The organism is Parageobacillus caldoxylosilyticus NBRC 107762, assembly GCF_000632715.1.
GTDB classification, from domain to species: domain Bacteria; phylum Bacillota; class Bacilli; order Bacillales; family Anoxybacillaceae; genus Saccharococcus; species Saccharococcus caldoxylosilyticus.
In genome coordinates this window covers 1-53156 of the sequence record NZ_BAWO01000046.1, presented here as the reverse complement: position 1 = coordinate 53156, position 53156 = coordinate 1, and the positions used below count along the sequence as shown (strand labels likewise).

Sequence of the window (53156 nt, the reverse complement as noted above, 5' to 3'; positions counted from 1 at the left end):
TTGCTAGGCAATTGTTGCTGGAACAGCTGATTAGGCGTAACGCTTAATCAGCTGTTTTTATTTTTCATCCCTATTAAACTCAAACGGCCGGAAAGACATATGGGGTTTCCCATCATGTTATAACTTTCCAAATGCATATAATGATCTATTAGTATAGAAACTTATTAATGTGGGGAAAATAATGGGTGGGAGGTGGAGAAGGTGGGGACATCCATTACTAGCAAAGATGATATGGAAAAGGTATGTATCGTTTGTGAGCAGTCAAAACAAGAAGGTATTCACATTCTTGGCCGATTTCTTTGTCTAGACTGTGAAAAAGCAATGGTTCAAACTGATACAGCCGATCCGAAATATAGATTTTACGTAAAACAATTAAAGAAAATTATATCTTCTGAAATATATTCATGAGGTCCTATTGATATGGGGCCTGTTTTTATTATGCCGTCGTGTCCGTTTGCTATGAATCAATCGGAAAATCATTTCGTTTTGCCTGCTTCTATTCAAGGCGGTTCGTTAATGTTAATATATATTTTGTTATTGATGCACAGCAATTAAAAAATGACCTTGGAAAGAAAAGAGGGTTGTTCATGGATCAAGGGAAAACCCCTTTATATACCGCTCTAAAACGTCATGATGCCATCCATCCGTTTTCCTTTCATGTGCCAGGTCATAAATACGGTTTTGTATTTCCGGCAAACGCAAGAAATGATTACGAACCATTATTAAAACTGGATGCTACGGAGTTAACCGGATTAGATGATTTACACCATCCGGAATCGGTTATTGCCGAGGCACAGTTGCTAGCGGCAAAACTGTATAATGTAGAAGAGACATTTTTTCTTGTGAACGGTTCTACAACTGGAAACTTGGCGATGATTTTTGCTGTTTGTGGGGAAAAAAAGAAAGTCATTGTACAGCGCAATTGCCATAAGTCGGTGATGCATGCGCTTCAGTTAGCAGGGGCCACTCCTATTTTTCTTTCTCCTGAATTTGATGAAGACGTTCGTGTTGCTTCTTATGTGGCCTATGACACGATAAAAAAGGCGCTCGAACTTCATCCAGATGCCGCGGCGCTAGTATTAACCAATCCCAATTATTACGGCATGGCCGTTGATCTTACAGAAGTAGTTCATCTCGCGCATCGCTACGGCATTCCCGTACTTGTCGATGAAGCGCACGGCGCCCATTTTATTCTCGGCCAGCCTTTTCCGAAAACAGCGGTCGCGTGCGGAGCGGATGTAGTTGTTCAGTCAGCTCATAAAACGCTGCCGGCTATGACAATGGGTTCGTATTTACATTTCAATAGTTCATTGGTCGATAAAGAAAAACTGAAATATTTTTTGCAAGTATTTCAATCGAGCAGCCCATCTTATCCGATTATGGCATCGCTGGATTTAGCGAGAAGCTATGTCGCTTGTTTGACAAAAAACGATGTCAAAAAGGTGGCTGAACAAATCAGAGAGTTTAAAGATGCTTTAGCAACGATTGAAGGAATTGCCATCGTGCATTCGCACCAGCCGCTTGTACAGACCGATTTGTTGAAAATTACGCTGCAAACACGGAGCGAATTATCAGGCTATGAGTTGCAGCAGTTGCTAGAGCGCGAAGGAATTTTTGCCGAGCTAGCCGATCCGTTTAACGTTTTGCTTATCTATCCGCTTGCTGTGATTGAACAGATGGAGCAAGTGGTGGAAAAAATACAACAGGCGTTTCGCGGCTTGCGTTATAGTGAGCAGTTGCTATATTCGTTTCATTCTTTCTCGTTTTTGCCATCTACGGATGCGATCTCGTATAAGGAATTGCAAACGTTGCCGAAAAAAGTAGTAGATTTAAAGAGAGCGGAAGGATATATTGCCGCGGAAACGATTATACCTTATCCGCCCGGGGTGCCTCTGTTATGGATAGGGGAACGAATTTGCAAGGAACATATCGAACAAATCGAACAGCTAAAACGTTGCCATGCACGCTTTCAAGGCGGAAGATATTTATCTACTCAGCAAATAGAAGTGTATGATCTTATAAAATAAGGGAGATGTAGCGTATGAAAGGATGCTTTTTTTCGTTCGAAGGACCTGATGGCGCAGGAAAAACGACGATGATTGCGAAGCTAGAAACATTTTTACGGGAAAAAGGATTTGCCGTACTGTCGACAAGAGAACCGGGGGGCGTGCGCATTGCGGAGGCCATCCGCTCGATTATTCTAAATCCAGATCATACAGAAATGGATGGACGTACTGAAGCACTGCTTTATGCTGCGGCGAGAAGGCAGCATCTTTTAGAAAAAATTATTCCAGCCGTCGAGGCTGGTAACATTGTGTTGTGCGACCGGTTTGTTGACAGTTCTTTAGTGTATCAAGGGTTTGCTAGAGGATTGGGTGTGGACGAAGTATTGCAAATCAATCAATTCGCGATTGATGGATATTTTCCATCACTAACCATTTATTTTGATATTGATCCGAAAATGGGGCTGGAGAGAATTCAAAAAAATAAGCAGCGAGAAATAAACCGGCTCGATATGGAAAGCTTGTCCTTTCATTATAAGGTACGGGAAGGATATTTAAAGCTGGCCGAACGGTTTTCTGAGCGGATTGTTACTATTGATGCTTCCAAGCCGGTTGATGAAGTATTTGCCATGACCGTAACGGCGGTAATGAAGCAAATAGAAGGAAGATAGCAGCGGTATTTCCATGAAACAAAACATGATAGGAAGAACAGGACATGGTAGAATAATGATAAAGGAAATAAGCGAGTGATGACGATGACGATGCAGTGGGAACAGCTTGAGCAATACCAGCCTGTCGTAGTAAAGATGCTCACCAAAAGTCTTGAAAAAGGAAGAGTTTCCCATGCTTACTTATTTGAAGGGCAGCGCGGAACCGGGAAAAAAGCGGCAAGCCTTTTGCTGGCGAAAAGTTTGTTTTGCTTGCATCCGTTGGGAATAAAACCTTGTAATGAATGCCGAAACTGCCGCCGCATCGATTCGGGAAACCATCCGGATGTTCATGTTATTGCGCCGGATGGACAATCGATTAAAAAAGAACAAATTGAACTGCTGCAGCAGGAATTTACGAAAACGGCAATGGAGGCCGATAAAAAACTATATATTATTGAACACGCTGATCAAATGACCACGAGTGCAGCGAACAGCTTGCTGAAATTTTTAGAAGAACCCCGTCCGGGAACGGTGGCGATTTTGCTGACAGAGCAATACCATCGCATATTGGAAACAATTGTTTCCCGCTGTCAAGTTTTTTCGTTTCAACCACTGCCGCCTGCTTTGCTTGCCAATGATTTAATAGAGCAGCAAATTCCGCCTCATATGGCTTTTCTTGCTGCCCATGTGACAAACAATTATGAAGAAGCGCTTGAATTAAGCCGAGATAGTTGGTTTGCGCAAGCGCGAAAAATAGTGTTACAATTATATGAAATGTTAAAGAAAAACGATTTGCAGGCTCTTTTTTTCCTTCATGATCAATGGGTTCCGCACTTTCAGGAAAAGCAGCAAATTGATTTAGGGCTGGATTTGCTTTTATATATATATAAAGATATGTTGCATATACAATTAGGGCAACCGGATTATGTTGTGTATCGGGATAAGATCGACGATTTGCAGCAATGGGCGCTCGCTTGCTCCCAGCGGCAGATCGTCCAAAGCATGGAAATCATTTTACAGGCGAAAGCACGTTTAAATACAACGAATATGAGCGTACCGCTTTTAATGGAGCAACTCATTCTTGATTTAAAGGAGGGAAAAGCGTTTGTATAATGTCGTCGGTGTTCGTTTTAAAAAAGCAGGAAAGATTTATTATTTTGACCCTGGGGAGTTAATTATTCCTGCCGGGGAGTTTGTTATTGTAGAAACCGTGCGCGGGATTGAATATGGAAAAGTAGTGATCAGCAATAAGCAAGTCGATGAAAACGATATTGTGCTGCCGCTGAAAAAAGTGATCCGCATCGCCGATGCGAAAGATAAATGGATTGTCGAAGAAAATAAAAAAGCGGCGCGCGAAGCGTATGATATTTGTCTGAAAAAAGTGGAAGAGCACGGATTGGAAATGAAGCTAGTTGATGTGGAATATACATTTGACCGCAATAAAGTGATTTTCTATTTTACCGCAGACGGGCGTGTGGATTTCCGCGAGCTTGTAAAGGATTTAGCAGCTATTTTCCGCACGCGCATTGAGCTACGGCAAATTGGCGTGCGCGATGAAGCAAAAATGCTGGGCGGAATCGGTCCGTGCGGAAGAATGCTGTGCTGTTCCACGTTTTTAGGCGATTTTGATCCCGTCTCCATTAAAATGGCAAAGGATCAAAATTTATCGCTCAATCCGACCAAAATTTCTGGTCTTTGCGGTCGCTTGATGTGCTGTTTGAAATACGAAAATGAGGAGTATGAAACAGCAAAAGAACAGCTCCCTGATTTAGGCGAATTTGTGGAAACTCCGCACGGTCTTGGCAAAGTGATTGGATTAAATATTTTGGAACGGGTATTACAAGTAGAGCTGTCCGAACATGGACGAGTCGTGGAATATACGCTTGATGAATTGATGAAAGACGGAACTCTGCCAATTCGAGCCGCAGATTAATTGGGGTGGGCAATGTGGATAAGAAAGAGATTTTTCAATCTGTAACAAGCATGGAAGAACAACTTAGCCATTTATACCGCCAGCTTGTGCAATTAAAGGAGTATGTATCGCAACTGCTTGAGGAAAATCACCATTTACAAATTGAAAATGCGCATTTGCGCCGGCGGCTTGAGCAAATGGCTAATGAATGGACGGAGGAAAAGCGCAAAGATCATAGGCATGGCCATGAGCGCAAACTGATTGATATCGGCGAAGGGTATGATAATTTAGCGCGTCTTTACCAGGAAGGGTTTCATATTTGTCATGTCCATTATGGAAGCGTCCGAAAGGAAGGAGATTGTCTGTTTTGCTTATCCTTTTTAAACAAAAAATAAGTATAGGTTGTAGCCTTTCCATTTTCGGAGAGGTTATTTTTTTGAACGTAGGGAGGATGGATGATGGTCGAATTATATGAAGATGAGAGGCTGGATTATCTTTTAAACGAAGAGATCCGCATTATTCAAAGCCCGTCGGTGTTTTCCTTTTCGCTCGATGCGGTGCTGCTGGCCAAGTTCGCCTATATGCCGATTCAAAAGGGAAACATTGTCGATTTATGTACGGGAAACGGTGTTATTCCGCTATTGTTAAGCAGGAGAACAAAAGGAAAAATTATCGGCATTGAAATTCAGGAACGGCTTTGCGATATGGCAAAGAGGAGTGTGCAATATAATGGCTTGGAAAAACAGATAGAAATTATTCACGGCGATATTAAAGAAGCGCCTAAACAGTTAGGATATAGCAAATATGACGTGGTGACGTGCAATCCTCCTTACTTTCCGACAGTCAGCAAGGAGGAAATGAACAAAAATATTCATTTGGCCGTCGCCCGTCACGAAATTTATTGTACGCTTGAAGATGTGATTCGCGTAAGCAGCCAGCTGTTAAAGCAAGGCGGAAAAGCAGCGTTTGTGCACCGCCCAGGGCGTCTCCTTGATTTGATCACCTTGATGCGTGAGCACCGGTTAGAGCCGAAACGGCTGCGCTTTGTCTATCCGAAAATGGGAAAAGAGGCCAATACGATTTTGGTAGAAGGAATCAAAGATGGAAATCCGGATTTGAAAGTGTTGCCGCCACTGGTGGTGTATAATGACAATAATGAATATACCGATGAAGTGAAGCAAATATTATACGGTATTATCCCATCATAAAGGAGCAGAAGAACATGCTTTGGCAGCAAAAAAGCTTTACAGAGCATAAAGATAAGGGAACATTGTACATTGTCCCAACGCCAATCGGCAATCTCGAAGATATGACGTTTCGGGCGGTGCAGGTTTTGAAAGAAGCGGATATGATCGCGGCGGAAGATACGCGGCAAACGAAAAAGCTGCTCAATTATTTTGACATTCACACGCCAGTGATGAGTTACCATGAACATAATAAATACACGAGCGGACCGCAAATTATCGAGCGGCTGAAAGAAGGAAAATCGGTAGCGCTTGTCAGCGATGCGGGAATGCCGGGAATTTCCGACCCGGGACATGAACTGATTGTGTCTGCGCTCAAAGAGCGATGCACCGTCGTTCCGCTTCCCGGCGCCAACGCAGCCTTAACCGCGCTGGTTGCGTCGGGGCTGCCGACCGATCACTTTTATTTTTTCGGCTTTCTCGAGCGAACGAAGAAAGAAAAAAAACGGCAGTTGGAATCATTAAAAACGGTTCGCGAAACGATGGTTTTTTATGAAGCCCCCCATCGCCTAAAAGAAACACTGGCTATGATGTATGAAGTGTTTGGCGAGCGCCGCGCCGTCATCTGTCGTGAGCTGACGAAACGGTTTGAAGAGTTCATTCGCGGCAATTTGAGCGAGGCGGTGGAATGGGCGGAAACGAATGAAATCCGCGGGGAATTTTGTTTGATTATTGAAGGGGCACAGGAAGTGAATGAAGAGAAAGAAACATGGTGGCATTCGCTGACATTAGTAGAGCATGTAGAATATTATATAAAGGAAAAACGACTTTCGACAAAAGAGGCGATTAAACAGACAGCAAAAGATCGAAATATGTCGAAACGCGATGTCTATCAGAAGTATCATAACGAGTAAAAAAAAGGAGTTTCTCAGAAGCTAGAGAAACTCTTTTATTTATCGTTATTGGTAGCCGATTGTTGCAGATGTTCTTGGATTTCTTTTAAAAGAATTTCCGCGCCTTCACGGCTTAAAATAATTTTACCGCCGGCTAATTTGAAATTGTCATCAGAAACTTCGCCAGTGACGACACATGTCATGTTTGGCTTATATTTTTTCAAAATGATGCGGTCGTCGTCTACATAGATTTCCAATGCGTCTTTTTCAGCAATATCTAACGTACGACGTAATTCAATCGGAATTACGACACGGCCTAACTCATCAACTTTACGGACAATGCCTGTTGATTTCATGGAACGCTTCCCCTCTCCATAAAAATAGTTTTTTATTTCACTAGGATTTATTCGTCAATATTCGACAAATTTCCTACATCCTAATCATATCAGCGTTTCCATTATACGTCAATCCTTTTATATGTAAAATTTAAAAAAAATGTATATTATTATTTTGAAAAAGATAGACGTACACCATTGGCATTCCATTTTTGTCTTATGAAAAAACGCCAAGTTGCATGGTCCGTCTGCTAGGCAGTATAATCGCTATTTTATTTATACTTATCCTCCTATAATTAATTCGCCCGTTTTGATCGAAATATGACGTAATTTTATATGCCTGATGTATATTTTTTTTCCACAGGAGAAATAGATGTTTTTGTAGAATGAAAAAATTATGTAAAATAGAAGTAACATCGCTCTCGTCCGTCGGGCGGGGGCTTTTGTTCTAACAGAATAGGGAGGTATGAAGATGGAGAAAAAGACGTTTTATCTTACGACCCCGATTTATTATCCGAGCGGAAACTTGCATATTGGCCACGCCTATACGACCGTAGCGGGGGACGCGATGGCGCGCTATAAACGCCTGCGCGGTTATGATGTCATGTATTTAACCGGAACGGACGAGCATGGGCAAAAAATTCAGCGCAAAGCGGAAGAAAAAGGAGTAACACCGCAACAATATGTCGACGAAATTGTCGAAGGCATTCAAGAATTGTGGAAAAAGCTCGATATTTCTTATGATGACTTCATCCGTACGACACAAGAACGCCATAAAAAAGTAGTAGAAAAAATTTTTGCGCGTCTTGTCGAACAAGGTGATATTTATTTAGGTGAATACGAAGGATGGTATTGCACACCATGCGAATCATTTTATACTGAACGGCAGCTCGTTGATGGAAACTGCCCGGACTGCGGTCGTCCGGTAGAGAAAGTAAAAGAAGAATCGTATTTCTTTAGAATGAGCAAATATGTCGATCGCCTTTTGCAATACTATGAAGAAAATCCGGAGTTCATCCAGCCGGAGTCGCGCAAAAATGAAATGATTAACAACTTTATTAAACCAGGGCTTGAGGATTTGGCGGTTTCTCGTACAACGTTTGACTGGGGCATTAAAGTTCCGGGCGATCCGAAGCACGTTATTTATGTATGGATTGACGCGCTTACGAACTATATTACGGCGTTAGGTTACGGCACTGATAACGATGAGAAGTTTCGCAAATACTGGCCGGCGGATGTCCATTTAGTCGGAAAAGAAATCGTCCGCTTCCATACGATTTATTGGCCAATTATGTTAATGGCGCTCGATTTGCCGCTGCCGAAAAAAGTGTTCGCGCACGGTTGGCTGTTAATGAAAGACGGCAAAATGTCGAAATCGAAAGGAAACGTCGTGGACCCTGTTACATTAATTGACCGCTATGGGTTAGACGCGCTTCGTTACTATTTGCTTCGTGAAGTTCCGTTTGGTTCTGACGGCGTGTTTACTCCAGAAGGGTTTGTCGAACGCATTAATTATGACTTAGCAAACGACTTAGGCAACTTGTTACATCGCACGGTAGCGATGGTGGAAAAATATTTTGATGGCATTATTCCACCATATCGCGGCGCGAAAACAGCATTTGACAACGATCTTGTTGAAACGGCAAAAGAAGTAGTGAAGCAATATGAAGAAGCGATGGAAAAAATGGAATTTTCGGTGGCGCTTGCATCTGTATGGCAACTGATTAACCGGACTAACAAATATATTGATGAAACGCAGCCTTGGGTGCTCGCAAAAGATGAAAGCAAAAAAGAACAGCTGGCGTCGGTAATGGCCCATTTAGCGGAATCGCTTCGCCATGTGGCTATTTTGTTGCAGCCGTTTTTAACGCGTACGCCGGAAAAAATTTTCAAGCAGCTTGGCATTGTTGATGAACCATTAAAACAATGGGACAGCTTATACGAGTTCGGCCTCATCAAAGAAGGCACGAAAGTAACAAAAGGTGAACCGCTATTTCCACGGTTAGACATTGAAAAAGAAGTGGAATATATTAAAGCGCATATGCAAGGCGGCGCGCCGGCAAAGCAGAAGGAGGAACAGCAAGCACCAAAAGCGGAAGAGATCACGATCGACGATTTTGCAAAAGTCGATTTGCGCGTTGCCGAAGTGGTGCACGCGGAGCCGGTGAAAAACGCCGATAAGCTGCTAAAGCTGCAGCTTGACCTTGGCGATGAAAAACGTCAGGTCGTCTCGGGAATTGCGCAATTTTACAAACCAGAAGAACTGGTTGGCAAAAAAGTCATCTGTGTAACGAATTTAAAACCAGTAAAATTGCGCGGCGAATTGTCTCAAGGTATGATTCTTGCCGGGGAAGAAAACGGAGTGCTGTCTGTTGCTACCGTTGATAAAAATGTTCCGAATGGGACAAAAATAAAATAATGGTAAACATAAGAGGTGTGGTGTTCATCGGTACACGACACCTCTTTGTTGTCATTTTGTAATAAAAATGTTAACAGCCTGTGATATATGTAATGGATTTCTATGTTACACTTAACAACAAGGTAGAAAAGGGGTTTACTGTTATGCTCTTTGACACCCATGCGCATTTAAATGCGATTCAATATAACGAGGATTTGCAAGAAGTAATTGACCGTGCTCTTAACGAAGGAGTTTCTCATATTGTCGTCGTCGGTTTTGACCGCCCTACGATTGCACGGGCGATCGAGCTAGCGGAGCAATATGATTTTATTTATGCTGCGGTTGGCTGGCACCCTGTAGATGCGGTCGATATGACGGATGATGATTTACAGATGATCGAAGAATTAGCAGCTCATCCAAAAGTAGTGGCCTTAGGAGAAATGGGTTTGGACTACTATTGGGATAAATCACCAAAGGAAATACAACATGACGTATTTCGGCGACAGATCGCTTTGGCGAAAAAAGTAAAATTGCCGATTATTATTCATAACCGCGAGGCAACAGCGGATATTTTACAAATTTTAAAAGAGGAAAACGCTGCCGAAGTGGGCGGAATTATGCATTGTTTTAGCGGAAGTGTAGAAGTGGCGAAACAATGCATTGATATGAACTTCTTTATTTCGCTTGGCGGACCGGTAACGTTTAAAAATGCGAAAAAGCCGAAGGAAGTAGCGGCGCAAATTCCGCTTGAGCATTTATTGATTGAAACAGACTGTCCGTATTTAACGCCTCACCCTTTCCGTGGAAAGCGAAATGAACCGAGCTACGTCAAATACGTAGCGGAAGCGATCGCCGAGATTAAAGGTATTTCCTTTGAGGAAGTAGCAAAAGCGACGACGGAGAATGCGAAAAAATTATTCGGCATTTATCGCTAAAAACATTTGTCAAATGATAAGGAGACTTGTCTAAACATGATCGAATAAAAAAAAAGTTCTACAAATTTAGGACGTTACATATGATAAACATGTCGACAAGTCTTCCTTCCCTTTTAACCGAATTTTCTGCATAATAGAGTGTGTTTATGCGTACATGTTAGAGGGAGAGGGGAAATTAGCGAAAGAAGGAGGCGTTTTACATCATGTTGCCCAATATGAAGAGAATTTCCGATTCATTGAGGAAAAACTTCACTGTTACTGCTAGTAGTTTTATAGCTTTTTCAGCGACAACAGGATTTGCTGGGTACGAAATAGCCAAAGATGATGTGACACTAACGGCAAACGGAAAAAAACAAGAGATCCGTACTCATGCAAAAACGGTAAAAGAAGTATTAGAGGAGCAAAATATTAAGCCAAGGAAAGAAGATTACGTCTATCCATCGTTAGATACGCCAATTACAGACGATTTAAACATCGTTTGGGAAGCGAGCAAGAAAGTCACTTTGACAATAGATGGGAAAGAACAAGAAATATGGACGACTGCAAAGGACGTTGCCGAGCTATTAAACTCGCAACATATTAAAATCGGAAAGTACGACAAAATTGCCCCAGCGCTAAATACAAAAATTAAAAAGGGAATGGAAGTGAACGTGGAGAAGGCATTCCCAGTCCGACTAAATGTCGGTGGTAAACAGCAACAAGTGTGGGCAACTTCGACTACTGTCGCTGACTTTTTGAAACAACAAGGGGTACAATTAGACAAACTGGATCGAGTAGAGCCGTCTCTGCACGAAAGTATAAAAGAAAATATGACCATTAACGTGATAAAAGTTAAAAAAGTCACCGATGTAGTGGAAGAACCAGTGGAATTTGCAGTCGTCACGAAACAAGACGCCACATTGCCAAAAGGAGAACGACGGGTTATCCAACCTGGAGAAAAAGGGCTTGTTGCCAAAACGTATGAAATAGTATTGGAAAACGGAAAAGAAGTATCGCGTAAATTAATTGCCACAAAGACGATTAAAAAAAGCGAAACCCGCATTGTGGCTATTGGTACAAAAGTAGTTGAAAGACGGCCTGCAGTGGCTGAAAGACGATCTGTCAATGTGCAAAACCGTCCGACATCACGCGGTCAACATAGTGCGGCGAAAGAGTTTTATGTGACCGCTACCGCCTATACCGCATATTGCGAAGGCTGTTCGGGAACAACGAGAATGGGAATTAATTTGCGTAGAAACCCTTCTGCAAAAGTTATTGCCGTTGATCCAAATATTATCCCGCTCGGATCAAAAGTATACGTAGAAGGGTATGGATATGCTATTGCTGCAGATACAGGTTCAGGTATTCACGGTTATGAAATTGATGTGTTTTTGCCTAAACAATCCGATGCAATTCATTGGGGTAGAAAACGCGTAAAAATAAGGGTTCTGCAATAAAGGGAAAGCAGGCGGAGGGTTTTTCACCCTCTGCTTTTTCGTTATAATGAAAGAAGATATTTCACCTATTTAGACGGAGAAAATCGAAAAAAAGTTTCACTGATTTTGCAAAAAATAAATATACCGTTTCATGAGCAGTAGAAAAACTATCCAAACATTATTTTACCGGAAAGGAGGCATTGCAGAAATAGGAAAAAAGACTTATTCCCATTGCGGAATGAGGAAATGATTTCTGCGCATTGGTGATGAGAATTAAGGAAATTATTGTTGTCGAGGGAAAAGACGATACAGCGGCGGTTCGGCGCGCTGTTGATGCGGATACGATTGAAACAAACGGTTCGGCGATCAGCGAAGAAATTATCGAACGCATTAAGTTGGCAAAAGAAAAACGGGGAGTCATTATTTTTACGGATCCGGATTTTCCAGGGGAAAAAATTCGTAAAACGATTACCCAGCATGTTCCTGGCTGCAAACATGCTTTTTTGCCAAGGAAAGCGGCCATCGCGAAAGACGGAAAAGGAATTGGCGTTGAACATGCGTCTGTGGAAGATATTCGCCAAGCGCTAGCAAACGTATATGAAGAAACAACCGAGTGGAAGGAAGAGATCACGTTTGACGAACTTGTCGCTGCCGGCTTAATCGGAGGAGAGTTGGCGAAAAAGCGGCGGCAGCGATTGGGGGAAAGGCTAAAAATCGGCTATGCGAACGGAAAACAGCTTTATAAGCGGCTGAAAGTGTTTCAAATCTCCAAGGAAACGTTTTATGCAGCTTTAGAGCAAGTGATGCAGGAGGAAACAAATGATGCATAAAGATATTGCCACACCAAGGCGTACAAAGGAAATTTTGGATCAATACGGGTTTTCCTTTAAAAAAAGTTTAGGACAAAACTTTTTAATTGATACCAATATTTTACGGAAAATTGTCGACGCTGCAGAAATTTCCTCTGAAACAGGAGCGATTGAAATCGGTCCAGGAATTGGGGCATTAACAGAACAATTGGCGCGTCGGGCAAAAAAAGTGGTCGCCTTTGAAATAGACCAGCGATTATTGCCGATTTTGGCCGATACGCTGTCTCCGTATGGAAATGTGCGAATTATTCATCAGGACGTGTTAAAAGCAGATATTCATCAAGTGATTGCGGACGAATTTACAGATGTAGCCGATATTATGGTGGTAGCTAATTTGCCGTACTATGTCACCACGCCGATTATTATGAAGCTGTTGACCGACCGCCTGCCGATTCGCGGCATGGTGGTGATGCTGCAAAAGGAAGTAGCCGACCGTCTAGCTGCCAAGCCAGGGACGAAAGATTATGGCTCATTGTCCATTGCAGTCCAGTATTATACAGAAGCAGCGGTCGTCATGACGGTGCCGCGGACCGTGTTTATTCCGCAGCCGAACGTCGATTCCGCCGTGATTCGATTAATAAAGAGAAAACAGCCGCCCGTAGCGGTAAACGATGAGGCATTTTTCTTTCAAGTGGTGCGGGCTAGCTTTGCACAGCGCCGAAAAACGATTTTAAACAATTTAGTCAACAATTTGCCAAACGGAAGGGCGATGAAAGAGCAAATCGAAATCTCCTTAGCTAACGCGAGCATTGATCCGCGCCGTCGCGGGGAAACGTTGACGATGGAGGAGTTCGCCGCACTAAGCAATGTATTACGCAACCTATTGAACCTTTAAATGCGTTTTTGAGCTGGCGTGCAGCAAGGAATGAAATAATGTCTATCACCTATTGTCCGAATATGCATATGGTATTTATTAGTAGGCATTCATTTCATAATGGAGTGATGGGTGATGGACATTAAGATCGGCGATATTGTGGCTAGAAAATCATATAAATGTGATTTATTGTTTCGCGTAATCGATATAAAAGAAAAAGGGGACGAAAGGGAAGCCATTTTATATGGCGAAGATGTGAGACTGATTGCTGATGCTCCATGCAGCGATTTAGTCATCATCGACGAACGGGAACAGCAGGAAAGGAAGAAAAAGGAAATCGAGCTGATTGAACAGTCATATAAACTGTTTCGCCAAGATTACCATGCAATGAAGCAAAAAATTGAATATCGGGCAACAGGAGGATATCAAACGGAAAAGGATTTTTTTCAAATTCCGGGGCGCGTCCTTCATTTGGACGGTGACCCTTTATATTTACGAAAATGTTTGGATTTATACGAACGGATTGGTGTGCCGGTATACGGAGTGTATTGTGAGGAAAGCGAAATGCCGGAAAAAGTTGGTGTACTGATTGAACAGTTTCGCCCGGATATTTTAGTCATTACCGGCCATGATTCCTATTCGAAATCAAAAGGAAAAGTAAATGATTTGAAGGCTTACCGCCATTCGAAACATTTTGTGCAGACGGTAAAGGAAGCGCGCAAAAAAGTTCCTCATCTTGACCAGCTTGTTATTTTCGCGGGGGCGTGCCAGTCCCACTTTGAATCACTGATCCGCGCCGGTGCCAACTTTGCCAGCTCCCCGGCACGAGTAAACATTCATGCGCTCGATCCCGTCTATATTGTTTCGCGGATTAGTTTCACTCCTTTTATGGAGACCGTCAATGTTTGGGATGTGCTCCGCAATACATTAACCGGAGAAAAAGGACTTGGAGGGGTGGAAACCAAGGGAGTGCTGCGTACGGGAATGCCCTTCCGTTTAATTCATGATACAGGTGATTAGAACCGCCATGATGAAAAGGCGGTTTTTTATTTTTAATCGATACATATTTTTACATAAAAGCGCCATAATATACATAAAAGAAGAATTTTGTAGAAAAATATGCATTGACAGTAATGAAAATGCATTGATATAATTTTTATTTTTGACTTTGAAAAGAATTTTTGTTACAATTAAAAACAGTGAGGTGGATAGTGAATGCCAAAAACTTTATCCGATATTAAAAAAACGTTGGATTCTAATATCGGCAGACGTTTGACATTGCGGGCAAACGGCGGGCGAAGAAAGACGATTGAACGCTGTGGAATATTAGCAGAAACGTATCCATGGGTATTTGTAATTGAACTCGACCAAAAAGAGAACGCGTTTGAACGAGTATCGTTTAGTTACGCGGACGTGTTGACGGAAACGGTAAAATTGACATTTTTAGATGATGATAAAGCTGGCGGGCAGTAGACAATTTTGTTTGCTGCTTTTTGTTTTGTCATAAATAGGTCAACATAAAGACGTTTATTTTTTTTCATACTAAAACTGTCGCGGTAGATAAGAGGGGGTTGTTGACATTGGGTCGTCGCCATGGAATTATGTCGCAGCGCTTTAAAGAAGAATTAGCAAAAGAATTAGGCTTTTATGATGTTGTGCAGCGAGAAGGTTGGGGAGCGATCCGCGCCAAAGACGCGGGAAATATGGTAAAATTGGCGATTGAAAAAGCAGAGCGACAGCTTGCCGGAAAGATGGAGTAACTCCATTGTTTGCAATGTTGGAAAATGAAAATGCCGCGACAGCCGAAGCGCGACCGCTTCGGCTTTTATTTGACGCCGTTTGTTATATTGTTTGACATGGGTGGATGAAATATACTTTTCTTTATTTAGCAACATTCATGATTTGTGTTATTATGATAAAATGGGTTTATGAAGAAAGTTGGAAGTCGTTAAAGTAGGTGGAACGTTTGAGGCTATTAGTGAAGGCACCAGCAAAAATTAACTTGTCGTTAGACGTGTTACATAAGCGGCCGGATGGGTATCACGAAGTGAAAATGGTCATGACAACGATTGATTTGGCAGATCGGATTGAATTAATTCCGCGTGCCGATGATGCAATACAGATTATTTCACAAAATCGGTTTGTTCCAGATGACCACCGCAATTTGGCATATCAAGCGGCAAAGTTATTAAAGGAGACCTTTTCCATTAAACAAGGTGTGGCGATCTCTATTACCAAACATATCCCGGTAGCGGCGGGTCTGGCGGGAGGAAGCAGCGATGCCGCCGCAACATTGCGGGGATTAAATAAGCTTTGGAATTTAGGTCTTACCCTTGATGAATTAGCAGAATTAGGAGCGCAAATCGGTTCTGACGTATCGTTTTGCGTTTACGGCGGAACGGCGATTGCCACCGGGCGCGGTGAAAAAATTACCCCCATCCCTTCACCGCCTCCATGCTGGGTTGTGTTGGCAAAACCGTCCATTGGCGTTTCTACCGCGGAAGTGTATCGGAATTTAAAGGTGAAGGAAGTAGTGCATCCGGATGTCGATGCCATGGTCGAGGCAATTGGACGCCAAGATTATTTTGCCATTTGCCAATTAGTCGGGAACGTATTAGAAGAAGTAACGTTGAAAATGCATCCGGAAGTAGCGCATATTAAAGAGCAAATGAGACGGTTTGGAGCAGATGCAGTATTAATGAGCGGCAGTGGGCCGACGGTATTCGGGCTCGTCCAGCATGATTCAAGAATGCAGCGCATTTACAATGGGCTTCGCGGTTTTTGTGAACAAGTATTTGCTGTTCGTTTATTAGGCGAACGTCATTCACTTGATTAAACACGTACATTTTTGGTATATTTACTTTATAACATTCGGTTTTGGGAGGTCCGCTATGAAGTTAAGGCGCAGCGGCCGTTTAGTGGATATGACCCATTATCTTCTTGAACGGCCACATCAACTTATTCCGCTTACGTTTTTTGCGGAGCGTTATGAATCGGCCAAGTCATCGATTAGCGAAGATTTAGCCATTATTAAACAAACGTTTGAACAGCAAGGGATCGGAACGATTAAAACGTTGCCGGGGGCTGCTGGCGGCGTACAATATATTCCAAAAATGTCGGAGCAGGAAGCAGAAGAAATTGTGACATATTTATGCGAGCAGCTATCGCGTCCGGATCGGTTGTTGCCCGGTGGATACCTATACATGACCGATATTCTCGGTGACCCTCGTATTATGAACAAAATCGGCAGGCTCTACGCGTCCATTTTTGCCGATCGGCCGGTCGATGTCGTCATGACCATTGCGACAAAAGGAATTCCGCTCGCTTATGCGGTCGCCCACTTTTTGTATGTTCCGGTCGTTATTGTCCGCCATGACAATAAAGTAACGGAAGGATCGATGGTCAGCATCAACTACGTTTCCGGTTCTTCAAAGCGCATTCAAACGATGGTGCTGGCGAAGCGGAGCTTGGCGGAAGGAGCCAATGTATTAATTATCGACGATTTTATGAAAGCGGGCGGCACGGTAAACGGCATGGTAAATTTGCTAAATGAGTTTAACGCCAAACTTTCCGGTATCGGTGTTCTCGTCGAATCGGAAGAAACGAAAGAACGGCTCGTAGACGAATATATTTCGCTTGTGAGACTGTCATCGGTGGATGTCAAAGAAAAACAAATTACCGTAAAAGCAGGAAATTACACGCAGTTTATGGAATAGATAAACGAGAAAGGAGAGCAAACAGAATGAGAAAAGTAGAAACGAATAAAGCGCCGCAGGCGATCGGTCCGTATTCGCAAGGAATTATCGTCAATAACATGTTTTACAGCTCGGGGCAAATTCCGCTCACTCCCGAAGGAGAGATGGTACAAGGCGACATAAAAGCACAAACGCATCAAGTATTTCAAAACTTAAAAGCCGTTTTGGAAGCGGCTGGTGCATCGCTTGATACAGTAGTCAAAACGACGGTGTTTTTGAAAAACATGGATGATTTTGCGGCAATGAATGAAGTATATAGTCAATATTTCACAAATCATAAACCGGCGCGCTCGTGCGTGGAAGTGGCGAGACTGCCGAAAGACGCGCTTGTCGAAATTGAAGTAGTCGCGTTGATTCAATAAGTTTCCATCGCCTGCCTTTTCCCTAAAAAGTCAAGAACTAGGTATTTTTATTTATAAAAAATTTTCAAAAAAAAAGAAGGAAATAGAGAAAATACGTGGAATAAAAATAATCAAGTCTGATATAGGGAAAAGGTGGTGAGCATAATGGAAGTTACTGACGTAAGATTACGCCGCGTAAATACCGAAGGACGTATGAAAGCGATTGCCTCGATCACACTGGATAACGAATTCGTTGTCCATGATATCCGCGTCATCGATGGCAATAACGGATTGTTTGTCGCAATGCCAAGCAAGCGTACTCCAGATGGAGAATTTCGCGACATTGCACATCCGATTAACTCAGCCACGCGCGGAAAAATTCAAGAGGCAATATTAGCTGAGTATCATCGCTTAGGTAAGTTGGAAGAGGAACTTGAAGAAGCTGGTGCTTCATAAAAATACGAGAAAGGGCCTGTGCCAAATGGACAGGCTCTTTTTTTTTTTGCCTTATTCTAGAAAAATCAATGATTCCTTGAAATACACTATTAATTGAGATATATTCAATTATGGATAAAAAGGTAAAATTGGAGGCCTTATATATGGTAAAACGATATGCGGTCATATTGGCGGCTGGACAGGGAACCAGGATGAAATCGAAACAATATAAAGTATTGCACCCTGTTTGCGGCAAGCCAATGGTTCAGCATGTAGTGGACCAAGTTTCGCAGCTGGGAATAGAAAAGCTTATTACCATTGTCGGTTTTGGGGCGGAACAAGTAAAACAGCAGCTTGGCGACCAAAGCGAATATGCCCTTCAGCAAGAGCAATTAGGAACGGCGCACGCAGTGATGCAAGCAGCCCCTTATTTACGGGAAAAAGATGGAGTAACGCTCGTTGTATGCGGGGATACACCGTTAATTACTGCTGAAACGATGCAAGCTTTGCTTCATCATCATCTTGCGACAAAGGCAAAAGCAACGATTTTGACAGCAGTCGCAGATAACCCTGCCGGATATGGTCGCATTGTTCGCGATTCTCATGGAAATGTTGAAAAAATTGTCGAACATAAAGATGCAAGCGAACAAGAACGCGCCATCAAAGAAATTAACACAGGGACATATTGCTTTGATAACAAGTCTTTATTTGAAGCGCTTACACATGTATCAAACAATAATGTACAAGGTGAATATTATTTAACAGATGTCATTGAAATTCTAAAATCAAATGGCAGTATCATTTCCGCGTACAAAGCTCCATCTTTTGAAGAGACGATTGGGGTAAACGACCGCGTTGCCCTCGCCGAAGCAGAAAGAATTATGCGCGAGCGGATTTGTCGCAAACATATGATGAACGGGGTAACGATTATTGATCCTGCTCATACGTATATATCGGTTGAGGCGCAAATCGGCCGTGACACCGTAATTTATCCGGGAACGGTCATTGAAGGAAAAACAGTAATCGGTGAAGATTGTACGATTGGACCAAACTCGGAAATCAAAGATTGTTTGATTGGAAATGGCACAACGATTCGTCATTCCGTTGCCCATGACAGCGAAATTGGGAACGATGTCACGATTGGACCGTTTGCTCATATTCGCCCATTGTCGAAAATCGATGATGAGGTCCGCATCGGAAATTTTGTCGAGGTGAAAAAATCGACGTTTGGCAAAGGAAGCAAAGCGTCGCATTTAAGCTATATCGGCGATGCGGAAGTCGGCGCCAACGTCAATCTTGGCTGCGGATCCATTACCGTAAACTATGATGGAAAAAATAAATATATGACAAAAATTGAAGATGGGGCGTTTATTGGCTGTAATGCCAATTTAATTGCTCCTGTGACGATTGGAAAAGGCGCTTATGTTGCGGCTGGCTCCACCATTACCGAGGATGTTCCTGGAAATGCATTATCGATTGCCCGTGCGCGGCAAGTAAATAAAGAAAACTACGTCGACCGTCTGTCGATCAAGAAAAATTCTTAGTGGAGGTCTATCAATGTCTGAGTGTTATCACAACCTAAAATTATTTGCGTTAAATTCAAACATGAAGTTGGCAGAAGAAATTGCGGAAATTATGGAAATTGAATTAGGCAAATGTTCTGTCTCCCGTTTCAGCGATGGGGAAATTCAAATTAACATTGAGGAAAGCATCCGGGGTGATGATGTTTTCGTTCTTCAATCGACAAGCGTCCCGGTCAATGAGCATTTAATGGAATTATTAATTATGATCGATGCATTAAAACGCGCCTCGGCACGAACGATTAATATTGTGATGCCGTATTACGGGTATGCCCGTCAAGACCGAAAAGCGCGCTCCCGTGAACCGATCACGGCGAAGCTGGTAGCCAATCTTTTGGAAACAGCAGGAGCTTCGCGCGTCATTACGCTTGATTTGCACGCGCCGCAAATTCAAGGATTTTTTGATATTCCAATCGACCACTTGATGGGAGTTCCGATTTTAGCTGACTATTTTAAAGGCAAAAATCTCGATGATATCGTCGTTGTTTCTCCAGACCACGGCGGTGTGACACGGGCAAGAAAACTTGCCGACCGTTTAAAAGCGCCGATTGCCATCATTGATAAGCGCCGACCAAAGCCAAATGTGGCGGAAGTCATGAATATCGTTGGACAAGTAGCAGGGAAAACTGCTATTTTAATTGATGATATTATTGATACGGCCGGAACGATTACATTGGCCGCCAACGCCTTGGTCGCAAGCGGAGCGAAAGAAGTGTACGCGTGCTGTACGCATCCGGTGCTGTCCGGTCCGGCAATTGAACGCATTCAAAATTCACAAATTAAAGAACTGGTTGTTACCAATACAATTGCGTTGCCAGAAGAAAAGAAAATTGATAAAATTGTAGAGCTGTCAGTTGCACCGCTGATTGCGGAGGCCATTACACGCGTATATGAAATGAAGTCTGTCAGCGTATTGTTTGATTAATGGAAAAACATGTTTAGACCTTCTTGTTTTAGGATAAAGTATCAATAGATTCTAATTCTAATTCAGGAAGGTGAGGAAACATGGCTATAGTACTAGAAGCAAAAGAACGCACGGACAAAAAACATTCCACACTTCGACGCATTCGTTTACAAGGAAACATTCCTGGAATATTGTATGGGAAAAATGTTGATAATAAAATGATTTTTGTCAGTGGTGCAGAACTGGAAAAAACGATTCGTGAAGGTGGACGCCATAGCTTAATGACGCTGAAAATAGGCGGAAAAGATTATTCCGTCCTGATGCGCGAGATCCAAAGAGATCCGCTGCGCGGCAATATTCTTCACGTTGATTTCCAAGCAGTAGATATGTCGACAGAAGTAGATATTGATGTTGATGTGCGCTTGATCGGCGAAGCTGCCGGAGTAAAAGACGGCGGCGTATTGCAGCAAAATCTGCATCAATTATCGATTCGCGTATTGCCGGCGAATATTCCGTCGTCGATTGATATTGACATCTCGCACCTTCAAGTAGGCGATGTGATTACGGTAGGAGATGTAAAAACAGACGGAAAATATGAAATTAATCATGAGCCTTCTGAAGTGATTGCGACCATCTTGCCTCCGCAACAAGAAGAGGAAATCCATAGCGGTGAACAGCAAGAACCTGGTCATCCTGATGCAGAAGAGGGAAGAGAAACGACTCCAGAGTCGTAAATTTAGGACGTAACCGTTTTCGGTTACGTCTTTTGTAGTATCATCGTAAAGAGAGGAGACCGAGTATTGAAGTTATTTGTCGGCCTTGGGAATCCAGGAAAAGAATACGAACAAACGAGGCATAACGTTGGCTTTATGGTCATGGATGAACTGGCAAAACGATGGAATATTTCTTTTCAAACAACCAAGTTTCGCGGCATGATGGCATCTGCCATTATTTCTGGAGAAAAAGTAGCATTATGCAAACCGTTGACATATATGAATTTATCAGGGGAATGTGTTCGACCGTTAATGGATTACTATGGTATTGATGTCGATGATGTCATTGTCGTATACGATGACCTTGACCTTCCACCTGGAAAAATTCGCTTGCGCATGAAAGGAAGCGCCGGCGGACATAATGGCATTAAATCACTGATTTATCATTTAGGCACCCAAGAATTTAAACGGATTCGCATCGGTATTGGGCGCCCGGCAAACGGGCAAAAGGTAACCGATTATGTGTTAGGCCGTTTTGCGAAAGAAGAAAGTGACGCGGTAATGGAAGCGATTTTACGTTCGGCTGATGCGTGTGAAAAAGCGGTGACGACGCCGTTTCTGCAAGTGATGAATGAATTTAACAAATGAATATTTTCCTCCTAATCGGTGCAAAATGAAAGTATGGAATACGCCCTTTAGGAGGTTTGTTGGCAATGGCATTGCATTATTATTGTCGGCATTGTGGAACGAAAGTAGGGACGATTGATCAAGTTTCCATATATAGTGAACAATTAGGGTTTCATCATTTGACAGAGGAAGAACGTTTAGAGATGATTTCGTATCAGCCGAACGGTGATATTCATGTAAAAACAATTTGCGAAGATTGCCAAGAGGCATTGACAAGAAATCCAGAGTTACATCAGTATGAGAAGTTTATCCATTAACGGGGCTTTGGGCAACCAAAGCATTTTTGTATTTTTTTTCTTATAAATATATCCATATACGGTTATATATGGAATAAAACGATCGGTTTGTATACAAATATAACAACAGAGAAATACAATGATATTGAGAGGAGGGAGAATAGGGGTGCTTTCGTTGCATCGCTATTTAGCTGAAAATCAAGATGTTCGTTCCATTATCGAAGGCGTAAAAGTGGGATTGAAAGAACAGCTCGTTGCCGGGTTATCCGGGTCGGCCCGGTCTGTTTTTGTTTCGACATTATACAAGGAAACGAATAGACCGATTCTACTCGTTACCCATAATTTGTTTCACGCGCAAAAAATGTATGACGACCTTGTTCAATTGCTCGGAACCGAAGAGGTGTTTTTATATCCGGTCAATGAGGTTATTGCCGCTGAAATGGCGATCGCCAGTCCGGAGTTAAGGGCGCAGCGTTTAGAAGTGATGAATTATTGGGCGAAACGGCAACAAGGCATCGTTATTTGTCCAGTTGCTGGATTGCGTCGGTTGCTTCCTCCTGCATCGTTATGGAGGGATCATCTATTCACATTCACGGTTGGCCAAGATATCGATATTGACCATTATAAACAACAGTTCGTACAAATGGGATATAAACGTGTAGCGACGGTATCGGCCCCTGGGGAATTTAGCATTCGCGGCGGCATTATTGATATTTATCCGTTAACTACTGAATTTCCGTATCGGATTGAGCTGTTTGATACGGAAATTGAATCGATACGTACATTCACCGCGGATGATCAGCGTTCCCGTGATGAAGTACAACAAGTAACCATCGGACCTGCTGATGAAATGATTGTTTATGGAGAGGCGCTAGAGCGGGGAATCGAACGAATCGAAGCAGGGTTAGCGGAAAGTCTCAACAAATTAAAAGATGAGAAGGCCAAACAATTATTGCTAGAACATATATCAGGAGAACTTGAGCAATTAAAACAAGGACAAGAAATTGAACAACAATATAAATATATGGCGCTCTTCTACAAAGAGCCTGCTAGTTTGCTAGACTATCTTCCGGAAAATGGCATATTGCTGATGGATGAGATGAGCAGATTACAAGAGGCGGCTGAAAGCTTAGATAAAGAAGAGGCAGAATGGTACACCAGCTTGCTTGGTAATGGAAAAATAATCCATGATGTGCCAATTTCTCACTCATTTTCGGAATTGTTGCAAAAACATCGCAAACAGCGGATTTATTTGTCCTTATTTTTACGGCATGTCCCGCATACCCATCCAGAAAATATTGTCAATATTTCCTGCAAACAAATGCAGAATTTCCACGGGCAAATGTCGTTGCTGAAATCCGAGCTAGAAAGATGGAAAAAAGCCAACTATGCGGTAGTTTTTTTGGCGCCGAACGCAGAGCGGATGAAAAAGCTGCAATCCGTTTTGGAAGACTATGAAATCGATGTTGCCCCGTTAAGCAAGGACGCGATGCTGATGCACGGCAAATATCAGATGATCGAAGGCGACTTAAATACAGGGTTTGAGCTGCCGATGCAAAAGCTTGCTGTGATTACGGAAGAAGAATTGTTTAAAAAACGGGCAAAAAGACTGATTCGCCGTCCAAAATTATCGAATGCGGAGCGGATTAAAAGTTACTCGGAACTGCAAGTTGGCGATTACGTTGTCCATGTCAACCACGGTATCGGTAAATATTTAGGAATCGAAACATTAGAGATTAACGGTGTGCATAAAGATTATATCCATATTCAATACCAAGGCAGCGATACGTTATATGTGCCGGTCGATCAAATTGATCAAGTGCAAAAATACGTAGGCTCTGAAGGGAAAGAGCCGAAGATTTACAAATTAGGCGGCTCCGAATGGAAAAAGGTGAAAAAGAAAGTCGAGTCGTCCGTCCAAGATATCGCTGAAGATTTAATTAAGCTGTACGCTGAACGGGAAGCAAGCAAAGGATACGCGTTTTCCCCGGATACAGAAATGCAGCGGGAATTTGAAGCGGCGTTTCCGTACCAGGAAACGGAAGATCAGCTTCGTTCGATTGAAGAAATCAAGCGCGATATGGAAAGCGACAAGCCGATGGATCGCCTTCTTTGCGGCGACGTTGGCTACGGAAAGACGGAAGTAGCGCTGCGGGCCGCGTTTAAAGCGATTATGGACGGCAAACAAGTCGCATTTCTCGTACCGACGACAATTTTAGCACAGCAGCATTACGAAACGGTGCGCGAGCGATTTCAAGGGTTCCCAATTAACGTCGGACTGTTAAACCGCTTTCGCACTAGAAAACAGCAAGCGGAAACGATTAAAGGGCTAAAAGAAGGAACCATTGATATGGTCATTGGCACACACCGCCTATTATCCAAAGATGTTCAGTTTAAAGATTTAGGGCTTCTCATTATTGACGAAGAGCAGCGATTTGGCGTTACCCATAAAGAAAAAATCAAGCAGATGAAGGCTAATATTGATGTGCTGACATTAACGGCAACGCCGATCCCAAGAACTTTGCATATGTCGATGATCGGAGTGCGCGACCTGTCGATTATTGAAACGCCGCCGGAAAATCGCTTTCCGGTGCAAACGTATGTGATGGAATATACCCCTGAACTCGTAAAGGAAGCGATTGAACGGGAGCTGGCTAGAGACGGACAAGTGTTTTTCTTGTACAACCATATTGAAGATATTGATAGGAAGGCGGAAGAAATTTCACAGCTTGTGCCGGAAGCGCGTGTAACCTATGTGCACGGGCGCATGTCAGAAAACGAGTTGGAATCCACGATGTTGGCGTTTTTAGAAGGACAGTACGATGTACTGGTGACGACGACGATTATTGAAACAGGCGTGGACATTCCAAACGTCAATACGTTGATTGTCTACGACGCTGATCGCATGGGGCTGTCGCAATTGTATCAGCTGCGCGGGCGTGTCGGTCGCTCCAACCGCGTTGCGTACGCATATTTCACATACCGAAAAGATAAAGTGCTCAATGAAGCGGCAGAGAAGCGGCTTCAGGCAATTAAAGAATTTACCGAACTTGGATCAGGGTTTAAAATTGCAATGCGCGACTTATCGATTCGCGGTGCTGGCAATATATTAGGGGCGGAACAACACGGATTTATCGATTCGGTTGGATTTGATTTATATTCGCAAATGCTCAAAGAAGCCATCGAGAAACGAAAAGGCATCAAACGGGAAGAAGAAAAACAGGAAGTGACGATCGACTTGGAAATCGACGCGTACATTCCAGATACGTATATTTCCGATGGGTTGCAAAAAATCGATATGTACAAGCGGTTTAAAGCGGTGGAAACGATGGAAGACGTGGAAGCGCTGCGTGAGGAAATGGTGGACCGCTTCGGCGATTATCCAGATGAAGTCGCTTACTTGTTCCAAGTAGCGGAAGTGAAAGTGTTCGCTAAACAAATCGGTGTCGAATCCATTAAGCAGCAAAAGCAGCAAGTAGAAATTTTATTTGCTGAACATGCATCAAAAAATGTCGAAATACAGCGCCTATCCAAAATTGGCGGGCAATACGGACGCTTGTTTGGCTTTGGTATGGAAGGGGCTAAATTAAAAATTGTGTTATATATTAAAGATTTCAAGCCGCAAGAGTGGCTGATGATTTTATACGAAACGTTAAAGGAGCTTTCCTGTGTCAAAGATGAAAAATCGATTATTGCTTAAATCAAACAATGTTTATGTTTAAAAAAGCTCGGCGATAATGTAGGATGGGTAATTTTATCTAAAATTCAAAAAATCACTTTCATCGCGTATATAACTTGGATTATGAAGGATACTAATCACAGCAATGGTGAATTCCCCATAACAAGGATTCATCGGAGTATTCTTCAAATCCTAGATGAAAGTGAGGGTATCTGCAGATGAAAGCAACGGGTATAGTTCGTCGAATTGATGATTTAGGAAGGGTTGTCATACCGAAAGAAATTCGAAGAACCTTGCGCATTCGTGAAGGAGATCCACTCGAAATATTTGTTGACCGCGATGGTGAAGTCATTTTAAAAAAATACTCGCCGATTAGTGAATTAGGCGATTTTGCGAAAGAATATGCCGAAGCGCTATTTGACAGTTTAGGACAGCCAGTATTGATTTGTGACCGCGATGTTTTCATCGCTGTTGCGGGTGTGTCGAAAAAAGAATATTTAAATAAAAATGTCAGCTCATTAGTGGAAAAGGTGATGGAAGAGCGCAATTCCGTACTTCATACGGAAGAGGGAGAAGCCGAGCTCGTCGATGGAGTTACAGAAAAGTTAAAGTCGTATACGATTGGCCCGATTGTGGCCAACGGCGATCCGATCGGAGCTGTCATCATTTTATCCAAAGAAAAAGAGCTTGGCGAAGTGGAACATAAAGCAGTGGAAACAGCCGCCAGTTTTTTGGCACGGCAAATGGAACAGTAACAGCTGTAGCAACAAAGGATCGACAAGAAAAGGTAGCGTGCTATGCTACCTTTTTCTTTTGCGCTATAATAGCAATCGTTACTGGATTTTTATGAAGCTATGCGCGCGGAAGGAGAAACACAATGAAACTGCAAGAAGGGAGCATATGGAGAGGGACGGTCGTTTTAACGATCGCTGCCTTTGTAACAAAACTATTGAGCGCTGTTTATCGCGTCCCGTATCAAAATATCGTCGGAGACGTCGGTTTTTATATTTACCAGCAAGTGTATCCGATTTACGGCATTGCTATGTCGCTTTCATTGTATGGATATCCGGTTGTCATTTCCAAACTGATCGCAGAGCGGATAGCAGAGCGCGACCAAAACGGAATTACCTCCGTTTTGCAAATTTCGTTTTTGTTTTTATGTATGCTCGGCCTGCTTATTTTTACCAGCCTTTATATAGGGGCAAAACAGCTTGCGATATGGATGGGCGACGGCCAGCTCGCCCCGCTCATTCGCCTTCTTTCTTTTTCGTTCCTGCTATTTCCATTTATTGCATTGATGCGCGGCTATTTTCAAGGGCATAACCATATGATGCCGACTGCGGTTTCCCAAGTTGGCGAACAGCTTGTCCGTGTGTCTGCCATCCTTTTTTTGTCGTATTCGTTGATAACAAGCGGATATGACGTCTATGCAGGTGGAACGGCGGCGATGACCGGCACATTGGCGGGAATGGTGACTGCACTTCTTTTATTGACAGCGTTTTGGATAAGAAGGGAAAATAGAGGAAGAATACATATCAAAATAAAGAGTGCGGAAGCAAGGAGCATTATATCGTATTTATTTGTCAAAGGAGTTATTATTTGCGTTACCAATATGGTGTTGACGCTTATTCCATTAGTAGACTCGTTTTTATTATTGTCTTTGCTTGGCGAACGAGGCGGAGAGGGCATGGAACACGCCAAACTGTTAAAAGGAATATACGACCGCGGCCAGCCTCTTATTCAGCTCGGCACGGTAGTAGCGACTTCTTTCTCGCTAGCGCTTGTTCCGCTTATTTCCGGTGCGAAAAAACATCGCAGCGATCAATTTCTTTGTGAAAAAACCGATTTGTCGCTGCGCGTCGCATTGGTAATCGGATTAGGCGCTTCTTTAGGATTGATTTGTCTCATTCGCCCAATTAATATCATGCTGTTTGAAAACGATCTCGGTTCGTTTTCTCTGGCAATTTTAACAGCTTCTGTTTTCTTTACGACATTAGCGCTTACGATTTCGGCGCTATTGCAAGGAATGGGATATGAATGGATTGCCGTAGCGGGTGTATTTGTAGCGGTGGCAACGAAAAGCGTTTTGAATTATCTTTTGGTTCCTGCGCTTGGGATGATTGGCGCCGCCATTGCGACAACGGGGTCTTATGCGGCAATGGCTTGCTTTTTATACATCGCATTGCGAAAAAAACTGCCTTTTTACGCCCCCCAAAAAAACTATATATATTCCGTTGTGAAAGCGGCCGCAGCGATGGCAGTTGTATTGCGACTGTATGCATTGCTCGTCGAAACGTGGGATGACAGCCGTCTGTTCGCCGTCGGCGAAGCGCTAGGCGGCGTTTTGCTTGGGGCTGTTACGTATCTTGCCATAGTGATCAAAGAACATGTATTTTCTGAACAAGAATTATCTCTTCTTCCGTTGGGAAACAAACTGCGTTTATTATTAGGAAATAGGTGATGAGAGATGAATACGATTTATATTTTTGGATTAGGCGCTGGGGATATCGAACAGTTGCCGTTAGGGGTATACCGCAAGTTAAAAGCCGCTTCTCCGCTTTTTTTGCGGACAAAGGAGCATCCTGTTGTCAAGGAATTGCAGGAAGAGGGAATCACGTTTACCTCCTTTGACTTTATTTACGAAAAACATGAACAATTTACAGAGGTGTATCAGGAAATTGCAGCAGTTTTATTGGAACAAGCGAAAAAAGGCGACATCTTTTATGCTGTTCCTGGCCATCCGCTGGTAGCGGAAAAAACGGTGCAGCTTTTATTAGAAGCCGAACGCCGCAATGAATGCCGCGTTGTCATTGAGGGCGGGCAAAGCTTTCTCGATGCGCTGTTTACCACATTAAAAATCGATCCCATTGAAGGATTTCAGCTGATGGATGCTACCTCATTTCAAGGGGACGAATGGCCATTAACAAAGCATACGATTTTTTGTCAAGTATATGATTCGTTTATCGCATCGGACGTGAAATTGACGTTAATGGAACAGCTTCCCGACGATTATCCCGTCTATATCGTAACGGCAGCGGGAAGCAAAGAGGAGAGGGTAACGAAAGTTCCACTATATGAGCTGGACCGTGTGGCGACATTGAACAATTTAACGAGCGTATATGTTCCTCCTGTCCGTGACGAGAAACTGCTTTATCACCGTTTTGAAACATTGCGGCGCGTCATCGCGACATTAAGAGGACCGAACGGCTGCCCGTGGGACCGTAAACAAACCCATGCCTCGCTAAAACGATATTTGCTCGAAGAAACATATGAACTGTTTGAGGCGATCGATGATCATGACGATGATCATATGATCGAAGAGCTTGGCGATGTGCTGCTGCAGGTGATGCTCCATGCGCAAATCGGCGAAGATGAAGGGATGTTTTCCATTGATGATGTCATCCGCGGAATTACGGAGAAGATGATTCGCCGCCATCCGCACGTATTCGGCAACGTTACGGTGGAAAGCGCCGAACAGGTCGTGGAAAATTGGCAGCGCATTAAAGAAAAGGAAAAAGAAACGAATGATGAGCCCGTTTCGCTGCTTGCAGATGTTCCAAAGAGTCTGCCGGGTACGTTAAAAGCGTATGAGTTGCAGAAAAAAGCGGCAAAAGTAGGGTTTGATTGGGATGATGTCGAGCCGATGTGGGAGAAAGTTGCCGAAGAAATAGCTGAATTTCAGCAAGAGGCGGCAAAACTACATGATCGTTCCCGGCTTATCAGCGAGTTTGGCGATATTTTATTTGCGCTCATTAATGTCGCCCGCTACTACGACATTAATCCAGAGGAAGCGCTGCATATAGTCAACCAAAAGTTTTATCGGCGGTTTTCTTATATAGAGGAGCAGGCGAGAAAAAGCGGCAGGGCGATCACATCATTTCCCCTTGCCGAACTGGACCGCTTTTGGGAAGAAGCAAAAGAAAAAGGATTGTAAAAGGGAGAGATAAGGTATGCGTTTAGATAAATTTTTAAAAGTTTCCCGTCTCATTAAACGCCGTACGCTGGCAAAAGAAGTAGCCGATCAAGGGCGGATTACGATTAACGGCGCCGTGGCGAAGGCGAGTTCGACGGTAAAAATAGGGGATGAATTGACGATTCAATTTGGGCAAAAACGGCTGACAGTAAGGGTGATTGATTTAAAAGAAACAACCAAAAAAGACGAGGCGGCCCATTTATATGAAGTAATCCGCGAAGAACGAATTGCTCCGAAAATAGAGGATGATGAAGAAATCTAATTTATGCATATAGGCTTGTTCTAAAATGGCTCCCGCATTCATACATATGGTACCAACATTAGGTTAGGAAAGAATGTTTCTGTCTTAGACTTGATTTTAATAGGAATGCGGGGGATGAAAATGAGCCAACATTATGATTTTGGTGGAAATACAAATAAAGGTCCTGTCCAAGAACACGATGTGATTATGCGGGGAAGACGTCTCCTTGATATCACCGGGGTCAAACAGGTGGAAAGCTTTGATAATGAGGAATTTTTGCTAGAAACGGTAATGGGATTTTTATCGATCCGCGGGCAAAATTTGCAAATGAAAAATTTAGATGTCGATAAAGGGGTCGTTTCGATTAAAGGAAGAATCTTCGATCTCGTTTATTTAGACGACCATCAGGAGAAGGCTAAAGGATTCTTTAGCAAGTTGTTCAAATGAGCTTAACAACACAGTTGGCGACCATGCTCGCGATGATTGGAATGGGAGGCTGGCTTGGCGCCGCATTGGATACGTATAATCGCTTTTTGCAGCGACAGGATCGCGCCCATTGGATTGTGTTTATCAATGACATTTTATTTTGGATCGTTCAAGGTTTAATCATTTTCTATGTGTTACTGCTCGTCAATCAAGGCGAGCTGCGCTTTTATATTTTCTTGGCGATTTTATGCGGTTATGCCGCTTATCAAAGTTTGTTTCGCACGATCTATTTAAAAGTGCTAGAATGGCTGATTTGGTTTGCAACAAGACTGTACCAATTTTTCATCCAGCTGTGCCGTTATCTCCTCATTCGCCCGGTTCAGTTCTTCTTTCAAATGTTATTGGTTCTCATACTGTTTATATGGAAAGCGCTTCTTTCTTTGCTTCGCCTATTTCTGCGTATGTTGTATCAATGTACAAAGCTGTTGTTTGCTCCGTTTCGCTGGACGGGCTTGATCATTTGGAAGATCACTCCGCCAAGTTGGAAAAGGATAAGCACAAAAATTTTTGCCTATCTAACAGGAATTATTCGCCAGGTGAAGAATATGAAAGATAGGATTAGAACGTGGATATCAAAATGGCAAAAATAAAAGCAGAGGTGCAGAAATAATGAGTGTACCGCACAAAACGAATGTAACAAAATTAAAATCTTCATACATATCAGCGCAGGAGGAGAAAAAGCAGAAAGCGTCAAGAAGACGGCGGATTGCCGTCGTCCGCTTTACTTTTTTGGGGATTGTACTGGCGCTAGTTTCTTCGGCATTTGTTTATACGATGCAATCTCAAGCAAAGGATATTGAAGCAAAACAAGCCAGCAAAAAGCAGCTTGAACAAAAGTTAGACAAGCTGGAAAAACAGCAGAAACAGCTGAAGGAGGAAATTAAAAAGCTGCACGACGATGAATATATCGCGGAGCTGGCGCGCAAAAAATACTATTTATCCAAAGATGGGGAGATTATTTTCGTCACCCCAGAAAAGTAATTTTTGCAAAAGTATTAACTTAAGTCTTGGGATGGAGTGAAACACGGTTTTGAGCCGAGCCGACAGGGCGCTAAACACCAGTGGGGTGTTTGTCGATGAAAGTTTGGCGGAACAAGAGTGAGTGCCTGCACGCAGGTGCAGGAAAACTCTTTAGTACGTCAGAGCCCACCGACTTTAGTCGTGTGAAGGTTCAGCTTGCGTCTTCCGGTGAAATACGGGCGCCCGCCTTATTGACACTTGTTTTTTGCATTCGTTATAATGAAAGAAAATAATTTTTAAAGTTTTTTAAGGAGGAGCACTTTTTTTATGTCAATTGAAGTAGGCAGCAAGTTACAGGGCAAAGTAACAGGAATTACGAAATTCGGGGCGTTTGTGGAGCTGCCAGAAGGAGTCACTGGACTGGTTCATATTAGTGAGGTGGCGGATAATTACGTAAAAGACATTAACGATCATCTGAAGGTTGGAGATATCGTTTATGTCAAAGTCATTAATGTAGAGAAAGATGGGAAAATCGGCTTGTCCATTAAAAAAGCAAAAGACACGCCGTCTTCACAGCGTCCGCGACATAAAACGAACGACCGAGCCGCTGCAGAAAGCTTCGAACAAAAAATCAGTCGTTTCTTGAAAGAAAGCGAAGACCGTCTGGCGTCACTGAGACGTCATATGGAGTCGAAGCGGGGAGGTCGTGGAGCAAGACGTGGGTAACTTGCTGCTGAATGTATAACAGGTTAAGATCATGGAATAACGGATAAAAAGCATCCATTTCTTTGATGGATGCTTTTCTTGTTTCGGCTTTTCGGCGAGGGGCGTCCTATTTCATTTACCAAGGCACATGATGGAAGAAGGTGTGCGACTATATCAGTTTAACTTGAAGATTCGACTTCCGATGGATAGGAATATCATTGCACCGTTTTTCGACAGTCTACGGCAAGTCAGTGGCTTGCCTTCGTCACGCTAGCGCGTGACAGAAGAAAAACATCGCAATCCTTGGATACAAAGCGCAAAATATGAAACACCCATTTACATTTATATCGTCTTCTCTATTTTCGCTACGCCGATGGAAGATTTCACTAATCAAATTTAGATCGGGAACCTATTGACAATAATATATTAGATCCATTATTATATTAGATGTTGTTGCGTGGCGGCGTAGCTCAGCTGGCTAGAGCGTACGGTTCATACCCGTGAGGTCGGGGGTTCGATTCCCTCCGCCGCTACCATATGAGGCCCGTTGGTCAAGTGGTTAAGACACCGCCCTTTCACGGCGGTAACACGGGTTCGAATCCCGTACGGGTCACTATGAAAACGAGGATGTTTCTCGATCGAGGAACATCCTCGTTTTTTCTTTTTTTGTGTTTTTGAAGAACCAATTTGTGAATTTATGACGTGTTAGCAAGAAATGCGTCGAACGTTTTTTTTTCTTGCTTTTCTTTTTTTGACAAATTTTTGATTATTACAAATATATAATAGGGTCAAGAGAAAAGCAAAGGAGAGGATCGGAATGGAAAGAGTGGAAAGAAGGTTGATGAATCGAATTTCGGAAGTGTCTATTAACGAAACACAAGCAGTGTTGTCGCGCTGGGTTCGCCATGTGAAATTGCGGCTGGGACACTTATTTATTCATAAGGGGTTTCTTCTTATTATTATCGGCTTTTTACTTGGACGAGCTCTTATTCTGTCTAAATTAACTCCGTTTGCTTTGCCGTTTTTCGCCGCTGTTTATATGTTGCGCCGCGACAAGGCTGCATTAGCGTTTATTGCATTGCTGGCAGGTTCTCTTACTTTATCGTTTGAAACAACGTTGTTTGTATTTGTCGGAGTGTTCGGTTTTCTCATTATCCATGCATGGATTCGAAAATTTTTTAGTGAGTCGTTAAAATTGGTGCCTTTTGTTGTTTTTTGTCTATCCTTTTCTACAAAATTAGCGATTTCGTATTATTGGTTAGGAAACCAAACGTTATACGAGGCCGTCATGGCATTGGTGGAAGCTGGTTTAGGGCTGGTGTTAACGCTTATTTTTATCCAAAGCATTCCGCTGCTAACGGTGCGTAAATATAAACATGCATTAAGAGCGGAAGAAATTATTTCGTTAATCATTTTACTGGCATCCATGCTAACGGGAATGATCGGCTGGACGGTTTACGGACTTTCGCTCGAGCATGTGATGTCGCGCTATCTTGTGTTGCTATTTGCGTTTGTGGCAGGAGCGACGATTGGTTCTACCGTGGGAGTCGTGACGGGGTTGATTTTAAGTTTAGCGAATGTGGGTAATTTATATGAAATGAGTTTGCTGGCATTTGCCGGACTTTTAGGAGGGTTGCTAAAAGAAGGAAAGAAAGCTGGCGTGTCTTTCGGATTGCTGATTGCCACATTGTTAATTGGACTGTACGGGAACGGCAAAGCGGAGATTGTGCCGACGATTATGGAATCATGTTTTGCCGTGATTCTCTTTACTTTGACATCCCGCTCCATAACGGAAAAAATCGCAAAACATATCCCCGGTACAGTGGAATATACGAATGAACAACAGCAATATGTCCGAAAAATCCGTGATGTGACGGCACAGCGAGTTTCTCAATTTTCAAATGTATTCCAGGCGCTGGCCAACAGCTTTTCCACAGGAGGTTTGTCTGCTTCTGACGATTATAGCGAACGGGAGATTGACTACTTTTTGAGCGATATTACCGAAAAAACGTGCCAAACTTGTTTTAAGAAAGAGCAGTGCTGGTCGTACAACTTTGATACAACATATGAATATATGAAACAAATTATGCTAGAAGCAGATGCGAAAACGCTGCCACACAATCACCAACTATTGCGGGAATGGGACCGCCACTGCGTCAAAGCGGACAAAGTAGTGGATCTCATTGAAAAAGACGTGATGGTGTATCAGGCGAATCGCAAACTGCGGAGACAAATCAACGAAAGCAGAAAATTGGTCGCCGAACAGCTGTTAGGAGTTTCACAAGTGATGGAGGATTTTGCTAAGGAAATTCAGAAGGAACGCGAAAACCATTATTTGCAGGAAGAACAAATTTTCCATGCTTTGCAGGAATTCGGAATCGAAATCGGCCATGTCGATATTTATAGCCTTGAAAAAGGAAACATTGATATTGAAATGAGCATTCCGTATTGCGAAGGCCGCGGTGAATGTGAAAAGTTAATTGCGCCGATGCTGTCGGATATTTTAGGAGAAACAATCGTTGTCAAACGGGAAGAATGCGCTGCATATCCGAACGGCTACTGCCGGGTGGCCTTTGGCTCGACGAAAGCGTTTGTCGTCGAGACAGGCGTCGCGTTTGCGGCAAAAGGCGGCGGACTGGTGTCAGGCGACAGCTATTCCATGATTGAGCTTGGCACAGGAAAGTATGCGATTGCCATCAGCGACGGCATGGGAAATGGAGAGAGGGCCCATAACGAAAGCAACGAGACGCTGCGCCTTTTGCAAAAAATTTTACAAACGGGGATTGATGAATCGATTGCCATTAAGTCGATTAATTCCATCTTATCCTTGCGGACGACCGAAGACATGTATTCGACGCTCGACTTAGCGATTATCGACTTGCAAAACGCTGTGACAAAGTTTTTAAAAATTGGTTCCACCCCGAGTTTTGTCAAACGAGGCGATAAAGTCATGAAAATTGAAGCAAGCAATTTGCCAATCGGTATTATTAAGGAAGTAGAATTTGAAATTGTCAGCGAACAATTAAAAGCCGGCGATTTATTGATTATGATGAGCGACGGGGTATTTGAAGGACCGGTGCACGTGGAAAATCAAGACCTATGGATGAAACGGAAAATTAAAGAATTAAAAACGAACGATCCTCAGGAAGTGGCGGATTTAATCATGGAAGAAGTGATTCGTAGCCGGGCGGGAAGGATTGACGATGATATGACGGTAGTCGTCGCGAAAATTAAACATAACACGCCGAAATGGGCCACGATTCCGGCTTATATGTATACAAAAAAAGCGCAGTAATAGTATAAAAACCCTATCCTCCGGCGATGATGGTAATACATCAGAGCTGAGGAGGGAAAGAAAAAGTGCGTAAAGGGACGTTACGGCAAATTTTGCTCATTACTGATGGTTGTTCCAATCATGGAGAAAATCCAGTTGCGATGGCTGCACTAGCGAAAGAACAGGGAATTACCGTGAACGTGATCGGTGTGCTTGATCAAGATACGATTGATGAGAGTGGATTGCGCGAAATTGAAGAGATTGCTTTATCCGGTGGCGGGATTAGCCAAGTCGTTTATGCAAAGCAGTTGTCACAGACGGTGCAAATGGTAACGCGAAAAGCGATGACGCAAACCCTTCAAGGCGTCGTAAATAAAGAATTGAAGCAAATATTAGGTTCCGATGTGTCGCTTGAAGATTTGCCACCAGAAAAACGCGGCCAAGTGATGGAAGTAGTCGATGAACTTGGCGAGACAGTGAAATTAGAAGTTTTAATATTGATAGATACAAGCGGAAGTATGAAAACAAAACTGCCAACGGTGAAAGAAGCGCTGCTTGATTTATCGCTTAGTCTGAACGCACGGATGGGAGATAATCGCTTTGCTGTATTTGTATTTCCAGGAAAACGGGGGGATGTGGAGAAAATTGTTGACTGGACGCCGCGAATTGAAGAGCTGTCGACGGTATTTCCAAAATTAACATCGGGAGGATTGACGCCAACAGGGCCGGCCTTGCGTGAAGCATTAGCGTATTTCGGCAGAAAAAGATCATTAAGGAGCTGGATTGGCGATGATGAGTCATACTTTGAGGAATCATCTATGTAATCTTCCGCAGGGAACGGTCATTACGGGAAAATGGCATCGCCATTCGTACAAGCTCCTGAAACAGCTTGGCAGCGGGGCAAACGGAGTTGTTTATTTGGCGGAAAGCAGGAAAGGGCTTGTTGCTGTAAAGCTTAGCGATGACCACGCGTCGGTCACATCGGAAGTCAATATATTGCGCCGGTTTTCCAAGGTCCAGGGAGTCGCCCTTGGACCTTCTTTACTAGATGTCGATGATTGGATGAATCCTTTTTTACATAAAACGGTCCCGTTTTATGTGATGGAATATATCAAAGGAGAAAGTTTTCCTGCTTTTATTCGCAAACACGGGAAAGAGTGGGTTATTATTCTTTTGTTGCAGCTTTTATCTGCCCTTGATCAGCTTCATCAGGAAGGATGGGTATTTGGCGATTTGAAACCGGAAAATTTGCTTGTTGCCGGTCCGCCTCCTACGATCCGGCTTCTCGATGTAGGCGGCACGACATTACAAGGGAGGGCGATTAAGGAATTCACGGAGCTTTACGATCGCGGTTACTGGGGATTAGGTTCGCGCAGGGCAGAGCCATCATATGATTTATTTGCAGCAACAATGATCATGATCACCGCTTGCTGCCCGATGAAATTGGAGAGAAAAGGGGATGGACGAAGCCAACTGCTGTCGATCATTCGGAAAGATACAATGTTACGAAAATATGAGGGGGTATTGTTGAAGGCGATCGATGGAAAGTATAAGCGTGCATCTGAGATGAGACAGGACATTTTAGCAGCTTTTCATCGTTCATCCCGTTCCCGTTATCATCCGCAGCCGGCTCGGCAAATGAAGCCGATGTCGCGCCGGAGTAAAAAGAAAAAGCACCGCAAAGCCAAAGGAGTGGTAGAAACGGTATTGATCGCTGCGGTTCTTTTATGCGTGTACGCCATCTATGTGTATCATCAAGTGCTCCATTAATAAAATTTTTTTATCGCTAGCACGGCTATTTCTTGATAAAATAATGGGCGAGATTTTTGAGAAAATACTGCAATAATGGTACGATGAGAATGAAAGACTACGTTTGGACAAAGAGGTTTTTTCGAAATGATCGCGGAAGTGTACGAGTTTATCGAAAAGCATGCACTGCTTACCCGGAATGCAACAGTGATTGTTGGAGTATCAGGCGGCCCGGATTCGCTGGCGCTATTGCATTTTTTTTGGTCGATGCAAAAGAAATGGAATATCACATTGATCGCTGCCCATGTAGATCATATGTTTCGCGGCAAACAGTCTGAAGAAGATATGCATTTCGTGAAACATTTTTGCGCGACACGCGGTATTATATGTGAGGCGAAGCAAATCGATGTTCCGGCGTTCCAGCGCCGGTCGAAACTAGGAGCCCAAGAGGCAGCGCGTCAATGCCGCTATCAATTTTTTGCGGAAGTAATGAAAAAATATCAAGCGCAATATTTAGCTTTAGGCCATCATGGCGATGATCAGGTCGAAACGATTTTAATGCGGCTCGTGCGCGGAAGCACGAGCAAAGGCTATGCCGGCATTCCTGCAAAGCGCCCGTTTTGTGGCGGATACATTATCCGTCCGTTTCTGGCGGTAAGCCGTACGGATATTGAAGCGTACTGCCGGCAGCACCAAATCACGACGCGCCATGACGCTAGCAATGATAAAGAAGATTATACGCGAAATCGATTTCGCCATCACATTATTCCATTGTTAAAAAAAGAAAATCCGCGCCTTCATGAACGGTTTCAACTGTATAGCGAAATGGTAATGGAAGATGAGGAGTTTTTAGAGGAATTAGCGAGGGATGCGCTGAATAAAGTAATGGAAAAACAACGCGATGCGGTGATGTTAAAAATTAAGCCGTTTCTTGCGTTGGCAAAGCCTTTGCAGAGAAGAGGACTTCAGTTGTTGCTTGGCGATCTTTATCAAGGCGTCCCTTCTTCCCTCTCTTCAGTACATATCCATAGTATATTGACGCTTTTGCGTTGCCGCCGTCCTTCGGGGAGGTTAGACTTGCCAAATGGCTTAAAGGTTATTCGCTCTTATGATTGCTGCCTGTTTACTTTTCAGGAAGAAAAAAAAGATGCAGGCTATATATTCGAATTACATATTCCGGCTGTATTGCCCCTCCCAAATCATCATGTAATCGTTAGCGAATTTTGGGAACACTATCCGAATGAGCAGAAAGGAAATGATATGTTTATTATCGATCCAGAGGCAGTTTGCCTCCCGCTGCGGGTACGGACGCGCCGCGCGGGTGACCGGATGACGTTGAAAGGGATGACAGGAACAAAAAAAGTAAAAGAAATTTTCATTGAAGCGAAAATTCCGTTGCATGAAAGAGAACGCTGGCCGATTGTCGAGGATGGACAAGGAAATATTATATGGATTCCGAAGCTAAAAAAATCGGCTTTTGAAGCAACCGATGTTACCAAAACACACTATATTGTATTACACTATAAAGAGCAGATGAACAGCTAGGAGGAAAAGAAACATGGGGATGAAAGACGATATTCAAAAAATACTGATTACCGAAGAGCAAATTCAAGAAAAAGTAAAGGAGTTAGGCAAAATTTTGACGGAAGAGTATGATGGGCGGTTTCCGTTGGCGGTCGGCGTACTAAAAGGAGCCATGCCGTTTATGGCTGATTTGCTAAAGCATATTGATACATATTTAGAAATGGATTTTATGGATGTGTCTAGTTACGGGAATGCGACTGTATCGTCCGGTGAAGTGAAAATTTTAAAGGATTTAAATACATCGGTGGAAGGAAGGGACATTTTAATTATTGAGGATATTATCGACAGTGGCTTGACGTTAAGTTATTTAGTCGACCTGTTCCGTTACCGCAAGGCAAACTCGATTAAAATTGTGACGCTGCTAGACAAACCTTCCGGACGAAAAGCGGACATTCAAGCGGATTACGCTGGGTTTATTGTTCCAGATGAATTTGTTGTCGGCTACGGTTTGGATTATTGCGAAAAATACCGCAACCTTCCTTTTATCGGGGTGTTGAAGCCGGAAGTGTATAATAAATAAAATTGCTTTTTTCGGCTGCTAGCGAATCGTTTGTATTTATACAAATTTCTATGATAGTATTGAGTATAGTGTGTTTCATATGGGAGGAGGCACGAAATGAATCGGATTTTCCGAAATACAATATTTTATCTATTGATCTTTCTCGTTGTCATCGGCGTGGTCAGCTTCTTTAACGGAAGCAACCAGCGGACAGAACCGATGACATACGATGCGTTTATTACCCATTTGGAAAATGGCGATGTGAAATCATTTTCCATGAAGCCGGAGCGCGGCGTATATGAAATTAAAGGGCAGCTTAAGACATACAATGAAGATCAATACTTTTCTACTTATGTCATGAATAGCGATACGGTGTTAAACCGTATTGATGCGGCGGCGAAGCGGACGCGAGTGGAAGTCCTGCCGGCGGATGAAACGAGCGGATGGGTCACCTTCTTTACCTCGATCATCCCATTTGTCATTATTTTTATCTTGTTTTTCTTCTTGCTGAATCAAGCGCAAGGCGGCGGCAGCCGGGTGATGAACTTCGGAAAAAGCCGGGCAAAGCTATATACGGACGATAAAAGAAAAGTTCGTTTCCGTGATGTTGCTGGTGCGGACGAAGAAAAACAAGAACTCGTGGAAATTGTTGAATTTTTAAAAGATCCGCGCAAGTTCGTCGAGCTTGGCGCCCGTATTCCAAAAGGGGTGCTGCTCGTAGGCCCTCCGGGAACAGGGAAAACGTTGCTTGCGCGTGCGGTTGCTGGAGAAGCAGGCGTGCCGTTCTTCTCCATTAGCGGTTCGGATTTCGTGGAAATGTTTGTTGGTGTCGGTGCATCGCGTGTGCGCGATTTGTTTGAAACGGCGAAGAAAAATGCTCCATGTATCATTTTCATTGATGAAATTGATGCGGTCGGTCGTCAACGCGGTGCAGGACTTGGCGGTGGACACGACGAACGCGAACAAACGCTCAACCAATTGCTTGTTGAGATGGATGGTTTTAGCGGCAATGAAGGAATTATCATTATCGCAGCAACCAACCGTCCAGACATTTTAGACCCAGCGCTGCTGCGCCCTGGACGCTTTGACCGGCAAATTACGGTAGATCGCCCAGACGTCAAAGGCCGTGAAGCAGTATTGCGTGTACATGCTCGCAATAAGCCGCTCGATGAATCGGTTGACTTAAAAACGATTGCGATGCGTACACCAGGTTTTTCCGGCGCGGATTTGGAAAACTTGCTGAACGAGGCGGCTCTGGTGGCAGCGCGGCGGAACAAAAAGAAAATTGATATGAGCGATATTGATGAAGCGACGGACCGCGTCATTGCCGGGCCGGCAAAGAAAAGCCGCGTCATTTCCGAAAAAGAGCGCCGCATTGTTGCGTTCCACGAAGCAGGGCATACCGTCATCGGCATGGTGCTTGCTGATGCGGAAATGGTGCATAAAGTAACGATCGTACCACGCGGTCAGGCGGGCGGTTACGCGGTGATGCTTCCAAAAGAAGACCGCTATTTTATGACAAAACAAGAGTTAATGGATAAAATCACCGGCTTGCTAGGCGGACGGGTAGCAGAAGAAATCGTGTTTAATGAAGTCAGCACAGGCGCGCATAACGACTTCCAGCGCGCAACCAATATTGCCCGCCGCATGGTGACGGAATTCGGAATGAGCGAAAAACTCGGTCCGATGCAGTTTGGCCAGCCGAGCGGGCAAGTATTTTTAGGCCGCGATTTGCATAATGAGCAAAATTATAGTGATAAAATTGCTTATGAAATTGATTTAGAAATTCAACGCATTATTAAAGAGTGTTACGAAAAGGCAAAAAGCATTTTAACGCAACATCGCGATAAATTGGATTTAATCGCTACAACACTGTTAGAAGTAGAAACGTTGGATGCCGAACAAATTAAACATTTGTTTGAGCACGGCACATTGCCAAACCGCGATCAAAGTGATGAAGGCAACAACCAAGACAATAAAGACCAAGGCGGTAACAACGACGTCAAAATTAATATTCAAAAGAAAGATGAGTAGAGGTGTCTCTTTTACAGGGACATCTTTTTTTATCCAGAAAAAACAATGTATGATATGATGTAGGAAGTAATAATTTTGTGAAAAGTGGGGATGAGGCAATGATTTTTGTGTTAGATGTTGGCAACACGAATACGGTGCTGGGGGTATATGACGGGGATGAATTAAAACATCATTGGCGCATTGAAACAAGCCGCGGCAAAACTGAAGATGAATACGGAATGACGATCAAGGCGCTATTGAACCATGTCGGTCTTCAGTTTTCCGACATTGATGGCATTATTATTTCTTCCGTTGTTCCACCAATTATGTTTGCGCTGGAGCGCATGTGTTTAAAATATTTTCATATTAAGCCAATCATTGTCGGGCCAGGAATTAAAACGGGTCTAAATATTAAATATGACAATCCAAGGGAAGTAGGCGCCGATCGGATTGTCAATGCGGTTGCCGGCATCCATTTGTATGGCAGCCCGCTCATTATTGTCGATTTCGGTACGGCGACGACGTATTGTTATATTAACGAACATAAACAATATATGGGGGGCGCGATTGCTCCAGGGATTATGATTTCAACGGAGGCGCTGTTTGCGCGGGCGGCGAAATTGCCGCGCATCGAAATCGCCCGTCCTGACGATATTATTGGAAAAAATACGGTTAGTGCGATGCAGGCGGGAATTTTGTATGGCTATGTAGGGCAAGTAGAAGGCATTGTTTCACGGATGAAGGCAAAAAGCCCTGTTCCGCCAAAAGTGATTGCGACAGGAGGATTAGCGTCCTTAATTGCCAGCGAATCGAATGTCATTGATATTGTGGATCCGTTTTTGACGCTAACGGGATTAAAAATTTTGTATGAGAAAAATGTAGATAAAAAACAATGAAAGGTTGAGTTGGTATGGGAGATTACTTAGTGAAAGCATTGGCTTATGACGGGCAAGTAAGAGCGTACGCGGCCCGCACGACAGAAACGGTTGGCGAAGCACAGCGCCGCCACCAAACGTGGCCAACTGCCTCTGCAGCGCTTGGACGGGCGCTTACCGCGGGAGTGATGATGGGAGCGATGTTAAAAGGCGATGAAACATTAACGATTAAAATTGACGGCGGCGGCCCGATCGGCACCATTCTTGTCGACAGCAATGCCAAAGGAGAGGTACGCGGGTATGTCACTAATCCACATGTGCACTTTGAGCTAAACGAACATGGAAAATTAGACGTGGCGAGAGCCGTAGGAAAAAATGGAATGTTAACGGTCGTGAAAGACCTGGGGCTGCGTGATTTCTTTACTGGACAAGTACCAATTATTTCCGGGGAGCTCGGTGAGGATTTTACGTACTATTTCGCTTCTTCGGAACAAGTTCCGTCTTCCGTTGGGGTTGGCGTACTCGTCAATCCAGATCATACGATATTGGCGGCGGGAGGCTTTATTCTTCAACTAATGCCAGGAACGGAAGAAAAGACGATTGATCAGATTGAAAGGCGCTTACAGACTATTCCGCCTGTCTCGAGAATGGTGGAAAGCGGATTGACACCCGAAGAGATTTTGGAAGAACTGCTTGGGAAGGGAAATGTCAAAGTGTTAGAAACGCTTCCGGTCGCGTTTGTTTGCCGCTGTTCACGGGAACGAATTGCCGATGCGTTGATCAGTTTAGGCGCGCAGGAAATTCAAGATATTATCGACAAAGAAGGATACGCCGAAGCGTCATGCCATTTTTGCAATGAAACGTACCACTTCACCAAAGAGGAGCTTAAGCAGCTGAAGCAGCTTGCAGATGCGAAAAAAGCATAAAAAATTTAAAAAGATCAAAATGATTGACAATTAAGCCAATAATTGATACATTGGAAACAAATTCGATAAAATTAATCGGGATTAGAGGTGGAAACATGGCGAGAACAGTAAACTCCATCACGGAATTAATCGGTGATACACCGGCAGTGAAACTAAATCGTATTGTCGATGAAGACAGTGCCGATGTCTATCTAAAACTTGAGTTTATGAACCCAGGAAGCAGCGTCAAAGACCGGATTGCCTTGGCGATGATTGAAGCGGCGGAAAAAGAAGGGAAATTAAAACCAGGCGATACGATTATCGAGCCGACAAGTGGAAACACGGGAATTGGCTTGGCCATGGTTGCCGCCGCAAAAGGCTATAAAGCGATTTTAGTCATGCCAGATACGATGAGTTTAGAGCGCCGCAATTTATTGCGTGCATATGGCGCTGAATTAGTGCTTACGCCGGGAAGCCAAGGGATGCGGGGCGCCATTGAAAAGGCAGAAGAATTAGTCAGAGAACATGGCTATTTTATGCCCCAACAGTTTAAAAATGAGGCTAACCCAGAAATTCACCGCTTAACGACAGGGAAGGAAATTGTTGAACAAATGGGCGATCAATTAGATGCGTTCATTGCCGGCGTCGGTACGGGCGGAACGATTACCGGAGCAGGACAAGTTCTTCGTGAAAAATATCCAAATATTAAAATTTATGCCGTAGAGCCTGCTGATTCACCGGTATTATCGGGTGGAAAACCAGGCCCGCACAAAATTCAAGGAATTGGAGCCGGATTTGTGCCAGACGTTTTAGATACAAACATTTACGATGAAGTCATTACGGTGACAACGGAGGAAGCGTTTGCCGCTGCTCGCCGCGCTGCCCGCGAAGAAGGAATCCTTGGCGGAATTTCTTCTGGTGCTGCCATTCATGCCGCGTTGAAAGTGGCGAAACAACTTGGAAAAGGAAAGAAAGTATTGGCCATTATTCCAAGTAATGGCGAACGCTACTTAAGCACGCCGCTTTACCAATTCGAAGACTAAATCGTCCTATTTCGGCAGGGGGAAAGAAACCCTGTCGAACTTTTTTTATAATGATATGTTGGCCGACTCATTGTACAATAGGTATATAGCGGTAGAAGGCAAGGAGTGATCTTGCTATGGAACAAAAGCGAAAAAGAAAGAGGCGGACAGTTTCTTATGCGTACCGAGACTGGTTCTTGCAATATAAGATGATTGCGCATGAACAGCCGTATCATGTTTTATTAGAAAGCGGTCAAGGCGGACGGTATAGCATCATCGGATTCGCCCCCAATGGCATCATTCGCGCGACGGAAAATCAGCTCCATATTGTTTATCATGGGGAAGAAAAACGGTATGAAGGCAACCCGCTATTATTGTTGAAGCAATGGTTTGCCGGTGTCTCTTTTTCCGCCGCGGATGACGACATTCCTTTTCAGGGCGGGGTAATCGGTTATATCAGCTATGATGGTATGCGATATATTGAAAAAATCCCGTCCTATGCCAAAGACGACTTGCAGCTTCCGTATATGTATTTTTTCATTTTTGACGATGTATTTGTATACGACCATCAAAAGCATCAGCTGCATATGATTGTTCATTACAGGGATGGAGAAGAATTTGAAGCAGAGCGGCGGCTCTCCTTTTATGAGATGTGTTGGCTGCAGGAAAAGAAAGAAGACATTCGTTGGGCATTTCAGACTAAAAAAGTCGATCCCTCGGTTTCGATGACAAAAGAGGAGTTTGTGCAAGCCGTTTGCCGGGTGCAGCAATATATCGCCCAAGGCGACGTATTTCAAGTAAATTTATCGGTGCGCCAATCAAAGCCGCTGTTGGTACATCCATTTCATATTTACGAGCAGCTTCGCGTCATCAATCCATCTCCGTATATGGCGTATATTCATTTTCCAGAGTTTCAAATTGTTAGCGGTTCGCCTGAATTGCTCGTCAAAAAACGGGGAAATGACATTAGCACAAGACCGATTGCCGGAACGCGTTCACGCGGGAAAACAAAAGAAGAAGACGAGCGGATCGCGCAAAAGTTACTGGCCAACGAAAAGGAAATTGCCGAACATGCCATGCTCGTCGATTTAGAGCGCAATGATTTGGGACGTGTATGTCAATACGGTACGGTGAAAGTGGATGAGTGGATGACGATTGAACGATACTCCCATGTGATGCATATCGTTTCGCATGTATCGGGAAAACTCCAACAAGGAAAAGATGCATTTGATGTTATCCAAGCCATGTTTCCTGGCGGCACCATTACTGGTGCACCAAAAGTGCGAACGATGGAAATTATTGAAGAACTCGAGCCGGTACGGCGGGGATTGTATACCGGTTCGATTGGATGGATCGGATTTAATGGAGATATGGAATTCAACATTGCGATTCGCACGATGATCGCGAAAGACGGCATAGCCCATGTGCAAGCAGGAGCTGGAATTGTCATTGATTCGCATCCGGAACATGAATATGAGGAATGTTTGAAAAAGGCGGCAGCCCTTTGGAAAGCGAAAGAGCTGAGCGAAGCAGAGAAACTATATCAGAGCATGAGGTGAGATAGAAATGATTATCATGATTGATAATTATGATTCCTTTACATATAACTTAGTGCAATATTTAGGTGTGCTAGGCGAAGAATTGATCGTGAAACGAAATGACGAGGTGACCATTCAAGAAATAGAGGGGTTAAATCCAGATTTCATTATGATTTCTCCCGGACCTTGCACGCCAAATGAAGCTGGCATCAGCCTCGAAGCGATCGCATATTTCGCTGGGAAAATTCCGATTTTTGGCGTTTGTCTTGGCCATCAAGCGATTGCACAAGCATTTGGCGGAAAAATCGTTCGCGCTGACCGTTTAATGCACGGCAAGACGTCGCAAGTATTCCATGATAGAAAAACGATTTTTAGCGGCATTCCTAGTCCGTTTACCGCTACTCGCTACCATTCCCTTATTGTTGAAAAAGAAACGTTGCCGGATTGCTTCGAGATTTCCGCGTGGACAGAAGAAAACGAAATCATGGCGATTCGTCACAAGACACTGCCAGTGGAAGGAGTGCAGTTTCACCCGGAGTCAATTATGACCAGCCACGGAATGCAGTTGTTGAAAAACTTTATAGAAACATATAAAAGGGTTCGATAGTAACATGTACATATATATCAACGGAGACATCGTCCATAAAGATGAAGCGCGCATTTCACCATTTGATCACGGCTTTTTATATGGGCTTGGCGTATTTGAAACGTTTCGCACCTATGACGGTCATCCGTTTTTGCTCGATGACCATTTGGAGCGGCTAAACGGCAGCTTGCGGGAGATGAATATTGTCAAGGTTTTTACGCGCGATGAAGTGAAAGAAATACTTTACCGATTGCTAGAAGTAAACGGGTTAAGAGATGCCTATGTTCGTTTGAATGTTTCTGCAGGCATTGGCGATATTGGCTTGCAAACGGCTGCTTACGGCGAGCCGACGATTATTATGTATATGAAGCCATTGTCTGCGCCATCCTTTACAAAAGGAAAAGTAGGAATCATTTTAAAAGCAAGACGAAATACCCCGGAGGGAACCGAACGGTTAAAATCGCATCATTATCTCAACAATATTATAGGAAAACGGGAATTGGGCAGCCGCACAGATGCAGAAGGCATTTTTCTGAATGAACAAGGGTATGTTGCCGAGGGAATCGTTTCGAACATTTTTTGGGTAAAAAACGAAACCGTATATACTCCGGCAATTCGTACAGGCATTTTAAATGGTGTCACAAGACAGTTTGTGCTTGCGATGTTGAGGGCGCTAAACATCGCTTATAAGGAAGGGTTTTATCCACTAACGCATCTAAAGCAAGCCGATGAAATCTTTGTGACGAATTCGATTCAGGAAATCGTTCCGATTTATCAAGTCGAGGGCCGCGCCTATGCAGGCGCCGATGGGACCATTACATCATTATTGCAGAAACATTATAGACGCTTTACGCCCTTTTTATGGACAAGACATGAATTGACAGAAAGGATTGGGGATCAATGAGCATAGCGAATGCAGCTCCTTTTGTACTGCGTTGCGGGGATTATGAGTTAGATTTACGTAAAAAAACAATGGTCATGGGAATTGTCAACGTCACACCTGATTCTTTTTCTGACGGCGGACGGTTTTATGATGTCGATCGCGCCGTCGAGCATGCCAAGCGGCTCGTGGCAGACGGAGCTGATATCATTGATATCGGCGGCGAGTCGACTCGTCCGGGAGCGGAAAAAGTATCGTTAGAAGAGGAGTTGCGCCGCGTCATTCCAGTCGTAAAGGCCGTTGCGAAAGAGGTGAAAGTTCCGATTTCCGTTGATACGTATAAAGCGGAAGTCGCCAAACAGGCCATTGAAGCGGGGGCCCATATCATTAACGATGTATGGGGAGCCAAAGCGGATGCCAAAATGGCGGAAGTCGCCGCTTCCTATGATGTTCCAATTATTTTAATGCACAACCGCCATCATTTAGAGTATCAGGATTTAATTTCCGATATGATCGCAGATTTGATGGAAAGCGTTGCGATCGTAAAACGTGCGGGGGTGAAAGACGAAAACATTATTTTAGATCCAGGTATCGGATTTGCGAAAACATTTGAGCATAACCTAGAAATCATGCGCCGTTTAGACGAATTTACCCAGCTCGGATACCCACTGCTGCTTGGAACGTCCCGCAAGCGGTTTATTGGTCGTGTGTTGGACTTGCCAGTTGATGAGCGGGTCGAAGGAACAGGGGCAACGGTATGCCTGGGGATTGTGAAGGGCGCTCATATCGTGCGCGTACATGATGTATTGCCGATTGCGCGAATGGCGAAAATGATGGATGCGATGTTAGGAAAAGGAGTGGAGGGCGATCGATAAAATTTATCTTCAGCGAATGGAGTTTTATGGGTATCATGGTGTTCTTCCGGAAGAAAATGCGCTTGGGCAACGCTTTGTTGTCGATGTCACCTTGGAAACGAATTTACAGAGGGCTGGAAAGAGCGATCGGTTAGAAGATACGATTAATTATGCGGAAGTATACAATATGTGCCGCCAAATTGTTGAGAAAAGAAAGTTCGCGCTGATTGAAGCAGTAGCAGAGGCGATCGCTGGGCAAATTTTATCTTCTTTTCCAACTGTTATTCGCTGTACCGTTAAAGTCACCAAACCAAATCCGCCTATTCCAGGCCATTATGAATCCGTAGCGGTAGAAATCGTAAGGGGTCGTTAGATGGAAAATTATGCGTATATTGCGTTAGGGTCTAATATCGGGAACCGACTATATTATTTGCGGGAAGCAGTCAAAGCATTGGACAACCATGAGCAAATTTCTGTCACTGCTACCTCGTCTATTTACGAGACAGAACCAGTCGGTTACATCAACCAAGATAAGTTTTTAAATATGGTTGTCAAAATTACTACTGCCCTTTCTCCTTTTGCATTGCTTGAGGTGACGCAAAAAATCGAACAAAGATTTGGAAGAAAGAGGGAAATACGCTGGGGACCAAGAACGTTAGACCTTGACATTTTACTATATAATCATGAAAATATTGAAACAGAGCAGCTTATCATTCCACACCCGCGTATGACGGAACGGGCGTTTGTGATGATTCCATTATTAGAAATAAATCATGATATTCATATCCCAAATGTTTCCCAATGCCTGGAAGACTTCATAGATCGACTACCTGACAGAGAAGGAGTTCGTATATGGAAGCAGAAAAATGGGGAAGACGTATTCGCGCTTTTCGGAAGCTAAAAGGATATACACAAGAAAGGTTGGCAAAAGAACTGGGGATTTCCATATCGATACTGGGAGAAATTGAACGAGGAAATCGCTTTCCGTCGGAGCAATTAATCCAACAAATTGCCGAACGGTTAAATATATCTGTAGAGGAGCTGGCTCCGCCGCAGTTAGAGTCGAGAGAATAGGAAAGGAGGTAAACCGATGTTTAAAATCGGCGATGTAGAGATTAAAAACCGTGTCGTTCTTGCCCCAATGGCTGGAGTGTGCAATTCCGCATTTCGCCTTACGGTGAAAGAATTTGGGGCAGGGCTTGTTTGTGCGGAAATGGTAAGCGATAAAGGAATTGTCTATCATAATGAAAAGACGCTAGAAATGTTATATATTGACGAGCGGGAAAAGCCGTTAAGCCTGCAAATTTTTGGTGGGGAAAAAGAAACGCTTGTCAAAGCGGCCAAATTTGTCGACAAAAACACGAATGCCGATATCATTGACATTAATATGGGATGCCCTGTTCCAAAAATTACGAAATGTGATGCAGGGGCGAAATGGCTTTTAGATCCAAATAAAATTTATGATGTGGTTGCCGCCATTGTAGATGCGGTGGAAAAACCGGTAACGGTAAAAATGCGGATCGGCTGGGATGAAAATCATATTTATGCGGTAGAGAATGCCCAAGCCGTCGAACGGGCCGGCGGTAAAGCAGTCGCAGTCCATGGACGAACAAGAGTGCAGATGTACGAAGGAAAAGCAGATTGGAATATCATTAAACAAGTAAAAGAGGCAGTCAACATCCCTGTGATCGGAAACGGCGACGTAAAAACCCCGCAAGATGCAAAACGGATGTTGGAAGAGACAGGGGTTGACGGAGTAATGATTGGACGTGCGGCTCTCGGAAATCCATGGGTCATCTACCGTACAGTCCGTTATCTAGAAACAGGAGAGTTAATTCCAGAACCAACGGCTAGAGAAAAGGTGGATGTATGTCTTTTGCATTTAGACCGTTTAATTGCATTAAAAGGAGAATATATTGCTGTCAAGGAAATGCGCAAACATGCGGCATGGTATTTAAAAGGGGTGCGCGGAGCGGCAAAAATTCGCAACGCGATTAATGAATGCGAAACTCGTGAACAGCTCGCTACTCTATTGCTCAATTTCGTCGAAGAAGTGGAAAACAGACCGAAAACAGATGCACAGGCTGTATAAGAAACGAATGAAACGATTGCAGTGACGACTGCCAGCCTTCGCTGGCAGTATTTTTCATAAAAAACTTGTTAAATGGAGTGAATGGTGTATGAGTCACGAAGAATTAAATGATCAATTACTCGTCCGTAGGGAAAAATTAAAAAAATTGCAGGAAATGGGAGTAGATCCGTTCGGAAAACGGTTTGAACGCACACATAAAGCGCAAGAGCTGTTTGATTTATATGGCGATTTGTCGAAGGAAGAACTTGAGGAGCGGCAAATACAAGTGGCCGTCGCGGGACGGATTATGACAAAACGCGGCAAAGGAAAAGCGGGGTTTGCCCATATCCAAGATGTGACGGGGCAAATTCAAATTTACGTTCGCCAAGATGAGGTCGGCGAAGACCAATACGAGCTTTTTAAAATTTCCGATTTAGGCGATATTATCGGCGTTCGTGGAACAGTATTCAAAACAAAAGTAGGGGAGCTTTCGATTAAAGTATCATCCTACGAATTTTTAACGAAATCGCTGCGTCCGCTTCCAGAGAAATATCATGGCTTAAAAGATATTGAACAGCGCTATCGTCAGCGGTATTTAGACTTAATTATGAATCCAGAAAGCAAAAATACATTTATTACCCGCAGTTTAATTATTCAATCAATGCGGCGCTATTTGGATAACCATGGCTATTTGGAAGTAGAAACGCCAATGATGCATACTGTTGCTGGGGGAGCGGCAGCGCGTCCGTTTATCACCCATCACAATGCACTAGATATGACGTTGTATATGCGAATTGCGATTGAGCTTCATTTGAAACGTTTAATTGTCGGCGGCTTGGAAAAAGTGTATGAAATCGGACGCGTGTTCCGCAATGAAGGCATTTCGACACGGCATAATCCAGAATTTACGATGCTGGAACTATACGAAGCATATGCCGATTTCCGCGATATTATGAAGTTGACAGAAAATCTGATCGCCCATATCGCGCAGGAAGTATTAGGAACGACCAAAATTCAATATGGCGAGCATGTAGTGGATTTAACGCCAGAATGGAAACGGCTTCACATGGTCGATGCGATTAAAGAATACGTAGGGGTTGACTTTTGGAAGCAAATGAGCGATGAGGAAGCGCGGGAATTAGCAAAAGAACACGGTGTAGAAATAGCGCCGCATATGACGTTTGGGCATATTGTCAATGAATTTTTCGAGCAAAAAGTAGAGGACAAGCTCATTCAGCCAACATTTGTTTACGGCCACCCGGTAGAAATCTCGCCGTTAGCGAAGAAAAATCCAGATGACCCACGCTTTACCGATCGTTTTGAGTTGTTTATCGTCGGCCGTGAACACGCAAATGCCTTTACCGAATTAAACGATCCAATCGATCAGCGCCAACGCTTTGAAGCGCAACTAAAAGAACGTGAACAAGGAAATGACGAAGCGCATGAGATGGATGAGGACTTCCTCGAAGCTCTTGAATACGGAATGCCGCCAACAGGCGGTTTAGGGATTGGTGTGGATCGTCTTGTCATGTTGTTAACCAATTCCCAGTCTATCCGTGATGTATTGTTATTCCCGCAAATGCGTCATAAATAGGATGTTCCTTTCCCCTATGGGTGTTTTGCCCATAGGGGAAATGTTTTAAAAATAAATAGTTGACTTTTAAGTATAAATTATATAAAATAATAAATGCTGTTTTCGAAAAAAGAAAGAGGAATCAAGAGTTGACAATAAGATTTTTAGATGATATATTATGAAAGCTGCTTTGAAAGACAGATGACGGTGTATTAAAGGCGAATACAATACATAAGAAACACCTAAAGAAAAAGCTGTCAAATTAAGAGAAGATTTTGCTTTTATGAACAGCAAGAAGCGAGTTTTAGCGAATTTTGATGCAATAAAATAGTTCTTGACAATGTTATCGGTTGAACTATAATAGAATTTGTCTATCACTTGCCTAGTGGCTATAGCGGAGAGGAAACACCCGTTCCCATCCCGAACACGGAAGTTAAGCTCTCCAGCGCTGATGGTAGTTGGGGCCAGCGCCCCTGCGAGAGTAGGTCGTCGCTAGGCAGTTGTTGTGGAGGATTAGCTCAGCTGGGAGAGCACTTGCCTTACAAGCAAGGGGTCGGCGGTTCGATCCCGTCATCCTCCACCATTTTCAATAAATAAAAAACATTAGCTTCGTGGGAAGCGACGAGCTAAACATCCATGAATTCGCTACGAGTTGCCTCGACGCATTCAACATCTTCGAATTCGCTAGTAGAGGAAGAGGTAACGAAAAAACAATGAGTGTCTTCACCACATGAGCCATTAGCTCAGTAGGTAGAGCATCTGACTTTTAATCAGAGGGTCGGAGGTTCGAGTCCTCCATGGCTCACCATCTTGCGGGTGTGGCGGAATTGGCAGACGCGCTAGATTCAGGGTCTAGTGCCCTTTACGGGCGTGGGGGTTCGAGTCCCTTCACCCGCATTCTTTCTTGATAATATTAATTGCGGAAGTAGTTCAGTGGTAGAACACCACCTTGCCAAGGTGGGGGTCGCGGGTTCGAGTCCCGTCTTCCGCTCCATCATTCGCCGGGGTGGCGGAATTGGCAGACGCACAGGACTTAAAATCCTGGGGTAGGTAACTACCGTGCCGGTTCGAGTCCGGCCCTCGGCACGTGCGCTCGTAGCTCAATTGGATAGAGCATCTGACTACGGATCAGAAGGTTAGGGGTTCGAATCCTCTCGAGCGCGCCATAGCGGGAAGTAGCTCAGCTTGGTAGAGCACATGGTTTGGGACCATGGGGTCGCAGGTTCGAATCCTGTCTTCCCGATTTTGGTCATATGGGGCCTTAGCTCAGCTGGGAGAGCGCCTGCTTTGCACGCAGGAGGTCATCGGTTCGATCCCGATAGGCTCCACATTTTAGGTAAGTTCCTTGAAAACTGAACAAAACGAAGCGTCCACATAGAAAAGCTGAAGCGCCGAGATCAGCTCTCGAAGCCAAATGTTCTTCACCCGCAGAAGTGCTTGCACTTCGAGGGGGAAGGTTATTTGGCGCAAGAGAGCTAGGCGCTGAAGCTGGACAATACGAAAAGCGAAGGCGAGCGCCTAACGCCGGAAGGAAAATGTTCTTCCGACGAGACATGCTTGCATGTCGACGGAGGAAGGTTATTTTCCGCAAGGCGTTGCGAGCCGGAGCTGGACAATGCGAAAAGCTGAA

Annotated in this window: 53 protein-coding genes, 10 tRNA genes and 1 rRNA gene; 63 read left to right on the top strand and 1 reads right to left on the bottom strand. The window is 43.7% G+C overall.

The features are described 5' to 3' along the window. Positions 1-201 precede the first annotated feature (201 nt). From GCA01S_RS12520 to rsmI, 8 genes are all read left to right on the top strand, one after another. Complete coding sequence (locus GCA01S_RS12520; RefSeq protein WP_042410430.1) at positions 202-408, top strand: sigma factor G inhibitor Gin; 207 nt, start codon at positions 202-204, stop codon at positions 406-408. A gap of 179 nt (positions 409-587) precedes the next feature. Beyond that, the gene (locus tag GCA01S_RS12515) at positions 588-2027 is read left to right on the top strand and encodes an aminotransferase class I/II-fold pyridoxal phosphate-dependent enzyme (RefSeq protein ID WP_042410427.1); all 1440 of its coding nucleotides are present in this window, start codon (positions 588-590) and stop codon (positions 2025-2027) included. 14 nt (positions 2028-2041) lie between these two features. After that, a complete protein-coding gene (gene tmk / locus GCA01S_RS12510; protein WP_017434455.1) occupies positions 2042-2674 on the top strand; it encodes a dTMP kinase in 633 nt (210 codons plus the stop codon). Between the two features lie 84 nt (positions 2675-2758). Further along, positions 2759-3766, top strand: a complete 1008-nt coding sequence (gene holB, locus GCA01S_RS12505) for a DNA polymerase III subunit delta' (protein WP_026078396.1) — start codon at positions 2759-2761, stop codon at positions 3764-3766. Next, complete coding sequence (locus GCA01S_RS12500; RefSeq protein ID WP_017434457.1) at positions 3759-4586, top strand: PSP1 domain-containing protein; 828 nt, start codon at positions 3759-3761, stop codon at positions 4584-4586. Before holB ends, GCA01S_RS12500 begins: the two co-directional genes overlap by 8 nt. Positions 4587-4600: 14 nt before the next feature. After that, positions 4601-4960, top strand: coding sequence for a DNA replication initiation control protein YabA (yabA, locus tag GCA01S_RS12495; protein ID WP_017434458.1), 360 nt, complete (start codon positions 4601-4603; stop codon positions 4958-4960). Between the two features lie 63 nt (positions 4961-5023). Continuing rightward, a complete protein-coding gene (locus GCA01S_RS12490; protein WP_017434459.1) occupies positions 5024-5773 on the top strand; it encodes a tRNA1(Val) (adenine(37)-N6)-methyltransferase in 750 nt (249 codons plus the stop codon). 14 nt (positions 5774-5787) lie between these two features. Then, positions 5788-6663 carry a 16S rRNA (cytidine(1402)-2'-O)-methyltransferase gene (gene rsmI / locus GCA01S_RS12485; protein WP_042410424.1) on the top strand — a complete coding sequence of 292 codons (876 nt, stop codon included), beginning with the start codon at positions 5788-5790 and terminating at the stop codon, positions 6661-6663. A 35-nt stretch (positions 6664-6698) separates the two neighbouring features. Here the strand turns inward: rsmI and GCA01S_RS12480 are convergent, their stop codons facing one another. Further along, positions 6699-6998 carry an AbrB/MazE/SpoVT family DNA-binding domain-containing protein gene (locus tag GCA01S_RS12480; protein WP_017434461.1) on the bottom strand — a complete coding sequence of 100 codons (300 nt, stop codon included), beginning with the start codon at positions 6996-6998 and terminating at the stop codon, positions 6699-6701. Positions 6999-7449: 451 nt separating this feature from the next. Between GCA01S_RS12480 and metG the strand changes: the two genes are divergently transcribed. The 55 genes from metG (at position 7450) to GCA01S_RS12205 (ending at position 52854) form a co-directional block, all read left to right on the top strand. After that, positions 7450-9396 carry a methionine--tRNA ligase gene (gene metG, locus GCA01S_RS12475; protein WP_042410423.1) on the top strand — a complete coding sequence of 649 codons (1947 nt, stop codon included), beginning with the start codon at positions 7450-7452 and terminating at the stop codon, positions 9394-9396. Positions 9397-9539: 143 nt separating this feature from the next. Continuing rightward, the gene (locus GCA01S_RS12470; protein ID WP_042410421.1) at positions 9540-10310 is read left to right on the top strand and encodes a TatD family hydrolase; all 771 of its coding nucleotides are present in this window, start codon (positions 9540-9542) and stop codon (positions 10308-10310) included. A 203-nt stretch (positions 10311-10513) separates the two neighbouring features. Further along, positions 10514-11746 (top strand): G5 and 3D domain-containing protein, encoded by a 1233-nt coding sequence (locus GCA01S_RS12465; protein WP_042410419.1) that lies wholly within the window; start codon positions 10514-10516, stop codon positions 11744-11746. Between the two features lie 245 nt (positions 11747-11991). Beyond that, positions 11992-12555 carry a ribonuclease M5 gene (gene rnmV / locus GCA01S_RS12460; RefSeq protein WP_026078397.1) on the top strand — a complete coding sequence of 188 codons (564 nt, stop codon included), beginning with the start codon at positions 11992-11994 and terminating at the stop codon, positions 12553-12555. Continuing rightward, on the top strand, positions 12548-13429 hold the full coding sequence (rsmA, locus tag GCA01S_RS12455; RefSeq protein WP_042410433.1) for a 16S rRNA (adenine(1518)-N(6)/adenine(1519)-N(6))-dimethyltransferase RsmA: 882 nt from the start codon (positions 12548-12550) through the stop codon (positions 13427-13429). The genes rnmV and rsmA overlap by 8 nt, the downstream gene beginning before the upstream one ends. 114 nt (positions 13430-13543) lie before the next feature. Beyond that, a complete protein-coding gene (gene yabG / locus GCA01S_RS12450) occupies positions 13544-14428 on the top strand; it encodes a sporulation peptidase YabG (protein WP_017434467.1) in 885 nt (294 codons plus the stop codon). A gap of 195 nt (positions 14429-14623) precedes the next feature. Then, positions 14624-14881 (top strand): biofilm formation stimulator Veg, encoded by a 258-nt coding sequence (gene veg / locus GCA01S_RS12445; RefSeq protein WP_042410417.1) that lies wholly within the window; start codon positions 14624-14626, stop codon positions 14879-14881. A gap of 107 nt (positions 14882-14988) precedes the next feature. Next, positions 14989-15168, top strand: coding sequence for a small, acid-soluble spore protein, alpha/beta type (locus GCA01S_RS12440; RefSeq protein ID WP_169735611.1), 180 nt, complete (start codon positions 14989-14991; stop codon positions 15166-15168). 206 nt (positions 15169-15374) lie between these two features. Continuing rightward, positions 15375-16244: a 4-(cytidine 5'-diphospho)-2-C-methyl-D-erythritol kinase gene (gene ispE / locus GCA01S_RS12435; RefSeq protein WP_042410415.1), complete on the top strand. Its 870-nt coding sequence runs from the start codon at positions 15375-15377 to the stop codon at positions 16242-16244. A gap of 55 nt (positions 16245-16299) precedes the next feature. Beyond that, positions 16300-17124 carry a pur operon repressor gene (gene purR, locus GCA01S_RS12430; protein WP_042410413.1) on the top strand — a complete coding sequence of 275 codons (825 nt, stop codon included), beginning with the start codon at positions 16300-16302 and terminating at the stop codon, positions 17122-17124. A 26-nt stretch (positions 17125-17150) separates the two neighbouring features. Continuing rightward, entirely contained in the window at positions 17151-17525 is a 375-nt protein-coding gene (locus tag GCA01S_RS12425; protein WP_017434473.1) for a RidA family protein, read from the top strand. A gap of 144 nt (positions 17526-17669) precedes the next feature. Continuing rightward, positions 17670-17960, top strand: coding sequence for a septation regulator SpoVG (gene spoVG / locus GCA01S_RS12420; protein ID WP_003247437.1), 291 nt, complete (start codon positions 17670-17672; stop codon positions 17958-17960). A 143-nt stretch (positions 17961-18103) separates the two neighbouring features. Next, entirely contained in the window at positions 18104-19483 is a 1380-nt protein-coding gene (glmU, locus tag GCA01S_RS12415; protein ID WP_017434474.1) for a bifunctional UDP-N-acetylglucosamine diphosphorylase/glucosamine-1-phosphate N-acetyltransferase GlmU, read from the top strand. Between the two features lie 13 nt (positions 19484-19496). Then, positions 19497-20444 carry a ribose-phosphate diphosphokinase gene (locus GCA01S_RS12410; protein ID WP_017434475.1) on the top strand — a complete coding sequence of 316 codons (948 nt, stop codon included), beginning with the start codon at positions 19497-19499 and terminating at the stop codon, positions 20442-20444. Positions 20445-20524: 80 nt separating this feature from the next. After that, positions 20525-21157 carry a 50S ribosomal protein L25/general stress protein Ctc gene (locus GCA01S_RS12405; RefSeq protein WP_017434476.1) on the top strand — a complete coding sequence of 211 codons (633 nt, stop codon included), beginning with the start codon at positions 20525-20527 and terminating at the stop codon, positions 21155-21157. A 66-nt stretch (positions 21158-21223) separates the two neighbouring features. Further along, positions 21224-21784, top strand: coding sequence for an aminoacyl-tRNA hydrolase (pth, locus tag GCA01S_RS12400; RefSeq protein ID WP_017434477.1), 561 nt, complete (start codon positions 21224-21226; stop codon positions 21782-21784). A gap of 65 nt (positions 21785-21849) precedes the next feature. Then, a complete protein-coding gene (locus GCA01S_RS12395; protein ID WP_017434478.1) occupies positions 21850-22080 on the top strand; it encodes an anti-sigma-F factor Fin family protein in 231 nt (76 codons plus the stop codon). A gap of 145 nt (positions 22081-22225) precedes the next feature. Then, positions 22226-25759, top strand: coding sequence for a transcription-repair coupling factor (gene mfd / locus GCA01S_RS12390; RefSeq protein WP_042410411.1), 3534 nt, complete (start codon positions 22226-22228; stop codon positions 25757-25759). Positions 25760-25956: 197 nt separating this feature from the next. Further along, on the top strand, positions 25957-26493 hold the full coding sequence (spoVT, locus tag GCA01S_RS12385; protein ID WP_017434480.1) for a stage V sporulation protein T: 537 nt from the start codon (positions 25957-25959) through the stop codon (positions 26491-26493). Between the two features lie 122 nt (positions 26494-26615). Beyond that, positions 26616-28199 (top strand): putative polysaccharide biosynthesis protein, encoded by a 1584-nt coding sequence (locus GCA01S_RS12380; protein WP_042410406.1) that lies wholly within the window; start codon positions 26616-26618, stop codon positions 28197-28199. A 6-nt stretch (positions 28200-28205) separates the two neighbouring features. Further along, positions 28206-29672, top strand: a complete 1467-nt coding sequence (gene yabN / locus GCA01S_RS12375; RefSeq protein WP_042410404.1) for a bifunctional methyltransferase/pyrophosphohydrolase YabN — start codon at positions 28206-28208, stop codon at positions 29670-29672. A 16-nt stretch (positions 29673-29688) separates the two neighbouring features. Further along, the gene (locus GCA01S_RS12370; protein WP_042410401.1) at positions 29689-29973 is read left to right on the top strand and encodes an RNA-binding S4 domain-containing protein; all 285 of its coding nucleotides are present in this window, start codon (positions 29689-29691) and stop codon (positions 29971-29973) included. Positions 29974-30093: 120 nt separating this feature from the next. Continuing rightward, positions 30094-30399 carry a sporulation protein YabP gene (gene yabP / locus GCA01S_RS12365; RefSeq protein WP_003247459.1) on the top strand — a complete coding sequence of 102 codons (306 nt, stop codon included), beginning with the start codon at positions 30094-30096 and terminating at the stop codon, positions 30397-30399. Continuing rightward, positions 30396-31028, top strand: coding sequence for a spore cortex biosynthesis protein YabQ (gene yabQ, locus GCA01S_RS12360; protein WP_017434484.1), 633 nt, complete (start codon positions 30396-30398; stop codon positions 31026-31028). The genes yabP and yabQ overlap by 4 nt, the downstream gene beginning before the upstream one ends. Positions 31029-31047: 19 nt before the next feature. Further along, on the top strand, positions 31048-31419 hold the full coding sequence (locus GCA01S_RS12355; RefSeq protein ID WP_042410399.1) for an FtsB family cell division protein: 372 nt from the start codon (positions 31048-31050) through the stop codon (positions 31417-31419). A gap of 306 nt (positions 31420-31725) precedes the next feature. Continuing rightward, positions 31726-32124, top strand: a complete 399-nt coding sequence (locus GCA01S_RS12350) for a S1 domain-containing RNA-binding protein (protein WP_017434486.1) — start codon at positions 31726-31728, stop codon at positions 32122-32124. A 438-nt stretch (positions 32125-32562) separates the two neighbouring features. Further along, a tRNA-Met gene (locus GCA01S_RS12345) sits at positions 32563-32639 on the top strand. Positions 32640-32644: 5 nt separating this feature from the next. Next, positions 32645-32716: transfer RNA gene (locus GCA01S_RS12340), tRNA-Glu, on the top strand. A 204-nt stretch (positions 32717-32920) separates the two neighbouring features. Further along, the gene (spoIIE, locus tag GCA01S_RS12335; protein ID WP_042410397.1) at positions 32921-35398 is read left to right on the top strand and encodes a stage II sporulation protein E; all 2478 of its coding nucleotides are present in this window, start codon (positions 32921-32923) and stop codon (positions 35396-35398) included. A 65-nt stretch (positions 35399-35463) separates the two neighbouring features. Further along, on the top strand, positions 35464-36201 hold the full coding sequence (locus GCA01S_RS12330) for a VWA domain-containing protein (protein ID WP_017434488.1): 738 nt from the start codon (positions 35464-35466) through the stop codon (positions 36199-36201). Beyond that, the gene (locus tag GCA01S_RS12325) at positions 36167-37147 is read left to right on the top strand and encodes a protein kinase domain-containing protein (protein ID WP_017434489.1); all 981 of its coding nucleotides are present in this window, start codon (positions 36167-36169) and stop codon (positions 37145-37147) included. The genes GCA01S_RS12330 and GCA01S_RS12325 overlap by 35 nt, the downstream gene beginning before the upstream one ends. 126 nt (positions 37148-37273) lie before the next feature. Further along, complete coding sequence (tilS, locus tag GCA01S_RS12320; RefSeq protein ID WP_042410395.1) at positions 37274-38671, top strand: tRNA lysidine(34) synthetase TilS; 1398 nt, start codon at positions 37274-37276, stop codon at positions 38669-38671. A 13-nt stretch (positions 38672-38684) separates the two neighbouring features. Beyond that, the gene (hpt, locus tag GCA01S_RS12315) at positions 38685-39230 is read left to right on the top strand and encodes a hypoxanthine phosphoribosyltransferase (RefSeq protein ID WP_017434491.1); all 546 of its coding nucleotides are present in this window, start codon (positions 38685-38687) and stop codon (positions 39228-39230) included. Between the two features lie 96 nt (positions 39231-39326). Next, the gene (ftsH, locus tag GCA01S_RS12310; protein WP_017434492.1) at positions 39327-41243 is read left to right on the top strand and encodes an ATP-dependent zinc metalloprotease FtsH; all 1917 of its coding nucleotides are present in this window, start codon (positions 39327-39329) and stop codon (positions 41241-41243) included. Positions 41244-41341: 98 nt separating this feature from the next. Further along, a complete protein-coding gene (locus GCA01S_RS12305; protein WP_026078399.1) occupies positions 41342-42118 on the top strand; it encodes a type III pantothenate kinase in 777 nt (258 codons plus the stop codon). A gap of 14 nt (positions 42119-42132) precedes the next feature. Then, positions 42133-43023, top strand: coding sequence for an Hsp33 family molecular chaperone HslO (hslO, locus tag GCA01S_RS12300; protein ID WP_017434494.1), 891 nt, complete (start codon positions 42133-42135; stop codon positions 43021-43023). A gap of 95 nt (positions 43024-43118) precedes the next feature. Next, on the top strand, positions 43119-44045 hold the full coding sequence (cysK, locus tag GCA01S_RS12295; RefSeq protein WP_042410391.1) for a cysteine synthase A: 927 nt from the start codon (positions 43119-43121) through the stop codon (positions 44043-44045). Between the two features lie 116 nt (positions 44046-44161). Next, a complete protein-coding gene (trpE, locus tag GCA01S_RS12290) occupies positions 44162-45583 on the top strand; it encodes an anthranilate synthase component I (RefSeq protein ID WP_042410357.1) in 1422 nt (473 codons plus the stop codon). Positions 45584-45590: 7 nt separating this feature from the next. After that, complete coding sequence (gene pabA, locus GCA01S_RS12285) at positions 45591-46169, top strand: aminodeoxychorismate/anthranilate synthase component II (protein ID WP_042410355.1); 579 nt, start codon at positions 45591-45593, stop codon at positions 46167-46169. 4 nt (positions 46170-46173) lie between these two features. Continuing rightward, positions 46174-47052: an aminodeoxychorismate lyase gene (pabC, locus tag GCA01S_RS12280; protein WP_017435418.1), complete on the top strand. Its 879-nt coding sequence runs from the start codon at positions 46174-46176 to the stop codon at positions 47050-47052. Then, positions 47049-47903, top strand: a complete 855-nt coding sequence (gene folP / locus GCA01S_RS12275; RefSeq protein ID WP_017435419.1) for a dihydropteroate synthase — start codon at positions 47049-47051, stop codon at positions 47901-47903. The genes pabC and folP overlap by 4 nt, the downstream gene beginning before the upstream one ends. Next, positions 47896-48255, top strand: a complete 360-nt coding sequence (gene folB, locus GCA01S_RS12270) for a dihydroneopterin aldolase (RefSeq protein ID WP_026078485.1) — start codon at positions 47896-47898, stop codon at positions 48253-48255. The genes folP and folB overlap by 8 nt, the downstream gene beginning before the upstream one ends. Then, entirely contained in the window at positions 48256-48783 is a 528-nt protein-coding gene (gene folK / locus GCA01S_RS12265; protein WP_017435421.1) for a 2-amino-4-hydroxy-6-hydroxymethyldihydropteridine diphosphokinase, read from the top strand. Beyond that, positions 48735-48956, top strand: coding sequence for a helix-turn-helix domain-containing protein (locus GCA01S_RS12260; protein ID WP_017435422.1), 222 nt, complete (start codon positions 48735-48737; stop codon positions 48954-48956). The genes folK and GCA01S_RS12260 overlap by 49 nt, the downstream gene beginning before the upstream one ends. A 16-nt stretch (positions 48957-48972) precedes the next feature. Beyond that, on the top strand, positions 48973-49974 hold the full coding sequence (gene dusB, locus GCA01S_RS12255) for a tRNA dihydrouridine synthase DusB (RefSeq protein WP_017435423.1): 1002 nt from the start codon (positions 48973-48975) through the stop codon (positions 49972-49974). 88 nt (positions 49975-50062) lie between these two features. After that, positions 50063-51547, top strand: a complete 1485-nt coding sequence (gene lysS, locus GCA01S_RS12250; protein ID WP_017435424.1) for a lysine--tRNA ligase — start codon at positions 50063-50065, stop codon at positions 51545-51547. A 360-nt stretch (positions 51548-51907) separates the two neighbouring features. Further along, positions 51908-52024: ribosomal RNA gene (gene rrf, locus GCA01S_RS12245) — 5S ribosomal RNA — on the top strand. A gap of 9 nt (positions 52025-52033) precedes the next feature. Beyond that, positions 52034-52109, top strand: a tRNA-Val gene (locus GCA01S_RS12240). A gap of 149 nt (positions 52110-52258) precedes the next feature. Then, positions 52259-52334 (top strand) — tRNA-Lys (locus GCA01S_RS12235). A 4-nt stretch (positions 52335-52338) separates the two neighbouring features. Beyond that, positions 52339-52423, top strand: a tRNA-Leu gene (locus GCA01S_RS12230). A 22-nt stretch (positions 52424-52445) separates the two neighbouring features. After that, positions 52446-52520: transfer RNA gene (locus tag GCA01S_RS12225), tRNA-Gly, on the top strand. 6 nt (positions 52521-52526) lie between these two features. Continuing rightward, positions 52527-52612, top strand: a tRNA-Leu gene (locus GCA01S_RS12220). A 3-nt stretch (positions 52613-52615) separates the two neighbouring features. Then, positions 52616-52692: transfer RNA gene (locus tag GCA01S_RS12215), tRNA-Arg, on the top strand. 3 nt (positions 52693-52695) lie between these two features. After that, a tRNA-Pro gene (locus GCA01S_RS12210) sits at positions 52696-52769 on the top strand. Positions 52770-52781: 12 nt separating this feature from the next. Continuing rightward, positions 52782-52854, top strand: a tRNA-Ala gene (locus GCA01S_RS12205). Positions 52855-53156: the final 302 nt, after the last annotated feature.

Excerpts from the sequence above, each read along its gene's own strand:
- GCA01S_RS12515 (WP_042410427.1), top strand. The coding sequence starts at position 588 with ATGGATCAAGGGAAAACCCCTTTATATACCGCTCTAAAACGTCATGAT.
- tmk (WP_017434455.1), top strand. The coding sequence starts at position 2,042 with ATGAAAGGATGCTTTTTTTCGTTCGAAGGACCTGATGGCGCAGGAAAA.
- holB (WP_026078396.1), top strand. The coding sequence starts at position 2,759 with ATGACGATGCAGTGGGAACAGCTTGAGCAATACCAGCCTGTCGTAGTA.
- GCA01S_RS12490 (WP_017434459.1), top strand. The coding sequence starts at position 5,024 with ATGGTCGAATTATATGAAGATGAGAGGCTGGATTATCTTTTAAACGAA.
- rsmI (WP_042410424.1), top strand. The coding sequence starts at position 5,788 with ATGCTTTGGCAGCAAAAAAGCTTTACAGAGCATAAAGATAAGGGAACA.
- GCA01S_RS12480 (WP_017434461.1), bottom strand. The coding sequence starts at position 6,998 with ATGAAATCAACAGGCATTGTCCGTAAAGTTGATGAGTTAGGCCGTGTC.
- metG (WP_042410423.1), top strand. The coding sequence starts at position 7,450 with ATGGAGAAAAAGACGTTTTATCTTACGACCCCGATTTATTATCCGAGC.
- GCA01S_RS12470 (WP_042410421.1), top strand. The coding sequence starts at position 9,540 with ATGCTCTTTGACACCCATGCGCATTTAAATGCGATTCAATATAACGAG.
- GCA01S_RS12465 (WP_042410419.1), top strand. The coding sequence starts at position 10,514 with ATGTTGCCCAATATGAAGAGAATTTCCGATTCATTGAGGAAAAACTTC.
- rnmV (WP_026078397.1), top strand. The coding sequence starts at position 11,992 with ATGAGAATTAAGGAAATTATTGTTGTCGAGGGAAAAGACGATACAGCG.
- rsmA (WP_042410433.1), top strand. The coding sequence starts at position 12,548 with ATGCATAAAGATATTGCCACACCAAGGCGTACAAAGGAAATTTTGGAT.
- yabG (WP_017434467.1), top strand. The coding sequence starts at position 13,544 with ATGGACATTAAGATCGGCGATATTGTGGCTAGAAAATCATATAAATGT.
- veg (WP_042410417.1), top strand. The coding sequence starts at position 14,624 with ATGCCAAAAACTTTATCCGATATTAAAAAAACGTTGGATTCTAATATC.
- purR (WP_042410413.1), top strand. The coding sequence starts at position 16,300 with ATGAAGTTAAGGCGCAGCGGCCGTTTAGTGGATATGACCCATTATCTT.
- GCA01S_RS12425 (WP_017434473.1), top strand. The coding sequence starts at position 17,151 with ATGAGAAAAGTAGAAACGAATAAAGCGCCGCAGGCGATCGGTCCGTAT.
- spoVG (WP_003247437.1), top strand. The coding sequence starts at position 17,670 with ATGGAAGTTACTGACGTAAGATTACGCCGCGTAAATACCGAAGGACGT.
- glmU (WP_017434474.1), top strand. The coding sequence starts at position 18,104 with ATGGTAAAACGATATGCGGTCATATTGGCGGCTGGACAGGGAACCAGG.
- GCA01S_RS12410 (WP_017434475.1), top strand. The coding sequence starts at position 19,497 with ATGTCTGAGTGTTATCACAACCTAAAATTATTTGCGTTAAATTCAAAC.
- GCA01S_RS12405 (WP_017434476.1), top strand. The coding sequence starts at position 20,525 with ATGGCTATAGTACTAGAAGCAAAAGAACGCACGGACAAAAAACATTCC.
- GCA01S_RS12395 (WP_017434478.1), top strand. The coding sequence starts at position 21,850 with ATGGCATTGCATTATTATTGTCGGCATTGTGGAACGAAAGTAGGGACG.
- spoVT (WP_017434480.1), top strand. The coding sequence starts at position 25,957 with ATGAAAGCAACGGGTATAGTTCGTCGAATTGATGATTTAGGAAGGGTT.
- GCA01S_RS12380 (WP_042410406.1), top strand. The coding sequence starts at position 26,616 with ATGAAACTGCAAGAAGGGAGCATATGGAGAGGGACGGTCGTTTTAACG.
- yabN (WP_042410404.1), top strand. The coding sequence starts at position 28,206 with ATGAATACGATTTATATTTTTGGATTAGGCGCTGGGGATATCGAACAG.
- GCA01S_RS12370 (WP_042410401.1), top strand. The coding sequence starts at position 29,689 with ATGCGTTTAGATAAATTTTTAAAAGTTTCCCGTCTCATTAAACGCCGT.
- yabP (WP_003247459.1), top strand. The coding sequence starts at position 30,094 with ATGAGCCAACATTATGATTTTGGTGGAAATACAAATAAAGGTCCTGTC.
- yabQ (WP_017434484.1), top strand. The coding sequence starts at position 30,396 with ATGAGCTTAACAACACAGTTGGCGACCATGCTCGCGATGATTGGAATG.
- GCA01S_RS12355 (WP_042410399.1), top strand. The coding sequence starts at position 31,048 with ATGAGTGTACCGCACAAAACGAATGTAACAAAATTAAAATCTTCATAC.
- GCA01S_RS12350 (WP_017434486.1), top strand. The coding sequence starts at position 31,726 with ATGTCAATTGAAGTAGGCAGCAAGTTACAGGGCAAAGTAACAGGAATT.
- spoIIE (WP_042410397.1), top strand. The coding sequence starts at position 32,921 with ATGGAAAGAGTGGAAAGAAGGTTGATGAATCGAATTTCGGAAGTGTCT.
- GCA01S_RS12325 (WP_017434489.1), top strand. The coding sequence starts at position 36,167 with ATGATGAGTCATACTTTGAGGAATCATCTATGTAATCTTCCGCAGGGA.
- tilS (WP_042410395.1), top strand. The coding sequence starts at position 37,274 with ATGATCGCGGAAGTGTACGAGTTTATCGAAAAGCATGCACTGCTTACC.
- hpt (WP_017434491.1), top strand. The coding sequence starts at position 38,685 with ATGGGGATGAAAGACGATATTCAAAAAATACTGATTACCGAAGAGCAA.
- ftsH (WP_017434492.1), top strand. The coding sequence starts at position 39,327 with ATGAATCGGATTTTCCGAAATACAATATTTTATCTATTGATCTTTCTC.
- GCA01S_RS12305 (WP_026078399.1), top strand. The coding sequence starts at position 41,342 with ATGATTTTTGTGTTAGATGTTGGCAACACGAATACGGTGCTGGGGGTA.
- hslO (WP_017434494.1), top strand. The coding sequence starts at position 42,133 with ATGGGAGATTACTTAGTGAAAGCATTGGCTTATGACGGGCAAGTAAGA.
- cysK (WP_042410391.1), top strand. The coding sequence starts at position 43,119 with ATGGCGAGAACAGTAAACTCCATCACGGAATTAATCGGTGATACACCG.
- trpE (WP_042410357.1), top strand. The coding sequence starts at position 44,162 with ATGGAACAAAAGCGAAAAAGAAAGAGGCGGACAGTTTCTTATGCGTAC.
- pabA (WP_042410355.1), top strand. The coding sequence starts at position 45,591 with ATGATTATCATGATTGATAATTATGATTCCTTTACATATAACTTAGTG.
- pabC (WP_017435418.1), top strand. The coding sequence starts at position 46,174 with ATGTACATATATATCAACGGAGACATCGTCCATAAAGATGAAGCGCGC.
- folP (WP_017435419.1), top strand. The coding sequence starts at position 47,049 with ATGAGCATAGCGAATGCAGCTCCTTTTGTACTGCGTTGCGGGGATTAT.
- folK (WP_017435421.1), top strand. The coding sequence starts at position 48,256 with ATGGAAAATTATGCGTATATTGCGTTAGGGTCTAATATCGGGAACCGA.
- GCA01S_RS12260 (WP_017435422.1), top strand. The coding sequence starts at position 48,735 with ATGGAAGCAGAAAAATGGGGAAGACGTATTCGCGCTTTTCGGAAGCTA.
- dusB (WP_017435423.1), top strand. The coding sequence starts at position 48,973 with ATGTTTAAAATCGGCGATGTAGAGATTAAAAACCGTGTCGTTCTTGCC.
- lysS (WP_017435424.1), top strand. The coding sequence starts at position 50,063 with ATGAGTCACGAAGAATTAAATGATCAATTACTCGTCCGTAGGGAAAAA.